General features: G+C 50.0%; 53 protein-coding genes and 1 pseudogene (1 of these 54 running past the window's edge). 15 read left to right on the top strand and 39 right to left on the bottom strand.

Annotation, left to right across the window (positions count from 1 at the left end):
• Positions 1-1105, top strand: partial view of a penicillin acylase family protein gene (locus M0R47_RS09515; protein ID WP_292553629.1) — the 3' portion only. The gene continues 1289 nt to the left of window position 1, outside the view; only the last 1105 of its 2394 coding nucleotides appear in the window; its start codon lies off the left edge, out of view; its stop codon occupies positions 1103-1105.
• An 81-nt stretch (positions 1106-1186) separates the two neighbouring features.
• Here M0R47_RS09515 and M0R47_RS09510 read toward each other — a convergent pair whose 3' ends face one another.
• The 24 genes and pseudogenes from M0R47_RS09510 to M0R47_RS09395 all read right to left on the bottom strand — a co-directional run bounded on the left by M0R47_RS09510 (position 1187) and on the right by M0R47_RS09395 (position 25938).
• The gene (locus M0R47_RS09510; RefSeq protein WP_292553627.1) at positions 1187-1945 is read right to left on the bottom strand and encodes an energy transducer TonB; all 759 of its coding nucleotides are present in this window, start codon (positions 1943-1945) and stop codon (positions 1187-1189) included.
• A 5-nt stretch (positions 1946-1950) separates the two neighbouring features.
• On the bottom strand, positions 1951-2208 hold the full coding sequence (locus M0R47_RS09505) for a hypothetical protein (RefSeq protein WP_292553624.1): 258 nt from the start codon (positions 2206-2208) through the stop codon (positions 1951-1953).
• Positions 2209-2526: 318 nt separating this feature from the next.
• Positions 2527-2946 (bottom strand): annotated as a pseudogene (locus tag M0R47_RS09500) (PepSY-associated TM helix domain-containing protein); the annotation flags it as partial.
• Positions 2947-3475: 529 nt separating this feature from the next.
• Entirely contained in the window at positions 3476-3802 is a 327-nt protein-coding gene (locus M0R47_RS09495) for a hypothetical protein (protein WP_292553621.1), read from the bottom strand.
• A gap of 53 nt (positions 3803-3855) precedes the next feature.
• Positions 3856-4731, bottom strand: a complete 876-nt coding sequence (locus M0R47_RS09490) for a DJ-1/PfpI family protein (RefSeq protein WP_292553618.1) — start codon at positions 4729-4731, stop codon at positions 3856-3858.
• A 10-nt stretch (positions 4732-4741) separates the two neighbouring features.
• On the bottom strand, positions 4742-7111 hold the full coding sequence (locus M0R47_RS09485; RefSeq protein WP_292553614.1) for a TonB-dependent receptor: 2370 nt from the start codon (positions 7109-7111) through the stop codon (positions 4742-4744).
• A gap of 114 nt (positions 7112-7225) precedes the next feature.
• The gene (locus M0R47_RS09480; protein ID WP_292553611.1) at positions 7226-8200 is read right to left on the bottom strand and encodes a FecR family protein; all 975 of its coding nucleotides are present in this window, start codon (positions 8198-8200) and stop codon (positions 7226-7228) included.
• Positions 8201-8292: 92 nt separating this feature from the next.
• A complete protein-coding gene (locus M0R47_RS09475) occupies positions 8293-8808 on the bottom strand; it encodes an RNA polymerase sigma factor (RefSeq protein ID WP_292553608.1) in 516 nt (171 codons plus the stop codon).
• Between the two features lie 256 nt (positions 8809-9064).
• Entirely contained in the window at positions 9065-10333 is a 1269-nt protein-coding gene (locus tag M0R47_RS09470; protein ID WP_292553605.1) for a PepSY-associated TM helix domain-containing protein, read from the bottom strand.
• Between the two features lie 124 nt (positions 10334-10457).
• Complete coding sequence (locus M0R47_RS09465) at positions 10458-12941, bottom strand: TonB-dependent receptor (RefSeq protein ID WP_292553603.1); 2484 nt, start codon at positions 12939-12941, stop codon at positions 10458-10460.
• A gap of 245 nt (positions 12942-13186) precedes the next feature.
• A complete protein-coding gene (locus M0R47_RS09460; protein WP_292553600.1) occupies positions 13187-14173 on the bottom strand; it encodes a FecR family protein in 987 nt (328 codons plus the stop codon).
• 114 nt (positions 14174-14287) lie between these two features.
• Positions 14288-14848, bottom strand: coding sequence for an RNA polymerase sigma factor (locus M0R47_RS09455; protein WP_292553597.1), 561 nt, complete (start codon positions 14846-14848; stop codon positions 14288-14290).
• Between the two features lie 274 nt (positions 14849-15122).
• The gene (locus M0R47_RS09450; protein WP_292553594.1) at positions 15123-15779 is read right to left on the bottom strand and encodes a PepSY-associated TM helix domain-containing protein; all 657 of its coding nucleotides are present in this window, start codon (positions 15777-15779) and stop codon (positions 15123-15125) included.
• Positions 15780-15802: 23 nt separating this feature from the next.
• Entirely contained in the window at positions 15803-17263 is a 1461-nt protein-coding gene (locus M0R47_RS09445) for a DUF3526 domain-containing protein (RefSeq protein ID WP_292553591.1), read from the bottom strand.
• Positions 17264-17525: 262 nt separating this feature from the next.
• Positions 17526-18962 carry a DUF3526 domain-containing protein gene (locus M0R47_RS09440; RefSeq protein WP_292553588.1) on the bottom strand — a complete coding sequence of 479 codons (1437 nt, stop codon included), beginning with the start codon at positions 18960-18962 and terminating at the stop codon, positions 17526-17528.
• A complete protein-coding gene (locus M0R47_RS09435; RefSeq protein ID WP_292553586.1) occupies positions 18959-19681 on the bottom strand; it encodes an ABC transporter ATP-binding protein in 723 nt (240 codons plus the stop codon). The genes M0R47_RS09440 and M0R47_RS09435 overlap by 4 nt, the downstream gene beginning before the upstream one ends.
• A 99-nt stretch (positions 19682-19780) precedes the next feature.
• Positions 19781-20452, bottom strand: a complete 672-nt coding sequence (locus M0R47_RS09430) for a Fe2+-dependent dioxygenase (protein ID WP_292553583.1) — start codon at positions 20450-20452, stop codon at positions 19781-19783.
• A 194-nt stretch (positions 20453-20646) separates the two neighbouring features.
• On the bottom strand, positions 20647-22791 hold the full coding sequence (locus M0R47_RS09425; protein ID WP_292553580.1) for a TonB-dependent siderophore receptor: 2145 nt from the start codon (positions 22789-22791) through the stop codon (positions 20647-20649).
• Between the two features lie 127 nt (positions 22792-22918).
• Positions 22919-23203: a hypothetical protein gene (locus M0R47_RS09420; protein ID WP_292553577.1), complete on the bottom strand. Its 285-nt coding sequence runs from the start codon at positions 23201-23203 to the stop codon at positions 22919-22921.
• Positions 23204-23227: 24 nt separating this feature from the next.
• Positions 23228-23656: a biopolymer transporter ExbD gene (locus tag M0R47_RS09415; protein WP_292553574.1), complete on the bottom strand. Its 429-nt coding sequence runs from the start codon at positions 23654-23656 to the stop codon at positions 23228-23230.
• Positions 23653-24483 carry a MotA/TolQ/ExbB proton channel family protein gene (locus tag M0R47_RS09410; protein ID WP_292553571.1) on the bottom strand — a complete coding sequence of 277 codons (831 nt, stop codon included), beginning with the start codon at positions 24481-24483 and terminating at the stop codon, positions 23653-23655. The genes M0R47_RS09415 and M0R47_RS09410 overlap by 4 nt, the downstream gene beginning before the upstream one ends.
• Before the next feature lie 6 nt (positions 24484-24489).
• Positions 24490-25254: an energy transducer TonB gene (locus M0R47_RS09405; protein ID WP_292553568.1), complete on the bottom strand. Its 765-nt coding sequence runs from the start codon at positions 25252-25254 to the stop codon at positions 24490-24492.
• Complete coding sequence (locus M0R47_RS09400) at positions 25244-25486, bottom strand: hypothetical protein (protein ID WP_292553566.1); 243 nt, start codon at positions 25484-25486, stop codon at positions 25244-25246. Before M0R47_RS09400 ends, M0R47_RS09405 begins: the two co-directional genes overlap by 11 nt.
• Before the next feature lie 254 nt (positions 25487-25740).
• On the bottom strand, positions 25741-25938 hold the full coding sequence (locus M0R47_RS09395) for a hemin uptake protein HemP (RefSeq protein WP_366513185.1): 198 nt from the start codon (positions 25936-25938) through the stop codon (positions 25741-25743).
• Positions 25939-26283: 345 nt separating this feature from the next.
• Between M0R47_RS09395 and M0R47_RS09390 the strand changes: the two genes are divergently transcribed.
• Entirely contained in the window at positions 26284-27339 is a 1056-nt protein-coding gene (locus tag M0R47_RS09390; protein ID WP_292553563.1) for an acetate kinase, read from the top strand.
• Positions 27340-27356: 17 nt separating this feature from the next.
• On the opposite strand, the gene M0R47_RS09385 is transcribed toward M0R47_RS09390, so the two are convergent.
• Positions 27357-28358 (bottom strand): AraC family transcriptional regulator, encoded by a 1002-nt coding sequence (locus M0R47_RS09385; protein ID WP_292553560.1) that lies wholly within the window; start codon positions 28356-28358, stop codon positions 27357-27359.
• A gap of 347 nt (positions 28359-28705) precedes the next feature.
• Here M0R47_RS09385 and M0R47_RS09380 point away from each other — a divergent pair, with 347 nt between their 5' ends.
• From M0R47_RS09380 to smbP, 3 genes are all read left to right on the top strand, one after another.
• Complete coding sequence (locus tag M0R47_RS09380) at positions 28706-30910, top strand: TonB-dependent receptor (protein WP_292553557.1); 2205 nt, start codon at positions 28706-28708, stop codon at positions 30908-30910.
• A gap of 160 nt (positions 30911-31070) precedes the next feature.
• Positions 31071-32276, top strand: a complete 1206-nt coding sequence (locus tag M0R47_RS09375; RefSeq protein WP_292553554.1) for an amidohydrolase family protein — start codon at positions 31071-31073, stop codon at positions 32274-32276.
• A 116-nt stretch (positions 32277-32392) separates the two neighbouring features.
• Positions 32393-32737, top strand: a complete 345-nt coding sequence (gene smbP, locus M0R47_RS09370) for a small metal-binding protein SmbP (RefSeq protein ID WP_292553552.1) — start codon at positions 32393-32395, stop codon at positions 32735-32737.
• A gap of 120 nt (positions 32738-32857) precedes the next feature.
• Here the strand turns inward: smbP and M0R47_RS09365 are convergent, their stop codons facing one another.
• Positions 32858-33169, bottom strand: a complete 312-nt coding sequence (locus M0R47_RS09365; RefSeq protein ID WP_292553549.1) for an integration host factor subunit beta — start codon at positions 33167-33169, stop codon at positions 32858-32860.
• Positions 33170-33531: 362 nt separating this feature from the next.
• On the opposite strand from M0R47_RS09365, the gene M0R47_RS09360 reads away from it, so the two are divergent.
• Positions 33532-34218 carry a hypothetical protein gene (locus tag M0R47_RS09360; protein ID WP_292553546.1) on the top strand — a complete coding sequence of 229 codons (687 nt, stop codon included), beginning with the start codon at positions 33532-33534 and terminating at the stop codon, positions 34216-34218.
• A gap of 79 nt (positions 34219-34297) precedes the next feature.
• On the opposite strand, the gene M0R47_RS09355 is transcribed toward M0R47_RS09360, so the two are convergent.
• From M0R47_RS09355 to M0R47_RS09310, 10 genes are all read right to left on the bottom strand, one after another.
• Positions 34298-35338, bottom strand: a complete 1041-nt coding sequence (locus M0R47_RS09355; protein ID WP_292553544.1) for an MJ1255/VC2487 family glycosyltransferase — start codon at positions 35336-35338, stop codon at positions 34298-34300.
• Complete coding sequence (locus tag M0R47_RS09350; RefSeq protein WP_292553540.1) at positions 35335-35856, bottom strand: phosphatase PAP2 family protein; 522 nt, start codon at positions 35854-35856, stop codon at positions 35335-35337. The genes M0R47_RS09355 and M0R47_RS09350 overlap by 4 nt, the downstream gene beginning before the upstream one ends.
• Before the next feature lie 168 nt (positions 35857-36024).
• Positions 36025-36822: a UDP-2,3-diacylglucosamine diphosphatase gene (locus M0R47_RS09345; RefSeq protein ID WP_292553537.1), complete on the bottom strand. Its 798-nt coding sequence runs from the start codon at positions 36820-36822 to the stop codon at positions 36025-36027.
• Positions 36823-37060: 238 nt separating this feature from the next.
• Positions 37061-37867 (bottom strand): alpha/beta hydrolase, encoded by an 807-nt coding sequence (locus M0R47_RS09340; RefSeq protein WP_292553534.1) that lies wholly within the window; start codon positions 37865-37867, stop codon positions 37061-37063.
• Positions 37860-38876 carry a M14 family zinc carboxypeptidase gene (locus M0R47_RS09335; RefSeq protein ID WP_292553531.1) on the bottom strand — a complete coding sequence of 339 codons (1017 nt, stop codon included), beginning with the start codon at positions 38874-38876 and terminating at the stop codon, positions 37860-37862. Before M0R47_RS09335 ends, M0R47_RS09340 begins: the two co-directional genes overlap by 8 nt.
• Positions 38877-38993: 117 nt before the next feature.
• The gene (gene pssA / locus M0R47_RS09330; RefSeq protein WP_292553528.1) at positions 38994-39506 is read right to left on the bottom strand and encodes a CDP-diacylglycerol--serine O-phosphatidyltransferase; all 513 of its coding nucleotides are present in this window, start codon (positions 39504-39506) and stop codon (positions 38994-38996) included.
• A 71-nt stretch (positions 39507-39577) separates the two neighbouring features.
• Positions 39578-40405, bottom strand: a complete 828-nt coding sequence (locus M0R47_RS09325; RefSeq protein ID WP_292553525.1) for a lysophospholipid acyltransferase family protein — start codon at positions 40403-40405, stop codon at positions 39578-39580.
• Entirely contained in the window at positions 40405-41475 is a 1071-nt protein-coding gene (locus M0R47_RS09320; RefSeq protein WP_292553522.1) for a GNAT family N-acetyltransferase, read from the bottom strand. The genes M0R47_RS09325 and M0R47_RS09320 overlap by 1 nt, the downstream gene beginning before the upstream one ends.
• A gap of 160 nt (positions 41476-41635) precedes the next feature.
• On the bottom strand, positions 41636-43165 hold the full coding sequence (locus M0R47_RS09315; protein ID WP_292553519.1) for a bifunctional GNAT family N-acetyltransferase/carbon-nitrogen hydrolase family protein: 1530 nt from the start codon (positions 43163-43165) through the stop codon (positions 41636-41638).
• Positions 43166-43431: 266 nt separating this feature from the next.
• Positions 43432-43764 (bottom strand): cupin domain-containing protein, encoded by a 333-nt coding sequence (locus tag M0R47_RS09310; RefSeq protein WP_292553516.1) that lies wholly within the window; start codon positions 43762-43764, stop codon positions 43432-43434.
• Positions 43765-43994: 230 nt separating this feature from the next.
• On the opposite strand from M0R47_RS09310, the gene M0R47_RS09305 reads away from it, so the two are divergent.
• The 5 genes from M0R47_RS09305 (at position 43995) to M0R47_RS09285 (ending at position 50125) form a co-directional block, all read left to right on the top strand.
• Positions 43995-45206 carry a TIGR03862 family flavoprotein gene (locus M0R47_RS09305; RefSeq protein WP_292553655.1) on the top strand — a complete coding sequence of 404 codons (1212 nt, stop codon included), beginning with the start codon at positions 43995-43997 and terminating at the stop codon, positions 45204-45206.
• A gap of 171 nt (positions 45207-45377) precedes the next feature.
• Entirely contained in the window at positions 45378-46220 is an 843-nt protein-coding gene (locus tag M0R47_RS09300) for a PA4780 family RIO1-like protein kinase (protein ID WP_292553513.1), read from the top strand.
• Positions 46221-46233: 13 nt separating this feature from the next.
• Positions 46234-46455, top strand: coding sequence for a VF530 family protein (locus M0R47_RS09295; protein ID WP_292553510.1), 222 nt, complete (start codon positions 46234-46236; stop codon positions 46453-46455).
• A gap of 689 nt (positions 46456-47144) precedes the next feature.
• Positions 47145-49571 (top strand): phosphoenolpyruvate synthase, encoded by a 2427-nt coding sequence (gene ppsA, locus M0R47_RS09290; protein WP_292553507.1) that lies wholly within the window; start codon positions 47145-47147, stop codon positions 49569-49571.
• Positions 49572-49660: 89 nt separating this feature from the next.
• Entirely contained in the window at positions 49661-50125 is a 465-nt protein-coding gene (locus M0R47_RS09285) for a hypothetical protein (protein ID WP_292553505.1), read from the top strand.
• Here M0R47_RS09285 and M0R47_RS09280 read toward each other — a convergent pair.
• Positions 50109-52151 carry an HDOD domain-containing protein gene (locus M0R47_RS09280; RefSeq protein WP_292553502.1) on the bottom strand — a complete coding sequence of 681 codons (2043 nt, stop codon included), beginning with the start codon at positions 52149-52151 and terminating at the stop codon, positions 50109-50111. The genes M0R47_RS09285 and M0R47_RS09280 overlap by 17 nt on opposite strands.
• Positions 52152-52392: 241 nt before the next feature.
• Here M0R47_RS09280 and M0R47_RS09275 point away from each other — a divergent pair, with 241 nt between their 5' ends.
• The 4 genes from M0R47_RS09275 (at position 52393) to M0R47_RS09260 (ending at position 55966) form a co-directional block, all read left to right on the top strand.
• Positions 52393-53325 (top strand): Gfo/Idh/MocA family oxidoreductase, encoded by a 933-nt coding sequence (locus tag M0R47_RS09275; protein ID WP_292553500.1) that lies wholly within the window; start codon positions 52393-52395, stop codon positions 53323-53325.
• A 52-nt stretch (positions 53326-53377) separates the two neighbouring features.
• Positions 53378-54475, top strand: a complete 1098-nt coding sequence (locus M0R47_RS09270) for a DegT/DnrJ/EryC1/StrS family aminotransferase (protein WP_292553498.1) — start codon at positions 53378-53380, stop codon at positions 54473-54475.
• 54 nt (positions 54476-54529) lie between these two features.
• Positions 54530-55714: a lipid-A-disaccharide synthase gene (gene lpxB / locus M0R47_RS09265; RefSeq protein ID WP_292553652.1), complete on the top strand. Its 1185-nt coding sequence runs from the start codon at positions 54530-54532 to the stop codon at positions 55712-55714.
• A 114-nt stretch (positions 55715-55828) separates the two neighbouring features.
• On the top strand, positions 55829-55966 hold the full coding sequence (locus tag M0R47_RS09260; protein WP_292553495.1) for a hypothetical protein: 138 nt from the start codon (positions 55829-55831) through the stop codon (positions 55964-55966).
• 48 nt (positions 55967-56014) lie between these two features.
• Here M0R47_RS09260 and M0R47_RS09255 read toward each other — a convergent pair whose 3' ends face one another.
• Together M0R47_RS09255 and M0R47_RS09250 are read right to left on the bottom strand one after the other, a co-directional pair.
• Positions 56015-56338 carry a rhodanese-like domain-containing protein gene (locus M0R47_RS09255; protein ID WP_292553492.1) on the bottom strand — a complete coding sequence of 108 codons (324 nt, stop codon included), beginning with the start codon at positions 56336-56338 and terminating at the stop codon, positions 56015-56017.
• 2 nt (positions 56339-56340) lie between these two features.
• Positions 56341-57507 carry a pyridoxal phosphate-dependent aminotransferase gene (locus M0R47_RS09250; RefSeq protein WP_292553650.1) on the bottom strand — a complete coding sequence of 389 codons (1167 nt, stop codon included), beginning with the start codon at positions 57505-57507 and terminating at the stop codon, positions 56341-56343.
• Between the last annotated feature and the right edge of the window lie 164 nt (positions 57508-57671).

Genomic DNA, 57671 nt, shown 5'->3' with positions numbered 1-57671 from the left:
AATCGTCAACAGCGCCGGCGGCCCGCAGCTTAACGTCTTGCTGGCCGACGGCCAAGGCCATATTGCTTGGACATTGACGGGCAAAATCCCCAAACGCTTCGGTAATGACGGCTTGGTCAGCCGCTCCTGGGCGGACGGCAGCGTAGGCTGGAACGGTTATGTCGAGCCTGAGAATTTGCCGCGGATCATCGATCCGTCCGAGGGGCTGCTGGTGTCGGCTAATGACCGTCGATTCGACAAAAACTATCCGTACGTGATCGGCCACCAGTTCGGCAACGGTTACCGCGCCTATCGGATTACCCAACAACTTGGGCAAATGTCGCAGTTTAACGAATCGGCCATGTTCAATCTGCAACTGGATACCGGCAGCGAGTTTTATGCTTTTTATCAGCAGTTGGCTTTGCGTGTTCTGTCCGGCGAAGTGATTGCGGCCCAGCCGGATTTGGCCGAAGCGCGCGACTATCTGCTGGCCTGGGACGGCCGGGCCGATGTCGGCAGCTTGGGATTTGCGTTGCTGGTCGAATTCCGCAGGCAATTGGCCGAATCGGTATTTACGCCGTTTTTAGCGGCCAGCCGGGAGATGGATAAGAATTTCAGCTATGCCTGGACTTATATCGATACGCCGCTGCAAGCGCTGTTGAATCAAAAGCCCCCGCAATTACTGCCCGATGCGGCGCATTACCGAAACTGGGACGACTTTATCCTGGGGCAGCTAAAACTTAGCCGGCAGCGGCTGCAAGCCCGGCATCCGGGCGTGAAATTAGCGGAATTGAACTGGGGCATGCACAACAAAGTCCGGCAATCCCACCCGTTCTCCAATGCCTTGCCGATACTGGGCGAACTGCTGGATATGCCGGACGAAGCCCTGCCGGGATGCGCTTTTTGCGTGCGCGCCGCCGCGCCCGGTTTCGGCGCCAGCGAACGGCTGGTAGTCGCGCCGAATCATTTTGAAGACGCCATACTGCATATGCCCGGCGGCCAATCGGGTCAGCCGTTGTCGCCTTATTACCGGGATCAGCAAAATTACTGGCTAAAGGGCCTGCCGATGGCATTAATGACAGGCAAGCCGGAACACCTGCTGTTGCTGCAAGCGTATGGCAATTAAAAGACCAAACCCTCTGCGTGCACAGGAGTTCTGTCGATTATGATTTTCGGTTCTACCGAATGGGACGTTTAAGTCTCCCTTTTAGTTGTTCAAGACAAAATTAATCGGTACGACTACCGAACTGGACACCGGCGTTTCGCCCCGCTTGGCGGGGATAAATTTCCATTTTTCGACCGCTTCGACAGCGGCTTCGTCGAGCGCGTCATGGCCACTGCTGCGCTGCACGGTGACTTCCTCGCTGTCGCCTTCGGCGGATACTTTCACTAGCAGGTGCACGGTGCCTTCCCAGCCTCGGCTGGTGGCAATGCCGGGATATTTCGGTTTGGGATTGGAGCCGTAATTGGCGTTGAAATTCGCTTCGGTAAAAGGGGCGACATCTGCCGTTATCTTGCCGCCCACATTAGCGGCAGGCGTTGCCGATGCCGACGCAGATTCAAGCTTTGATGGCGCAGGCAGCATTTCCTCAGCCATAGCCAGTGGTTTGGGTAGTTCCATTTGCTTGCGGACAACCGGCTTCTTTAGTTTGGCCGGCTTTTTCGGCTCCTCCGGTTTGGGTTGCGCAACCGGCGCAGCCGCAACCTTTTGGCTCGGCGCCGCAATCAGCGATACTTCCATGATCATCGGCTGGGCTTTGGTAACGGCTTTGGCTGGTTGCAGTATCCAGAGAGCCGGCCATAAATGAAGTGACAGCACTAACGTCAACAGCAAACTGCCCATAGAGCGCGGCTTTTCTTCGCCCAAAAACGCCTTAAATAGCGACTGTATTGGCATTGCAGGGCCAGCCGCAGGCGTTAGCGGCCAATCGTCCATGCGTTCTTTGTGGCTTTCGAATAAATACATAGAAGTCAAAGCACCTGTTCGGGCGTACGGCTTAGCAAGGCCATTACCCGTTCAAGTTTTTCATCGACTTTAGTTACATAATCTTTGAGCTGAGCCAGTTCACCCCGAAGATCATGGGCATTTTCATGGACATGCTGAAAATGCACCTGAAAATATCGGGGCTGAGGAAACAAATCAATCAAGTCATCCTCCGCCTTTATAGAATGGCGCATTTTAGGGTAATGTTCGCTCTTGGATTTTTGTACCAACTTTGAAGTTTCCATATTTGGGTCCTCATCTCGTTAATTTATTTCTGCATCAGTCTTTAATCTTAAAGATGAAATAATCGCCTCAAATTATTGTTTACCTATAAACCGAGTGATTTGCATGCCTGCCTTCAATCATCAGCTCATAAAAAAACCATCCCTGGATTTAATCGCCTTGCATGACACTCAATGAGAAAGACAGAGAAACTCGTTCTTTGCAGAAGGTGACGTGACAATCACTTTGGGAGGAAAACAGCAAATTACGAGTTTCTACTATAAGACGTTTCAGCAGCAGGAAATCCTCACCTGAAATATAAAAAATTATCAATATTCAGATCAGGCAATCGGCTGTTTATAAATCGAACGTTTTGAATATAGCTCCGGCTTTTTCCTGGGTTTTGATTTCTTCGCCCGGCGCTTTTGCTGCCAGCGTATTACACCGGTAATGAATAACACCGGACAAGCCAGGCCGGACAAAAACACTAAAACCCGCCCGGTCATGCCGAAAGCCTGTCCTGAGTGCAAAGGCCATTGCCACTGTGTAAATACCTCGCCCGCCGTGCCGATGGTTGGATCGTCCACGTCCAGTATTTTGCCGCTATAGCGATCCATCACCATGCAACGCCGCTGCAACAGGCTACCGGGCGCATCGACGCCATTCTGGCAGACCGTATAAGTTTTGGTTGGCGTGGAGGCGCCATAAATAAAATGCGGACGACCAGTCGGGTAGCGTTGCATGGCTATGGCAACAGCCTCATGGAACACTAAAATGCTACCAGTGATGCCATAGATAGACAGTAAAAGTCCCAAGCTTAAGCCCAGCCATATATGAACTCCCAGCCAGTTTTTACGCCGGGTTTTCAGGTGTGATAGTCGGAGGTTTGGTGATTGTTGTCCGGTTACCGAATTGGCATGATTTACATTGGATTTCATTGTTTATGTTGTCCATATTGAATGTCGATACCGAGTTGCTGAAAGCATGCAACCGTGCCGGACAGGGTAAATACCCAATGCTGTTGAATTAAGCGATTTATTTCGCATGAGAAATAAATCGCTGGAGTGCAAGCTTTGCTTGCATTGGCAGGCGGAGCCTGCACTCCAAACACCGAAGGCTTTCCTTTGACTTAACAGTAACTTCGTCCGGCCTGGAGAGGCCATTAACCCTATTTAGCGTTAAAACTCCACACGGATCGAACCCATGAAAGTACGCGGTGCACCCGGCTGCGCCAAAAAGCCTCCGAAAGCAGAAGTCTCATAAATAGTTTTGCCCAGTAGGTTATTGACACTAAGTTGCGTGGTAACAGACCAGATTGAAAATATCAACCACCGGCCTATAGGCTGCCGGCGCGGGATTGCCTGCAAAACCTTGGCTTTCGGCCTTTTCCCAAAAATAATCGAATCCCGCTAAAGCTTGGTGCTGTGTGCCCAATACATTGAATTTACCGGTGAGGTCTATGCTGGTCGCATAGGTGTCAGTAACGTCAATCGGTCTGGTAGTCACACTACGCGTGGTGGTGCGGTTATTTGCCGGGTTAACCGGTCCAGCAAAAAATGACGAGTTGTTGATCTGATAATCAAGATTGTAATAATGAAAGCGGTGTTTTAGGTGCATAAATTGGATCGGGCGCGCGGGGTAAATCACGACCCGCGCAGGAGATTGAACCATTAAATTGCCCGCCTAAAGTTCTCGACCAGAGGCGTCATGATGCCTTTGAGATTATCCCTGACGAATGGATCGGCCTTTTCGGGTGAACCCGAATCATAGGGCGGGGCAGGATCGTACTCCGCCTCAAGCTGAATCGTTTGGGCATACGTTTTTCCTCGCAATGCGGCCACAACCTGTAAGCCAAAATCAATGCCTGCGGTGACACCGCCGCCGGTGATCAATTTGCCGTCCCAGACCACCCGCTGTTTGACGGGTATCGCGCCAAATTTCGGTAATAGTTCCAACGTCGTCCAATGCGAAGTCGCTTTTTTCCCTTTCAATAAACCGGCTTTACCCAACAGCAAGCTGCCGGTGCAAACGCTGGCCACGTAGTTGGAAACAGCCGCCTTGCTGGCAATGAAATCGATCAATTGAGCGTTTTTCATTGCCTCCACCGTGCCATTGGCACCGCCGGGTACAAAGAAAATATCCAGGGCTTCGGGACATTCGCTTAGGGTATGGGTCGGCACAATCGCCAAGCCCTCGCCACTGGTCACCGGCTTTAGGTCATTGGCGGGAGATATCAAGTAAATCTTCGCCCCCATCATTGCGGCAAACAGGTATTGAGGGCCAACCAGATCCAATGCCGCAAAGCCAGGGTATAAGAGCATGGCGATATGTTCCTCGCCGTGCATCTTAAAATCGTCCCTAAGGCCCATAAGTTTTTCATGGGCATTACGGGATATTTTTTCCGCCTCGGCTTTACTTAAATGCGCGGATGCTGTCGTCTGTCTGGCATTCGGTGCCTGGGTTTTGGCAAGCGATGAACAGCCCGAAAGGAAGGGCGCAAGGCCGCCGCCCAATAGCGCTAGTTTAGTAAATTGACGACGTTCCATACCACGCTCCTTAAAACTTGACAGATGCAGTGACATAGGCGGATGTGCCTTCTGAAGGTATCACGCGCCCGCCAAAATAGTTGTAGGCTTGAAAATAATCCTCATCGGTCAGGTTTTTTACTGTCGCCATGAGTTTGAACTGCTGGCGCTCATAACCGATGCTGGCATCGAAGCTATGGTAGCCGTCGCTTTTGAACTGATTATTGTTGGACAGATAAGTTTGCCCTTGCGCATAGAGTCCGCCGCCAATACTGAATCCTCTGAGCATCGGTTGCTGAAAGCGGTAGTTTGCCCACAGCCTGCCGGAGTCGGCAGGCACAGTAGCCAGCTTGTTGCCTTCAGGAACGCCGGCCAAATTGTCGGTAAACTTGGCATCGGTATGCGCGTAGTTGGCAAGAATGCTCAGCCCATCGGTGGCTTGCCAGGTCAGGTCGGTTTCAACGCCGCGCGAACGCTGCTGGCCTTCGGCTTTTGAGCGACGGCGCAGGTCGGTGTTATCGGTGACCGCGACATGGCTGCGTTCGATTTCATAAACCGCAATCTGTCCGGTGAGTTGGTGGGCAACATTGAATTTAAGCCCGCCTTCAAGCGTTGTCGATTCCTCCGGTTGAGGGGCGCCGACAAAGTTGACGAAAGGCTGGCCGCGCATGCCTTCGCTGTAGTTGATAAACAAGGAATATTCATCCGTCAGGTCGAAAACGCCGCCTGCGCGTGGCAAAAACCTAGTTTTATCGCCGCTGGCGTCTATGTTCTGCGTCGTATTTTGGTAATCGATGCCGACATGGCCGACTCTGAGACTGGTTAATAAATGCAGCCGATCATAAAGCGTGCTTTGCAGTTGGGTGTAGCCGCCGTAAGTGGTGTTGGTCACAAACTGGTTATCGATGCCGGGGCCTGCCGGGCCGTAAGCCGCAGGAAACGAAGGCCTGCTTAAGTCAACAGTGCCTGCACCAAAACCGAACCGGCCCATATCGACATCCATAAAGCCTTTATCATCGACTTCGCTATGGTCCGCGCCAATCAGTACGGTATTTTTAGTGGGACCGACATCAAACTTGGCCGTGACGTTGCCTAAAAAGCTCAGTTCCTCTTGCTTTTGAAACAGCTCGGCATTGACCAGGGCCCACGTGTTAGCAAAAAACGGCCGGTCGGCAATAAATCCGTCCGCTCCGGCCAAGGATTGAACTTTCTCGTCGAATTCCGATTGGGCATGGCGAGCCTTTAGATTGAGTGACCACATATCGTTGAACTTGTGGTCCAACGTGCCCCAAACGCCGCTAAATTCGCTAGAGCTGTCAGGGATGTCGGAAGGGCCTACAAAGGTATGCCGGGGCGTCTGAAGCTGGCCCGCTACCGTACCCGTGGCCGGCAAGCCTTGGTATTCAGGCTGCTCCCACCTGGACACCTTGCCTTGCACGGTGAACGTGGTCGTATCGTTGTTGGTAAACGTTATGGTCGGATTGAGGTTGTAGCGTTGCGTTTTCACGACATCCAGGTAACTGCCCGCGTCGGTATATTCGCCGGTAAAGCGGGTCAAAATATTTTTGGTCAGCGGCTGGTTAATATCGAGATAAGGCTGGTAATAATTATTAGTGCCGATTTTAAAGCCCAACTCGCGGGATGCCTCGGCCTGGGGCAGCTTGGAAACGATATTGACCAAGCCGCCGACCGGCGAGCCGGCGCCGCCGCTGTAAAGTATCCCGTTGGTGCCTTTCAGGACTTCGATTCGCTCAATATTAACTGTGCTTTCCCGATCGCCCGGATTGTAATATTGGGTAAAACCGTCAATCACTTGTTCGGCTGCAAAGCCTCGGATGAGGGTAAAATCCTTGGCCGGCGTGAAGGCAGGATTATTGGGCACCACGCCGCTGACATTGCGCAGGCTTTCACTGACGGTGATGTTTTGCTGGTCGTCCATCAATGACCGCTTGATCACTTGAATGGATTGCGGCGTTTGCATAATCGGCGTGTCGGTCTTGGTGGCGGTGCTGGTGTTGGTGGCTCGGTAAGACGCTGGATCATCGTCTACTTTTCCGGTAACAGTCATCGGCTTTAAGGTAACGGGGCCTGTACTTTGCGGTGCCGGTTTAACCGTCACCGTGCCGTTTTCGGCGACGCTGTGGACAAGGCCGCTGCCTGCAAGCAATTTATCCGCCGCTTCGGCGGTCGTATAGTCGCCGCTCAAGCGCCGACTTTTTTTGCCCGCCGCCGTCTGTTCCGCATAAAGCATCGGTGCGCCGGATTGCGCGGCGAGCGTTTGCAGTGCTGAGCTCAGCGCTTGCGCGGGGATGTCGAAGTGATGTTTTTGTTCGTCTGCGTAAGCGGCGCTCGCCATGGTTGCCAAAATAGCCGCGGTAAGCCGTGTGATCTTTAATGTCATTTATTCGTTTCTCCCTTATTAAATTGTGTTGATAAGGGATAGACGCATGACTTTAAAAAAATCGTCAGGAATTTGAAGTTATTTTTTCGGTTCAGTCTAAAAACGACAGTCCGACTATTTGTGAACGGAGGCCGCCGATTTCAGCACGATTTCATGTTCGCCGACATGATCGATGTTAACCGGCAGGATAGTGGCGATGGCGTCGAGCGTGTTGTCGAGTTCGGCGGTGTGAAATGTGCCGCTAACCCGCAGTCTACGCAAGGTTTCATTCTGCAAATGGATGCGGGTATCGTGGTAACGGCCTACTTCGGCGAGTACCTCGTCTAGGGGACGGTCTCGGAATACGAGCTTGCCTTGCCGCCAGGCGGTGAGTCCGGCGATATCTTGACCTTGCAGCGTCTGGAATTCGCCGCTGCCGTTAAAGGCCAGTTGCTGTCCGGCTGTCAGTTCCCGCTTTCCGGCGGCTTGCACTGAGACGATGCCTTCCTGCACGGCAACGATGACTTGTTCGGGTTTGATGTAGACCTCAAACGCGGTGCCGATGTCGCGGATGCGTCCGTTACCTGCGCGTACCTCAAACGGGCGTTCGGCATCGTGAGTTACGGTAAAAAAAGCTTCGCCTTTTATCATTTCGACGTTGCGCCGCCAATGATTGAAATGAACCCGCACCTCGCTTTCGGTATTGAGTTCAATACTGGAACCGTCGGCCAGGGTGATGGCTTGATGGTTGCCTTTTTCGGCAATATAGGTATGCGGGATTCCCAGCCAGCCGTTCGGCATAAAGGCGGTTAAGCCCAAAGCCAGCAACAGCGAGGCGGCGGCGCTGTATTTAAGCATGCGGCGGGGCGATTTTTTGCGGTAGTGCAATGCGGCATCCCGTGCGGGAAAACTCATGCTTTTAAATTGATCCATCCATTGCCATTGCGATTGCGCCGTTTCATAGGCCTGGCGGTGGCTTGCGCTTTCTTCCAGCCAAGTATTGAAAGCGTGGCGCTCTGCCTCAGTGCAGTTTTCCGAACGGATGCGCAGCAGCCAGTCAATAGCTTGTGCATGCGCTGATTCGGAAGAGGGTGGGAGGATGGTTTTCACGCTGGTTTATAGCCTTATCGGTTCTGGTTAAGTCTGTTCATTTTATCGCAATCATACTATAGACGTTCGGCAGCTCAATTATCGTCATAACTTTAGGCTTGCATAGCGTTGAGACGCAGACCGATATGGTGCATGGCCTGTTTTACATAGCGCTCGGAGGTACTCACGGAAATACCAAGGCGTACTGCGATTTCGGCATGCGGACAGCCCTCGATGCGGAACAGAACAAAGGCATGCCGGTGCAGCTCCGGCAACTCGTCCAGCCATTCGCTGAACCGCTCAAGTGCTTGCTGTGCTTCCGAATGGCGGTCGGGAGATACATGATCGCTCGCCAAATTCTCAAGGTCCGCGTCCGGTTCAATATATCGCTCGCGGGTTTTTCGGCGACGATGGCGATCCACGGCCATATTGGATGCGGTCGTGAACAGAAAGGCTCGCGGATTAAGGATGGTTTCCGGGTTGGGGACTTGCGACAGGCGTAAAAACGATTCCTGCATGATATCGTCAACATCCGGCTCTCTGGGCCAGCGTCCGCGAATAAAGGCGCTGACTTCGTGGGCATGTTTCAGGAACAGGTCATGCAGGAAGCTGTGATTGGGTTCGGTCATCGGTTATGCAAGACAGAATTAAACAGTGGTGCCAGAGCACTAAGCAATATCCATGCCTGTTAAAATCGTTATAAATATCAGTTGCTTGATAATTTCAGAGAAAAGGCTTGTGTCAAATGCCGCAGTTGAATAGGGGATATGACACAAGCTTTTTGTATTTATGCCCACAGCAGTCGAAAAGAATCATTCCTGAGATTGTCCGGCTGGTTTATGCATATTTTTTTGCAGGAGAGCTTCGGATTCCAATAACAATTGTTCAGTGAAAATTGTGGCTCCTCGATAATTTCTTTGCCTTGCGTTTTTGAAGCCATCGGATCACCCCGGTCACATACAAAACAGGGCAAGCTAGGCCGGAAAGAAACACTAAAATCCTTCCGGTCCAGCCGAAAGCCTTGCCGCTGTGCAACGGCCATTGCCAGTCCAGAAAAATGTCGCCGCCGCTGCCGGTGCCTCTGTCGTAAACTCTGAGTATCTCGCCGCTATATTGGTCGACGGCGAAATCGCGATAACCGGTAAAGCGGCTTATTTCGGTTACCTCGTTCTTCATTACCGTGTAAACATCTGTCGGGTTTTTCGGCGCATTGAGCATCCACAACCGACCGGCTGGATAGCGTTCCTGCACAATGGCCTCCACTGCCGAGACATTAATCGGCTGTTGTCCCGCTTGCGGTACACGGCTGTGAATTTCCGCCGGAACCGTGCTAAAGGCATTGGGCCTGTTGGTTGACGAGAACAATCTGACCAGCACATTCACCTGATCCGGCAGATTAAAATAAATACCGGAAAACAACACTGGCAGCAGCACGATGGTCAAATAAAAGCCGATGGTTTTATGCAGATCGAAGTTAAAGCGCACGGTGCTGGCATTGCGCTTGAAGGTTAAAGCCTGTTTGAATTTGCCGGTCAGCGGCCACCAGACAATCAGGCCGGTCAATACCGAAATAATCGATAACACCGCTAAAATGCCATTGAGAATGCCGCCGGCTTGTTTGCCCAATAACAAGCACCAGTGCAGTTGCATGATAAAACTGACTAAAGGCCGTCCCCAGTAGCGATCCTTGGGATGCCAGAGCTGCACGCCTTTGACCTGGACGGTATAAGGATCGACGAAAATATAATAGCCGTCGCCGTTATTCGCTCGGTTTTCATCCCTGACAAAATACAGCATCTTGTAGGCTACATCGGGCTTGCGGGGGTAATAGATCTTGAAAAAGCGGCTGCCTTGCGGCTTGGCCTTTTCTGCCGCCGCAACAATGTCATCCGAGCTCTGCAACCTTTCCCGGTTTTCCGGCAGTATCGAAACCATAGCCAGCTCAGGATTTAACACTTCCTGCATTTCCTGATAAAACACCAGCATGCCCCCGGTCAAACCGACTACAGCAAAGATCGCGCCGACGATCAGGCCGAGATATAAATGCACATCCAGCCACAATTTACGCCGAGCTTTGAGTTTGACCAGATGGGTATCGGTTTTCGCTACCGTCATCGGGTTATGCACTGGAAAATCATCAAGAGATTGCTGCATGTTTTTTAGACCTCGTTAAGGCGTGATTGGCAATGTAGCCATGCGGTGCATTAAGAATAAAAGTATTGGGAATTGGTGACACAATCCCTGATATTCCATTATTGCCTCCTATATAGCTAACCGGTTAAAACTCGACCTTTACCGATCCCATCAGAGTTCTTGGCGCACCCCAGGTAGTTCGGGTTTGAAGAGTGGCGGAGTTGGATTGGATAAAACCATCGTGGATATATTCCTTATCCAACAGGTTGGTGACATTCAATTGGAGTGTTACCCTGGATTTAGCGACATTCCGCGTATAGCTCCCCAACAGATTAACCACGCCATACCCGGCAAAATCGAATTGCTGCCGATCGAAAGTTGCTTTTCTTGAACTATATAAGTCCACGCCGGCACCCACTTTGAAGCCACGCAGGTAATCTTGCTGAAAATCGTAAGTTGTCCATAAAGTGGATGTATTTTTAGGAATGCCCCTGAGTGGGCTACCCACAGGTATGTTATTGGGGTTATTTTCTTTGAGTACCTCGGTTTCGGTATAGGCATAGGTGGCTATAGTGTTCCACCCCGGTAAAATTTCGCCTCTGATGTCCACTTCTACGCCGCGGCTTTGCGCCTCGCCGGTTGCAATGCTGAAGGTTGGATTAGCAGGATCGATCGTGGGAATGTTTTGCTTGGTCAAGTTGAAGTAAGCAATGGTGGTGCTTAAGCGGTCATCGAAGAATGCGGTTTTAAATCCCCCTTCCCATTGTTGCGCGGTTTGCGGCGGTAAAAATGTACCGCCTTGTCCCTGACCGTTGGTGGTGCCGAAATTCTCCACATAGTTGCCGTATAGGCTCAGCCATTTGATGGGTTGCCAAAGCACGCCCGCTTGTGGCGTTACCGCATCGGCTTTTTGTCCTACCTGCTTGGTAAGAACATTGTATTGCTCGACATCCTGGTAACGGAAGCCGCCCATCACATGGACGTTGTAAGGCAACTTGATTTGATCCTGTAGATAGATGCCGTACAAATCCGTGGTCGTATGAAACGATTGGCTGGCGCGCGTCGTTGGATTGACCGGCGGAAGGCCTCTGTGGATAGGGTTATAAATGTCAATGGTGCTTGGCACGGTGCTGCTATAGCCGACGGAATTTTCATCCTGGAGGTAATAATCGCCTCCGACTAACAACGTATGTTTAAGCCCCCAAGTATCGAAATGGCCGGTCAAATTGGTTGTGGTGAAATAACTGTCGTTGGTATAAAAGTCGCTTGTGAGCAATTGCCTGTTCAGTGTGCGTTGATCGGCGTTTAAAGCTCCGGAATTCATCGCTGTCCGGGTCCTATCCAATAGGTTGATGCCGAGTTGCTCGGACAATACCCAGTCATCATTGAATTTATGGTTCACATTAAGACCGATGAATTCATTATCAAGAGGATTTTTATTGTCGGGCTCTATCAAATTCCGTTCACGGGGAATTTTCGCTAAGCGCGGATTAATCCAGGTGCCATTTGCTGTTCTTCCATCAATGATTAAAGCGCCTGCCCCCGGATCGTAACTATTATTTTCGTGGCGGTATTCCATTTCCAGTATTGCTTGCGTCTGCGGACTGATGTTCCATTGCAGGACCGGCGCGACAAATACTTTTTCGGAATCGACAAACTCGCGAAACGAACCGCTGTTTTCGTAAGAAACATTCATCCGATACAGCAAGTCCTTATTACTGGTCAAAGGCCCTGTCGCATCGATACTGGTGCGATAGAAATCAAATGATCCGGCTTGCTGTTGCAGCGAATAATACTCAGTCTCCAATGGCTTTTTAGTGACGATATTAACCATGCCTCCGGGTTCGACCCGTCCATACAGCATCGCCGCCGGCCCTTTGAGCACTTCCAGGCTTTGCACGTTCGCCATGGCGCGCGTTCCGTCTGCGCCTCCGTTAGTGTCGATGCGCATGCCGTTACGAAAGTAGTTGAAGTTAAAAAAACCGCGTATGGTAACTTGATCGGAAATTCCGCCTGCGCCTTGACCGGTAGTGACCCCGCTGACCAATTTCACCGCCTGATCAAGTTTGGTAGATTGTTGATCATCAAGCACTGCTTTCGGAAGCACCTGAATATTTAGCGGCGTTTCCATGATCGGCGTGTCGGTTTTGGTCGCAAAGCTGGAATTGGGGGCCGCATAATGCTTGTCATACGGATCGTTAGCGTCGTACTGGCTTTTTCCGGTTACCGTCATCGCTTGCAACGTGATCGGGGGCGACTGGTTTTGGCTGGTCGGCACTTCTATGGTGATGGTTTTGTCATTAGTGTAGCGAGACTTAAGCCCGCTGCCGCGCAACAGTTTTTCCAGAGCTTGCTCCGGCGTGTAAGCGCCGTTAAGTGCCGGAGCTTGCAGTTTATCGGCCACATCGCCTTCATACAGTACTTGCAGCCGGGTCTCGGCGGAAAAACGTGTCAATGCGCTCGACAGGGATTGCGCCGGGATGTTGAATTGTATAGTTTTAGGGGAGGCTGCATCAGCGGCATAGGTGTTTGGTCCAGCCGCAAACAGTATCACAGGCATCAGCAGTCCGGCTGTTTTGATTAAATTTTGTCCGCGATATTTACAAACCTGGTGCGTTGGTCGTGTCATTTGGGTAAATCCTCTTTAGGTCATAAAAGTATTAACTTCATGACTTACGACGAAGCTAGATCGATTTACCCTTAGTCGAGGAAGAAAAATTGTATCGCTTGCTTTGTATTTAAACGTTTACTTGCGCTTCAGGAGTTATGTTAGGGCGGTGGTTAAGACCTTCCAGGTTTTAAAAACCTGGAAGGTCTTTGTCGCGGTACTTGCTTAAGCTGTTCTAATCGGCGTGAGTAGGCCTGTTCGGTTAATTAATAAAGCAAAACCAGTTGATTCGACAAGCTCACCGAGCTGACTTTCAGGGTGGTTTTGATGCCGTCAACCACTGCGGCTGGATCTGCGGTATCAAACACGCCGCTAACGATCCTTTCTTTCAGCTTAGAGTTTAGAATCACAATTTGTCCGCTCCGGTAGCGGTTCACTTCCTGAATCACCCGAGATAGCGGCTGCCGTTTAAAAATCAGTTGTCCGCGCTGCCAGGCCAGCGTTTCCATAAGGTCTGAGGTTATCACCGGCCCGATGCGGCCCTGCTGATAGTCCACTTGCTGGTTGATATGGACCAGGGCGGTAGAGTCGGCTTTGCCTGCCGATACTTCCACCGTGCCTTCGCTGACGACCACCCGCATGTCGTCAGCGGTCTTTTTAACACTGAAAGCAGTGCCGACCGCACGGGCATTGGCTGTGCCGTTGCTGACTACGAACGGGCGATTTTTATCCGGGGATACCTGGAAATAAGCTTCGCCGAGCAGCAGTTCGATGTTCCGTTGCTTGTCGGCAAGGTGCACGGCGATGGCGGTGTCGGTATTTAACGTCAGCCGCGATCCGTCGCTGAGCGCAACGGTTAACTGTTTGCCGGGTGCCGTATGGTAATCGCTGCGCCAATTTTGGTAGTGTGCCGGCAGTTGATAGGACAGCAACGCAATCAAAGCCAGCGCAGACGTTGCCATAAATCGCCGGGCGTAAGGCGGTTGCTTGCCGCGCAGGGGCGGGCGGGCGGCTGGGGCTGAGGATTGTTCGGCTTCGAGCCTGGCATGAACCCGTTTGCCGGGTGCTTCAAGCATTTCCCAAAGCAGCGCCATCTTGTCATAGGCTTGGGCATGTTGCGGGCTTTCCCGGTACCAGTTTTTGAACTGTTCCTGTTCCCCGGCACTCACGTCATCCGCATGCAGGCGCGCAAACCATGCGGTAGCCTGGTCTGAGACGGATTGTGCATTTGATGAAGGCTGGGTGCTGGACATGATGGGTATATTACTACAGAGAGAATAGTCCTGTTATGGGTAGCTTAATTAATAAGACGTCTGACAGTCTCGATACCCTTACAGGACGAAAATATATTTTGCTTGATGAGGAACTTAGTCAAACTGTTTCCGAATCTGCTCCAATGCCTTGCGCATATGGCTTTCCACGGTGCGGGGAGAGATACCCAGCTCGTTGCTGATCTCGGTATAGCTTTTGTTCTCCACGCGACTCATCAGGAAAACCTCCCGACATTTCGGCGGCAAGTCATAAATAACCCGTTCAAGAAACTCCAGTTGCTGGTGGTCGGACACTATTGCATCCGGCTCAGGTTGATGGCAGGTAAAGTCTTCCGTAACCGGTCCGGCATCGCGTTTATTCAGCCGCGTCTGGCTGCGAAGATAATCAAGGGCAAGGTTATTGGCGATACGGAACAGGTAAGCGCGTATATTTTCGATATTGCCGGGGTCGGGGTGATGGGCGATACGTAAATAAGTTTCCTGTGTTAAATCGGCAGCTGTTTCGGCGCATTGCACTTTAAACGTCAAAAACTGCATCAAGTCTTTTTGATGCAAAAGGAAATGCGCAGACAATCCAGGTTCTGGCGACAGATTCATCAATGAAATAATTCCCTCTATGGCAGTATTAGCCTGAAGAATCAGGTAAACGATTGCCATAAAAGTCAGCAAATATAATGCCAAATAGGCTAATTATAGCTGCTAAGGCTCCTGAGCCTTGATATTAGGCTTACTGGCTGATGCGGTGATTGCTCGGAAACGGTCCGGCAAATCATCTTAATCCTAAAAAGTAGGTCATATGCCACATATTTGTAGTGATATGACCTAATGGGCTGACGCCGGAAAGGCGGAACACAGGCTGGTGCTGCAAACGCAGGGAAAATAGCCGTTTCCGGTTATGCTTTTTGTCGCCGCCAGCTCAACGCAGAAAAAGTTACAGCGAGTTCAGCACAACAGACACTCCCAGTCCAAGCGAAACCAACCCCAAGCCAGCCATAAGCAGACGCGAGCCATGCAGCTTGGTCCACAATAACAAGCCGGTCAGGGAAAGAAATACCAAGCCGCCGGCCAGCGTATCGGCCAGCAGTATCCAGGCTGTGCCCATGCCGACTCCTTTATGCAAACGGGTGATGAAGGCGAAGATATTGGCATCCTGGCGTTTTACCGAAACAAAACTATTACCGACCCAGTATTCAGCGTTCACAGATTGCTGCGGACTATGAAAATCCACTCGCCATTGGCCGGGTTGTTGGAAAGTTTGACCGGCCCAGGTTACGGTTTTTGCCGGTTCAGTGATTACTTTACTGGGTTCCCGGCTGATGTTTAATTGTGTTTGCAACCATAAGGCCAAAGCTTCTGCATCCACAGGAAGCGGTGTAGGCAGAGGCAGTTCGATTTGCGACCGTTCCATTTTTGCAGCAGGAATTTTCATCACCATATGGTGGTTGAGTAAAATTCCGCTAACGCCGAATAACAAACCCAACGCCGCGCCCCACAGCCCGACCCAGGCGTGGACGCGGCGCAGCCATTTAAGCCATTGAATACGTTTGGGTTGTCGGATTACTGTCTCTGGATTTTGTGTTTGCGTCATTATTTATCTTTTTTTCTCATTGGTCATGCCGTAACCGGGTAATTCCGGATGCGGCGCAGGGTGAACATGAATAGCAAAGCAATTGGGATCATTAAGCCGAGCCATCCGCCAAACAATCTCAAGCCGGTTTCTGAAATCGCCTGCTCGACATAGCTAAAACGCGGAAAGTCTTGGTAATCAGCCAGTTTGAGAGGCACGTTATTAAGTGCTTTCGGCATAAAAAAATCCTGCCGCGTACGGCGAAAGGCATCGACTTGGCGAGATAAATGTCGATACCGGCTGTTGTCGGTGCCCGCTATCGCGTTTAATGCTTCCTGCATAACAATCGCCGGGGATAAAAAGCGCAGGATTTCGGCGATGCGTTGCCGCTTGGCTAATTGCCGGTCGTAGCCGGTCATGATTTGTGCTACTCGCTCGGACGCTGCAAGCTGTACCAATACACGCTTTCTGGAAGCGGCATAATCATCGTCTGCTGAACCCGGTTTGATCGTCATTTCGGGATGCTCTTGTTCAAAACGCGCAAGGGTTGCGTCGGATGACTTGCCAGCATCCGTTTGCGCGGCGCGAATCGCGCCTATCATCGCTACGCGGGAAGGAAGCGGGTACGCGACATTGATAGCGATGCTGATGAAGGTCGGTAATACCAGCAACAGCATAATCCACAGCCCGGTCAAAACCAGTGCGTTGTGTGAAGACGATTTAGCCTGCACATTGACCGCAACCGCCATGGCAAACCAGAACAGGATGTAAGTAAACAGCAGCCCTATCCACCAAGCCAAGCGCACCATGCTATCGCTAGCCGTCAAATCGGCGCCGGCGATAATCAATCCGATAACCGCCATTCCGGCCATCATTGAAAAGACAAAACCGGCACGAAAACAAAGTTTGCCGGCAATCAAAACCCACAGCGGCACCGGGTTTGTCATCGTGATAGCCAGCGTACCCTGCTCGCGCTCAGCCGAGAGCAGGTTATAGGAGAGCGCGATAATCAGGATCGGCAATAAAAAAACGACGACAAAGGCAAGATCGAAATTGCCGGCCAGTAAATTGCCGGGGTTTTCGATTTCTTCGTTTAACGCAAATATCTCTTTGTTCTCACCGGATACTTTTGTGTAAGGAGGATTGAGATCGCTTTGGCCTATAGCGGTCAAAGCAAGTGAGGTTGGCGGCAGAATGGCATAGGTCGCTGCAAGCTGGTTACCCACAGCATGAGCGCTTGCCGGGTTTTGGTAAGACTTGGGCGGTTTAAGGCTGCCTGCCTCGATCTTGACCAGGGTATCTTTCAGATCTTGCAGGCGTGCCGATTCTTCGGTTTGCGCGGCATGCACAGCTTGTTGCTGTTTGTTCATCCAGGCATGACCGTTGACAAACGCGTAGCCGATTGCCGCAAACAGAATAAATGCGACAAGAACGTCCAGTCTATCGGCGCGGAACAGCGAACGCTCGAAGTTAAATATCGCTTTCAAATACAGAGTCGTGTGCATAGTTGCTATTCCGTTATTAATCATTGCGTAAGTTCCCGCATGTATTGATAGTTGCAAAAGTTCTTGCATCTTTGGGTACCGTTTAGCTGTTCAAAGCAAGCTTTGAACTCCGACATGAGTCCTACCGGGAGTTCAAAGCTTGCTTTGAGCGGCACAACCGTGGTCCAACAAAAGAACGCGAGCCGTTACCGGCATTCCATAGTCGGCGAAGCCATTGCAGTGCGGGCCGCTGTAAATGCAAAAACTTTTGCAACTATTAATATTATGGCCGTAAGCGCCGCGCTGCCGTTACTGCAAACCCGATGGTCGTCAGCATCCACATTAATAAAATCCCCAGGTTTAAAGATTGTTCGGCGATAGCGGTTTCAGCTTCCGGTATTTGGTGCGCCAATGCCGGAATTTTTTCCCACAATTCGCGATTGGATACGTAGTTGTTATCGCCGTTTTTATGGTGCTGGATCAGGTCTTCGCTCATTGCTGTTTGAAGTTGCCGCCGGTACAGTTCGGCAGCGGTAGCAAACCGGTTTTGATGAAAAGTGTCGGTACCGGCCAAGCCCATGGAAAACGGCCGGAGTGCGGCTAGCGGAAAGGCAAACCCCGTGATAGCGCGGATACGTTCCTGGCGTGCGTAGGTATTCCAGAGCGCGCCGTAGTGCTCGTCGTAAATGCGGTAGCCGTTCTCATCGCCTTTGCGCAAAGAGAGCCCACGGAAGCTAATCGGCAAATCCTCAATACGGGCGACCTTGTATTGCTTAAGTACCTCATCGCGAAAAGCGACGAAAGCGGGATGCGTTTCATCGTGTCCAAAACTTGCTTTGCGTGCTTCATTGATGCCGTTCTGGAATTCTACCTTGGTTGGAGTGGGGCAGATCAGGCGGGCTAAATCGGTCATGGCCCGTGGTGCGATAAAACCGTTAACCACCCAAAACGCGAGCAGCATGATCAGCGCTTTCCGCGATGACGACGAAGCCGCCGATACGCCTAACGCCAAGGCAATAAATCCGGTTAAATAGATCGCATAGCCCAAGACGAGCCAAGCACCGCGCTTGTATAAATTCGCCATACCGGCATGCTGGTTCTCGGCGAAACCCAATGCCACAAAACCGAGCAATGCCATCGGCAACAGTAATGCGCCGATGGCTGTCGCAATCGCCAGGCTTTTGCCGGCCAGTAATTGCGAAGGCTTTACGCCGATGCTCAATAACTGCCGTAAGGTGCCGCTTTCGCGTTCGCCGGTGAACGCCGAAAAGGAGAGCAATACAATGACCAGCGGCACCAGTGTTTGCAATACAAACGTCATAGTCAGCTCGCCGAAGCGTTGCAATGAGGTCGCGTCGCGCGCCGGGCGAAAATTGAATTCGTTTTGTTTATGCGCTTCCATCCACACCGTGGAACCAACGAATCGGTCGATGCCCGGATCAACGAACGCCAGTGGACTCATCGGCTTGAAAGCGTATTGACCGAAATGCGCGGCCTGGTGGGGATTTTTATCGCCCTGATCCAGCCATTGCTGATAAGCCACGGCGCGAGCTTCGGCATGCTCCTTGTCAACGAGCTGCATCTGCTGCCAGCCCAGCAGCAGCGCAGTTAACATTAACACCAGGATGATGCCGCCGGCCCACCAAAATCGCGCATCGCGTAACTGCTCAAGCAACTCTTTGCGAGCAATGGTACTGATAACATTTGCGGCAGTGTTCATCCGGCTTCCTTGCTGTAGCCATAAGCAATGTCGAGATAAAGCCGCTCGAGATCGGCGTGGCCGAGATCGTCGGTTGCCATGGTCGAGACCAGGTTCCCGCGCTGCATGATGCCCACGCGGGTGCCGACTTGCTTGGCCAGGAACAGGTCATGGGTGGCCATCAGGATGGCTACGCCTTCAGCTTTAAGCCGGTCCAGCAGTTTGGAGAATTCGTTCGCGGCTTGCGGATCGAGACCGGAAGTCGGTTCGTCCAGCAGCAGCGCCTTCGCGTTTTTCGCAATCGCAATAGCAATTCCGACTTTCTGCCGCATGCCTTTCGAATAACCGGACACGCGTTTGAACGCCGCGTCTTCAACCAGTCCCGCTTGAGCAAGTAACTCGAGCAGTTCATGTTCGGGCCGCTTATGCCCCAGCGCCAGCGTGGTGAAAAACTTAAGATTCTCCAGCCCGGAAAGGCTAGGGTAGAGCATCACCGTTTCAGGAATATAAGCAATGTGGCGTTTCGCCTCAAGCGGTTCCTTGCTTACGTCGATACCGTTCACCTGCGCTTGCCCGCCGGTCGGCGATACGAAATTCAGGAACAAATTGATGGTTGTGGTTTTTCCGGCACCGTTCGCGCCCAAAAGGCAGAAAATCTCTCCGCTGTTCACCGTCAGGTTTAGTTTGTTCAGGGCAATGGCGCCGTTATAGGCTTTAGTGAGTTCAGTTGCTTGCAGCATTTCCAGTCTCTGTTTCAGTTTAAGTTAAAACTCAGGCCGCCATATCAATGGTTCGGGGTTTTAAAGTCGCGCCATTATAAGGGGTACCCCGGCTTATTGTCAGATGTCCGCCCACATACGCAGCAGGTTATGGTAAGTAGCGACCAGCGGCACAATCTCAGGACTTTCCGGGGCACGGGCTCGAAGGCTCTGGATACCAGCATCGAGCTGAAACAAAAGGCTGCGCTGGGCGACGTCGCGAATCATACTCTGCACCCAGAACACTGCAACATCGCGGTGGCCGCCGGTGATGGCTTCCACCTTGTGCAAGCTGCTTGACGGATACAGCACCAGGCTTCCGGCAGGCAGTTTAATGCGCTGCACGCCGTAAGTGTCTTCGATGACCAACTCCCCGCCTTCATATTCGTCCGGCTCGGACAGGAACAGCGTTCCCGATACATCGGTGCGAAAAGTCGACACGCCGACGCGGATCGCATTGTCGACATGGATGCCAAACTCCATGCCCGGAACATAGCGATTAAACAGCGGCGGGCAGACTACTTTCGGCAAGGCCGCGGATACAAACAGCGGATTGCAATGCAAGGCATTATGAACGATCTCGGTCAGCACTTGCGTCTCCGCCGCCTTCGCAGGCAGTTGCAGGTTGTTTTTTACCTTGGCGGCCAGCTCGCCTGCGGTGACCCGGCCATCAACAAATTGCGCTTTGGCGAATAGTTCTCGCGCACCGGCGAGTTCTTCACCTGTTAAAACATTTTCAATGGCAAGTAGCATGGTGATCCTCTGTTTGTGACGTGGCTGCGATCGGGTTCTGCGTTGTGTTTAAAAAATTTAAAATTCAAAGCAAGCTTTGAACTCCTGTAGCCGGATTTTCTGGAGTCCAAAGCTTGCTTTGGCGTCAAGTCGCGTTGGATAACATTTCTCTCTGCTGCTTTTCGTGGACAAAATTTAGTGTATTCAATTGCACATCAATATTTCACCCGCAACGTCAGCTGTCCCGACAGCGGCGTCCCCGGCAAGGCCGTATTGGTTTGTCCGGATTCGTAATAGACCTTATCCAGCAGGTTGAACGCATTGGCCTGGATGTCCAGGTATTTGGTCGGATGATAAGACACGGTTGCATCAAGGCGCGCATAGCCGGGCAAGGTCACTTCATTAACCGCATCGGTGAAACGCGAGCCGGACATAAACACGCCGCCGCCTACGTCCCATTCCGGGGTGATCTTGTAACTGGTCCAGACTACGCCGCTGTTTTCCGGCACATTCACCGAATTCTTGCCTTCGAGCGACTTGGATTGCCCGCTGACCGATCCTGTGGCGCTGTTATTGGATTTAACCACTTCGGCATCGAGATAAGCGTAAGTCGCCGAAAGGCTCCAGTCAGGCAGAATGTCTCCGGCCAATCCTAACTCGAAACCGTCGGTCCGCTGTTCTCCGGCCAGAATATTCCGGGTAGGATCGCTAGGATCGGCTGTCCGCGCGTTGGTTTTTTCCAGCCGGAATAACGCGCCGGTCGCGCTGAGTCGTCCGTCAAAAAGGTCCAATTTGGCGCCGATTTCCAAATTCTGGCTCTGCTCCGGTTTCAGGTTGGCGGTATTGCTGGCGAGGGAAAAAGTTTCCGCGGAAGGATTGAACGATGTGCCGTAACTGAAATAGTACGCCTGCCAATTTTTCGGTTGCCACACCAGACCGGCACGCGGGTTCCATTGGTGATCGGTACGCTCGAAATCATTGCTGTTAAGAAGATTGTCGTTCTGTTTCGCCTGAAAAACATCGTAACGTCCACCGGCAAGCAGCTTCCACTCGGGCGTAATCTCGAACTGATCGAGCACGTAACCGGCAACGGTATTGGTTTTGGTGTTTCTGTCGGTTGCCAGTACGCCGGAAAAATCGTTGGCGCGGCCCAAACCTACAGTTGGCGCTGATATGGGGTTATAGATGGACACCCGGCTGACGCCGGTCGAGTTTTTAGACCGGAAGGTATAATCTTCCCAGCCGACTTCCGCGCCAAAAAGGAAGGTATTGTTAAAACCGAACAGCGGTTTTTTGAAGGTGAAGTCGGTCTGGTTGTAATAATTTTCTTGCGGGCTTTCGCGCAATGCCTGGGTTCGGGCTATTGTTGCTGTCGGGCCGGTATTGGAGGCCGACCCTGAAAACAGCAATGTGCGATAGCTGCGATCATAATTGCCGTATCGGGAGGTATTCCGCACTGAAAAATCCGAGTTAAAGCGGTGGTTGAATATCGCCGTCACTACCGAGGTATCGTAAGTTTGCAACAGATCATCCTTGAAACCGTAGAATTGGTTGACAGGCACGTTGGCGGGCTTTCCGCCGACCATCGGCACGCCATAGTCGAACACGCTGTCCTCTTCCTGATGCATCAGCATCAGAGTCAGATCGGTGTCCTTGGTGATGTCGAACTTGACCGACGGCGCGACGCCCCAGCGGTTGGTGTAATTGTAATCGCGGAACGAATCGGCATCCTGGTACAGTGCGTTGAGCCGCACGGCGATGCTGTCGGTCAGTTTTGTTCCGGCATCCAGCGTGGTGCGCTTGAAGTCATAGTTACCGTAAGTAAAGTCCGCGGTGGCGAATGACTTGCCCATGACCGGCTTTTTGGCAATCGGGTTGATAACGCCGCCGGTCGAGCCGCGCCCGAACAGTACCGAAGACGCGCCTTTCAGCACTTCGACGCGGTCCAGGAAAAAAGTGTCGCGAGCGTACTGGCCGTTTTCCTTGACGCCGTCGAGATAAGTGTCGGAGTTTGCTGAAAACCCGCGCAAGGTGATCGAATCGCCGGTACGCCCGCCCTCGCCGGCGGCAATGGTCAGCCCGCTGACATTCTTCAGCGCATCGCGCAGGTTAAAGGCATTTTGCGATTTGACCAACTCCTCTTTGACTACGCTGACGGATTGCGGAATATCGCGTATGGCCGCTTCAAACTTCAGTCCGGTGCTGGATGTATCGGCTTTGTAGGCGGGTTCTTTTTCAGCGGCGGCCTTGACTTTAACTTCGGGAAGTACCGGTTGAGCAAGCTCCGCACCTTCGGTATGCGAAGCGTTCAACAATGCGGCAATAGCCAGCATCAGCGGCCGGTTCTTGTGATTTTTCATAAATATCTCGCTTTTGTGTATAGCTTGTTGCTGGCTGGCTGGTCACACAAAAGGCGATGGCTGGCTGTTTTTTTATTTGGACGGAATTACCTTTCCGCTTTGCTTGAATCGAGGGCTAGTTATGAAGTTATTTCGCGCTCGATTCTAGGCCGAATTCATAAGGCTGAATAAAATCATTAAGCTGGTGTTGAATTCTTTGCGGATGCCTTGGGTTGTTTATATGGCAGTTAAGCCATGTCCTTGAATAGGCGGCATACTTTTCCTGCTTATTTTTGGATGTAGTTAAATTGCCAAGCAAACGATAATACCGGGAAATGAGCAGAGCAATGCAAGGATATTGCAGGGCTTCATACTGAGTTTTTAAATGTTCGACAGCCATTAATAAGGTCTCTTGCTGATCTTTTTTAGACATGATAATTCCTTCCGATATGCGGTTTTATTTCTTTAGATTCGGATCGGTAACGAAGCCCAGTTTTTCTATTCCTGCGTTTTGTGCAGCGGACATTACCATGGCTAATTGTTGATAGTTTGTGGTTTTGTCGGCGCGTAAATGCAGTTCGGGTTGGGGCTTTTTTTGCGCTTCCGCCGCCAATCGCGAGTCAAGCTCAATTTCTGCAAGGGGCGCATCGTTCCAAAACAGTTTGCCTTCCGCATTCATCGACAGGGTGACGATGTCGGGTTTTTCCGGATTGGCTTGGCTGCCCGCTTGCGGCAGGTCGATTTTGATCGAGTGGGTCAGCAGCGGTGCGGTGATGATGAAAATCACCAGCAGCACCAGCATGACGTCAACCATCGGCGTGGTGTTGATTTCCGCCATCGGTTGCGTATGACGGTTATCGCCGCCGAAGCCGCCTGAGCCGATCATAGCGACACCTCTGCTTGGAGAGAATTTGCTTGCGGAGCGCCGGATGAGGGCCGGGCAGGGACGGCCTGGCTTGAATTTTCCGACGGTAGCGTTTCGGTAATTTGCAGAGCTGCCAGCGGTACGCCGGTGGTCAGGTAGGTATGTAGATCGTGGGCGAACGTTTCCAATTCGCCCATTAGCAGGCGATTGTCGCGCACCAGGGTGTTATAGGCGAGAACCGCCGGGATGGCGACTGCCAGGCCGAATGCGGTCATGATCAATGCTTCGCCGACCGGGCCTGCCACTTTGTCTACCGTGGCTTGGCCGCCGACGGCGATAGTGCCGAGCGCATGATAAATGCCCCAGACGGTGCCGAACAATCCGATAAAAGGAGCGATACTGCCTACTGAAGCCAACAAGGTCAGTCCTGTCTCCATCTGCATGGCTTCCTGGCCGATAGTCCGGCGTAGCGCCTGGGCAATAAATTCATCATGGTGCGAATGTTCCTGCAACGCAGTAGTTCCGTCATCCCTTACCCGTTCGGTGTAGCGCTTGTGATGGTCGGCAGCGCTGATGCCTTGCAGCGTAAGGCGCGCAAACGGGTTTTCCGCTTTTTTCAAATCCTCGCTCATGACCGCTGCCATTGACGTCAGGGTTGACGACGAGGCCTGCCAAAATCGTGTTAAAAAGGCTGCGCTGCTGTTTTTTAAACGCCGTGCCTGTAGGGCTTTGATGACCATTAAACTCCAACTGCCTATGGACATGGCTAACAGGCCTGTTGCAACGATAATAGAAACTGCGCCGCCCTCAGTGATGAATTTCAGGTTGTCTAATAGATATGCTTGCATGATGACTTATCCTTCTAATGAAAATCTGATCGGTACAACGACCGATGCACTAACCGATTGTTCGCCGCGTTTGGCGGGAACAAATTGCCATTTTTTGACGGCTTCCAGTGCGGCCTGATCGAGACGGTTTGAGCCGCTGCCGGTTTGCAGTTCTACGGATTCGGCTGCGCCGTCCGCTGTTACCTGTACGCGTAATAGCACCAAGCCTTGTTCACCCAGTCGCCGCGACACTGACGGATATTTCGGGGCAGGGTTATTGAGATAAGCCGCGTTGAAGCTTGGCGACTGATAGGTTTGCGTATCTGCGGCTTTGGTATTCGTTGGCCTCGCTTGTGCTTCGGCAGCAGGGGAGCTTGCCGGGGTTGTGGGCATGGGAGGCTGCTCCACAGACGGGGCGGCTGGAAGACTGGCCGGTTTTATGATCGGTACCACGGGTTTACTGACCGGTGTTTTGACTGGCTTCTTGATTGGTTTATGCTGCTGTTCTACCGGCTTGGCGGGTGGTAATGTCGGCTTTTGCGGCGCTGCCTGCGGCGCACTCAGCAAGCTGACCATGATCGGTTCCGGCATGGTCTCAAGCGGCAAAGACTGCTGTGGTCGTGCCAATGCCGCAAAAACCGCCAGATGCGCGCACAGCACCAAGCCTATCGCAAGCCATGGGCGGTCGCTGATAGGCTTGGCGCCACCATAGCTGATATTTCCTAGTGCCGGAGCGGGGCGGTTTTCCAGAAAATAAAAGGCGGCTGTCGGAAAGAACATTTTAGTGAACACGGCCGATCCTTATTTGAGTGTTGTCATTTGCCAATGACCCATTTTGAATCTGGGCAAGACGAACCTTGGCGTGGTTTAAGACTGAGCTAAGCAGGTGTAACGATTCGTAATTGGTGCGTATCGTCGATGTTCCCAAATTTATCTCCAGTGTGCCGCAATCCGGACAAAATGCCACGCGGCAATCGCCGTTACCGGAAAGGCTCACTTTCTTATGCCGTTTATTTGAGTTCATAGGTTTCACCATCCAAATATCAGGCAGCATAAAATCTGCCGAAGCTGTTGTGTACAGTGTTGAGACGGCACTAGCTACTTGCAGTGCGCGGCTTTTAACATTGGCTGGCTACCAATACCTGGGCGTATTGGATGGCTGGCTATTTATTTTTACTTGTTGCACTTTATTGTCGGCATGCTCAATCATCACTATCAGAAGGAGAGAGGACTGCAGTTAAGAAAAAAGCCTGCCGACAATAAAGTGCAAAAACTAAATTATTTGGTCAGGATTAGTTTTCCCTGACGGGTCAAACGTAAACGGTATTCCTCACCGGCGTGTTCTATAACAACCTCGTTCGCGGTACCAAATAGCTCCGCGCTTTGTAAGCGCTGCCTTAAAACCGGCGTTATGTCCTGCTTTACAGAAGGCGTCATGTCTAATGGTTCGAGCGTAATGAAAGGTTTTTTATCCATGGATTAAATAATAATGATTATCATTTGGCAAGTCAACACTTGTTGATAATTATTCTTATTTGGAGCGGGCAAACAGTCATAGAGATGATGTGCTCGTTGTCCAGGCATTGATGTTATTTCATGCTGAATTAAGAAAAGCTGTTTAGTTATTATCAATATGGACACACTTGAGTTAATTAGCTCGCAGCAAGGCGCCCTGGCTTGATCATTTCAGGAAATATGTGAGTAAATGTATAAGTGTCGCTTTAAGCAGTGATTAATCTGCATTGCTAATTGGCTGTTATACGGATGATACAGTGAGCGGACTCTAAAGCGGGAGTTAACTATTTAACTGGAGGTGGCAAATTGAGCTACTCGATTCTTACCATCAACAGCGGCTCGTCTTCGCTGAAGGCGAGCCTGTTTTCCGCTGACGGATCGCGGCGGAATTTTCGCTATGGGCATGTGCATGACCAAGGGGAAGTATTCGACCGGTTGCTGCTGGATCTGGCGGGTGAGAAGCCGGAGCGGGTGGGGCACCGTTTTGTCCATGGCGGCGATATTAGCGATCAGGCAAGACAGGTTGATGCGGCCGAACGTTCCCGGCTGCAAGGGCTGATCGATCTTGCCCCGTTGCACTTGCCGGGCAATCTGCTTGGCCTGGATTTGTGCCGACAGCATTTTAATGTGCCGCAAGTCGTCTGCTTCGATACGGCTTTTCATGCCACCCTGCCCGAGTTGGCCAAACGACTGCCGATTCCGGGCGAGCTTGGCTTGCGCCGCTTTGGCTTCCATGGGCTCAATTACGCCTACATCGCCGACACCCTTGCAGGAATTTTGGGCGACGCGGCTTATAGAAAGGTTGTCGTCGCGCACCTGGGTAGCGGTGCAAGCCTGTGCCTGATGGACAACCTGAAATCTGTAGACACCACGATGGGTTACACTCCGGCGGGCGGTATCCCGATGGGAATGAGAAGCGGCGACCTTGATCCCGGCGTGATGTTGGAGCTGGCGAAGCGATATGATCAGGAAGAATTGAGTGATGTGGTATTTCACAAGATGTGGCTGCTGGCCTTGTCTTCGGGTGAAAGTTCGGAGATGAGCAAGCTGCTTTCCAGCCATAGCGAACCCGCAAAATTTGCCGTCGAGTATTTTTGCCGTCAGGTGAGGGCGGCGATAGGCGGCTTTGCGGCCAAGGCGGGCGGCATTGATGCGCTGGTTTTTACCGGCGGCATAGGCGAGCATTCCGCCGAAGTTCGGGAAAAAATCTGCGCTCCACTGGAGTTTCTTGGCTTCGCCCTGGATCAGTCAGCCAATCGCTCAGGGGACAACAAAATCGGCCGTCCGGGTTGCAAGCCGGTGCTGATTGTCCCGGCTGATGAGGAAGTCATGATTCGCAATCTTTGTCTAGGGATGCGCTGAACAGCTAGTATTTCAGCTTATCCGCTTACATCAGCGTCAACCGGCGGTTGAATAGTTACCTCAGTGCTTTTGCCGATAGTCTTAGGCGAAACGCCGAAATGTTTTATAAATGCGGCGCTGAAATTGCCGGCATGGTTGTAGCCGACCAAGTCTGCGGCAACACTGACTTGGCACTGTCTCGATTCCAGCAACTGATAGGCATGATTCATCCTGATTTCCAGCAACAAACCGTAAGGCGTGTTATTGAAAAAATGGTGAAATAATTTTTTTAGTTTGAATTGATTGGTTCCTGCCCGTTTCGATAGCTCTGCTACTGACGGAGGATTTTTAAATTCATGGAATAGAATATCCCGGGCCGATTTCGCAATGGCGGCGTCTTTTTGATTGAATCCCGATGAGTTCGGGCGCTTGTGTTCAGACAGATGGCTTAATTCATACGCCAGCAGAGACATGGCATGTCCATGCATGAATATCCGCTTGGTTTCCCTGGAGTCGTCGCAGTTTAATAATTGTTGCGCCGCATACAAGGCCTGGGGAGAGATAGGCTGATAGTTGAGCAGCTGAGTGCCGCTTTTGCCGAACAGCTGTGCCGCCTTGTTTTCGCCAAAGTAGCGGTCCAGCCAAGTTTTATTCAGTGCGAAACGAAGCTGCATAGTGGGCTTGTGGGCTTGGTAGTGGCGCTCGCCGACGCTTGAGCGGAGGGTTGTGATCGATGTGTAGCCTTCGCTAAAAACAAGTTCATCGCCGCTATTGCCGGCAAAACGGGAATGTCCTTTCAAGCTTAACGTAACCATCAGGCGCGGCTCCTGATGCTCTATCCGGCTTAAAACAGCCAAGTCTTTGGACGGCGTGTAGCGGGTTTCTATGTAGCTCAAGTCCTGGTCAAGCTGGAATATTCTTGACTGCCCGACACCTAAATCTTCCGGTAACGATTGCTGCGAGCAATCTTTTAGCTGATGAAATTGCAGCTCGTCGCTGCTTATGCGCCAACGCCTCGCTGTTGCTTGTGTTGTTTCCATGATTATCCTTGGCTGTAAAACTCCAGGTTATTAAGCACAAACCGGGCCTTGACTTGTTAACGTATTATTTTCATGGCGTTAATGGTTTTTGGAGGCAGTAAAAAAGATACCGATGTAAAAAAGTGCGTCATATCACACGCTAAATAAGTAAAACCGGAGCATATCGCGCAATCCTACTTTTGGCATAAGAAATACTCCTTTTGCCATATGAATGCGCGAGGAAATCGCTGACGGTATTAGTTAGTATCTTCGGGCTGTATTCGAGCCGAATCCAGGCGTCGATTCGGTTCGAATAAAAAACTCTCAGCCAATGCTGAGGCGTATTTCTTTACTACGTTGGAATCATTATGAAGCGCTTACCCTTCAATCGGCCTGTTACGCTTTTACAGTTAAGCGAGCCCTTATTTGTTCTCTTTTTATTGTTTAATTCCGGTTCTGCTGCGGCGAAAGAGCTGCCAAAGATAGTCAAAGCAAGACAGGAAATACCGGAGAAACAATCGAATATCGAGCTTAACACCCTGGTGGTGACGGAAAAAAGCGATCAAAAGCTTGCCGCCGCCAATGCCGAAGTTGAGCGCTCGCCGGGTGGCGTCAGCTTGGTCGACATTAATGATTTGCATGATCGTAACGTTTCCAGCGTAGCGGATTTTTTTCGTTATGTCCCCGGTGTTTGGGCAGCCAGCCAAAGCGGTAATGACGAGGTGTTTTTTTCCAGCCGCGGTTCTAATCTGGATTCCACTAACTATGACCAAAACGGCATTAAGTTTTTGCAAGACGGTTTGCCGGTCACGGCCGCCGACGGCAATAACCATAATCGTATCATCGACCCGTTGGCGGCGAGTTTCGCAACGGTTGCACGCGGCGGCAATGCGTTTAAATACGGGGCCAGTACCTTGGGCGGAGCGGTGGATTTTACCTCGCCCACTGCCTATAACAGCCCGGCGGCCAGGCTCGCCTTGAGCGGCGGCAGTTTCGGCCAATTTCTCGGGCGCGGAACGGTGAGCCGGGTTTTCAATGACAGTTTTGACGGCTTGCTGACGGTCGAAGGCAAAGAATGGGACGGTTATCGCGCCCACAACAAGCAGGATCGCTTCGGTCTTTACAGCAACTTCGGCTGGCAAGTTTCCGATTCCGTCGTTAACCGTACCTTTGTCAGCTACATTAAAAATGACCAGCAGTTGCCGGGGCAGCTGACTCGGGCGCAATTCGATGCCGACCCCAACCAAGCCAGCGCCCAGGCTATCGGCGGCAATTACCAGTTAAATACCGAGACCGAGCGCGTCGCCAACAAAACAACCTGGACGATTGACGATAAAAGCTCGCTCGAAGTCGGCTTTTCGTTCGAAAACCAGCAGCTTTATCATCCGATAGTCGACAAGGTGATGGTCGATTTTGACGGGGCCGGGCCTATGGCGCCGCAGGAGGTTTTCAGTATGCTGGTGGATTCCAATCAGCAGGACTGGGGTAGTTCAGCCCGCTACAACCTGCGCCTGGACAATCATGACTTATTGCTGGGCGTGAATTACGGCACCAACTCGGAAACGGGCGGTAATTATCGTAACGACGGCGGCAGGCGCAACGGCCAGACTAATCGAATTACCAAGGATGCCGAGACTATCGAAATCTTTGCCCAGGATCACTGGCACATTACCGATAAATGGACGCTGACGCCCGCTTTGCAAGGCGTATTTGCCCATCGCGAAGTCGATAATATCGGCATTAACCCGGTCACCAACGCGTTGACCGGAACCAACAGCCATCCGAATGCCGACTATGCCGGTATTAATCCCGGTTTGGGCTTGATGTACAGCCTGAGCAAAAACGCCAGTATTTACAGCAATGTCAGCCGCTTATACGAGCCGCCGACTAACTATAATTTAGCCGATAACACCATCACCACCGCGGGCGATCCGGCTTTAAAGGCAATGGAAGGCACTTCGGTCGAAATAGGCACGCGAGGCAAGCAAAACTTCGGTAACTTGAATCATGTGATGTGGGATCTGTCGCTGTATTACGCATGGCTTAACAAAGAAATCCTGTCCGTTTCGCCGACGCCGGGGACGAGTCTGGCAAAGAATTTCGATAACACGATCCATGCGGGCGTTGAGGGCGTTGTCAGTGCCAAGCTGGCGCTTGACCAGAAAGGCACGCATGCTATCGAGCCTCTGCTGAGTTTTACTACCAACCATTTCAAGTTCGATAACGATAGTGTTTACGGCAACAACGATTTACCGGCGGCTCCCGATTATTTCTTGAAAGGCGAGGTTCTTTATCGCCATGCCGACGGCTTTTTTGCAGGGCCTACTTTTGATGTAGTGGGCAAGCGTTGGGGTGATTTTGCCAATACTTACAAGATCGATGCTTACGGCCTGCTGGGTATGCGTACCGGCTGGTCTAATGAGCATTACAAGGTGTTTCTCGAAGGCCGGAACTTGCTCGATAGCCAATACGTCGCCAGCCATAATGTAATGGACAGGGCGGCGGCAACCGACCCGATGTTAAACGCCGGCGCGCCGTTGTCTTTTTATGGCGGCGTGGAAATCAGCTTTTAAAGGATGAAAAATGATGAAACGCGTGATCATGAATATGTTTAGGAACGCGCATGAAATAATGTCCACAACTTATCCTATCTCCCTTCGAGAAAGGGTTGGAGTGAGGAGAGAAAAATGCCGGGTTATTCCGTGCATATTCCTTAGCCGGAGCGGGTTTCTGTTGTTTTTAGCCTTGGCAGTCATTGACTCGCCATTGGCCGTTGCGCAGGAAACGGGGCAAACACCTGTTCTGATCCATGCCGCACGGGTTTTCGACGGCAACGACATTAAAAGCAATGTCTCGGTATTGGTAGTTGGTGGGGTTATCGCTCAAATCGACCGCCGCGAAGCATTCAAATCCGCTCATGCCAAAGTCATTGATTTGGGCGATGCAACCCTGTTGCCGGGTTTTATCGAATTGCATGCCCATCTAGCCTTTCAACAGGTTGCCGCCGATACCGTTCTAAAGCACGGCATCACTACGGTTCGGGATGTAGGCGGGCCATTGCACCGGCCTTATGGCGGCGACGGCAGCTTGCGCGTATTGACTTCGGGGCCGATTATTACCGCGCCCGGTGGTTATCCGATTGCGCAGTTGGGGGCTGAAAATATCGCCATAGCCGTAGCCACGGAACAACAAGCGCGGGAGGCTGTCGGTAAGCTTATAAACGGCGGCGCGGTGGTGATTAAGGTCGCGTTGGAACCGGGCGGCGAAGCGGGTGCGCCTTGGGTTTCAGAACACCATCATGTCGGTGCAAAACACGGCAATCCGCATCGCAAAGCTTCCGATGCAAAGAAGGCTTGGCCGCTATTGCCGATAAATATTGTCAGGGCGATAGTCGATGAAGCCCATAAACAGGGGCGTAAAGTGACAGCGCATATAGGCGAGGCAAGCGGTACAAGGATTGCTATTGATGCAGGCGTCGATGAATGGGCACATATCCCATGCAGCGTCATTCCCAAGGCATTGCTGAAAAAAGCGGTGGCGCAAAACGTAAAAACAATCACTACGCTGGATGCCTTATCGAAATGCCCCGGCATTATTGACAATGCCCGCGCCTTGGCGGCATTGGGAGGAGAGTTTTTATACGGCGCTGAAATTGCGCACCCTGACATTCCCTGGGGCATCGATGCGCAGGAGCTTATCGCCATGATGCACGTAACCGGCATGCAAGCTATAGAGGTCTTGCGTAGCGCGACCTCGAAATCAGGCCGGTATCTGAATAGTCCGTTGTTGGGGACCCTGCAACCCGGAGCGCCGGCCGATATGATTGCGGTGAAAGGCGATCCTGCGCAGAGCCTTAAAGCACTGGAATATCCCGATCTGGTCATGTCGGGCGGCAAAATTGTTGTAAACAATTTTGAGAGGAGCGTAAACATGCCGTAACTTACATAACATCCGGAATGAGTTACACTAACTTCAGCCGTAATGCTAAAGCGTCCCCGATGACGATAGCTATTACGGTGATCTGCCATATTAATTAACTACTTAAGGATATTCTCATGAAATTAAAATTTATTGTTGTATTAATGGGCGCCCTGGCTCTTGGTTTAAGTTCCCAGGCAAATGCTACCGAGCATCATACAGCGCAAGCGCTGGAGCATTCGGCTATGGCTACGGCTCATGGGCAAGACGGTCATGCCGACCAACTGCTTAAGCATGCGGAAGAAGGTTTAAAACATGCAGAAGCGGCGGAAAAAGAACATGCCGAAGCGCATGTGCACATGACTGAGGCTGTGAAGCATTTAAAAGAAGCCATCGATCATGCTAAAAAAGGCCATGCGGATGTCGGTACCAAGCATACCGAAGAAGCCATGGTCCACATGCGCCAATCTATCGGTCAATAATTAAACACTGTAATGATTAACGGCGGCCGGGAACTTTTCCGGCCGCCGTTTTACGTTGCAATCTTCTTCAAACCTCATACGGAGACTGTAGTCATCCGTTCAAGCCGCTTTGATTTAAAGCTAGACTTTTTGCTTAATCCGATAAACCGTTCTTAACAGATCGACTCTCTGGCGTAATTCTCTGCCCGGTTTGAAATAGGGCGAATATCGGGGCGGCAAGTTTAATTCAGCTCCGGTTCTGGGGTCTCGACCGGTAAAAGGCGGGTGGTAATGCAGGGAGAAACTGCCAAAGCCCCTGATTTCTATTCTATCGTTAGCCATCAGTGCCTTGCTCATCTGCTCGATTATACAGGCAACCGCCAATTCCACATCTTTCCGCTGCAAATGCGGACGCTTTTTAACCAAAATATCAATAAGTTCTGATTTAGTCATATTGGATCCTGTGCTTGTTTAAAAGTCATTTGTTCGGCCAAACGGGATGATGTGGCATATGCCCTGTTTTTCTGTGTGAAATGCCACGATAAGCCGTTTAATGATTTGTTTAAGTCCGGTTTTCATGCGGTTTTGGAGTGTTTTTCATCGTGCAAACCAAAACATGCAGCACATACCGTGCCATTTTCTGCGTCTTATTGTCGCGCGACAATAAGACGCATTTTCAAGGCAGATTTCATTTATTAGACTAATTGCAACTCTTGAGATCATTCCCTTGGATAAAGGGAATTAGAGTTTAGTTATCCTTCCTCTTTGTGCGGCCGGCAGCTCTGGCCGCATTTTTTTAACTTACAGGTGGAATCATGAAACGGAATTACCAAACTGATGTATCCTGCACTATTGATGATCAAGATTTGCTCAGGCAAATCGCCTACCACGAGGCGGGTCACGCTACCGCCATTTATCTTTACAATAAACAGAAACAATTGCCGCCCGTTTACTTTCACATCACTATTAAGGCAGTCGATCAACAGCAAGGCAACACTCAGGGCACCCGCTTGGCTTGTGACCATTTTGCCGCCGCCGTGGAAGGTGGCCGCTTGATTCATAGCCTGCCGGTTGCGTTAATTGAAAGCGCCCATTATTTCTCAGATGCTGATCAAGACGCGTATCGGACCGCTTTTGAAGCGGATATGATCAATCTGATGATCGGGCCTCTGGCGGAAGCAAAGTACGTCGCTTTACGCGATAATGAACAGTTCAGTGCCCGGCTGGTTAACATTGATGCCTTGCGCCATTATGGCGGCACATCCGATCTTGAAAAGGTTTATGAATATCTGGACAGTTTTATCGCGGCTGGAAACCGGCACGAAGAAAAAATGGCTGAGCTGTTTAATAAGGCCTTTCAATTTATAAGCTCGCCTGCTCACTGGAAGGCGATTGAGCGGCTGGCCGATTATATTCTTAACAACAAGGAGAATATAATCAGTTGCGAAGAAGCGATTGTGGTGCTGGATGAAAAAATTATCGCGCCATATTTGAAGTGCTAGTGTTTTGCCGGACAAAAGACAAAGGGCTTAGTCCGGTTTGCGCGTATGGCAACCTTTATAGTCGGTTATAAAGATTGAGCTACTGCTTAACGCGTAACACTTCCACGGTATTCCAGACGGATTCTATAAAATCCGTGTCCATTTTCGGCATCCCGTCCTGTATCCATTGCACCAGCACTTTAGCGATATTGGGGTAGGTGATATGGATGGCATGGTCGTCATGCAGCCAATGATCAATAACGGCTGTATCCATACTCTGCATAACATGCCCGTAGCCTAACTGCTGTAATGCAGCGGCATTGGAGATTTGCTCCATTTGCGCATGCAACGGTTTAGCCAGGATTTTTTTGCCCAGTTGCAGCGCTTCGCTGGCCAGTTCGAACCCGGCATTGCTGATAATGCCTGCACAGTCGTATAAATCTTTCAGAAAACCGTCACGCGACAACGAATTGCAGACGATATGCTCGAATTCTGATGGAACCGGTTCCGGCGCATAAACATGAAACTGGAAATTTTCAAACTGTGACAAAAGCCGGACCACTTCATGCTGGTCTTCAAAAGGCAGATACACAATGATCTTGTTTTTGATGATAGTTTGGGGCGTTTCCGGCGTATCGATAATCGGCGGCAAAATAGGCTGTCCGAAATGGTGCCAGTGCAAACCGACCCCATTATCGACAGGGGCAAAATATTTTATAACCCGGTCGGCGATAGGGTCCGATCCCTCTCTGGGGATTTTATGATTAAAGGCATATTGGTGTCCGATGCCCAAAACCGGCTTTTTTTGGCTTTTTGCTGCCCAGGCGGTGACCGGCTCAAAATCGCTGATCACGAGGTCATAGCCGCTCAAATCCAAGGATTTTATATCCTTGATGAAGGTGATGGGTTTGGCGTCAAGCGCCGTTTTAAGGTAACTGACTTGTCCTTTCTCGGTATGAAAGGTTAGGCCGGTGCGTAACTGATAGCCGTTGAAGACTTCCATGTCGAAATACTTATCCGCAGAGCGGCCGGAAAATTGAAAGGTCACGTCAATCCCGGCGGCGTAAAGCTCTTTTGCCATTAGCCGTGCGCGCGTGATGTGGCCGTTTCCGGTGCCCTGTACCCCGTAAAAAATTCTCATATGATGAAGTGCCCCAAACTAAATAGTGCTGTACCGATTCCCAAAATAGCGTCAACCAAGGTATCGGTCGGAAAATGCACACCCAGAACCACTCGGGAGAAACCGACCAATGCCGCCCAGCAATAAAGCGGGATCATTAAAGGCATGCAATAAAAGCCAAGCAACGTCGCCATCATGAAAGCGGCGGAGGTATGGCCGGATGGAAAACTGAATTGATCCGAAGGGGTAATGATGCTGCGGAAGTTTTGCAGAGTTGCTTGCGGCCGGTTACGCCTCAGACTGTTTTTCAGTACAAAATAGAGCGGCCTTTCGATGACAAAGGCCAACAGGATCGCTTGCAGGAATGGGCTTAAGCCTTCACTCCAATATAACAAGCTTCCGATAAACCCATACAACGGGCCATCGCCGGTTTTTGAGATATGGCGAGCCGATTTGGTCAAAGTGGCGTGCATCCGGGCATTGATCAGCCAGGTGAACAGGCTTACGTCGTATTTATGGATGGAATAGAGCAGTTTCATTTCTTTATCCTCTTGGAAGAAGCCCTGCAAAAGCCGATAAAGACCGTTTACAGAGGTGAAAATCTAGGATTTTCCATTTACTCTTTATCCCTAGCCTACGGGGCAAAGACTAAAGCTCTTTTGTGACAAGGAAATGAACGTTTGTTTAAGTTTTCGTGACAAATGAGGTCAAGCCGCCTCTGCATAGCCTGGTTGCGGCTCAAGCTGCCGATCCAGCAATTGGTGACTTTCTTCCAGCCAGCGGACTATGGAAAGCTGTCCTGTTCCATCTTCAACCAAGGCAGTGCAGCTTTCGACCCAGTCGCCGCAATTGCAGTAGGTTTTGCCGAATTCCATGTCGGCAATGTCGGCATGATGGATATGCCCGCAAATAACGCCGTCCACCTGCCGTTTTTGCGCTTCCAGGCTCAGGATGTGCTGATAGTTATCCATGAAGCTGATGATGTTTTTGACCTTGTGTTTTAAAAACGCAGAGATGGACCAGTATTTGTAGCCCATTTTTGAGCGCAGGATATTCAGCCAGCGATTGACGTACAACAAGGCTTCATAAGCTTCGCCGCCGATGTAAGCCAGGTTTTTGTTGTGACAGACGATGCTGTCGAATTCGTCGCCGTGCAGCACCAGGAACTTGCGGCCGTCCTGGGTGGTATGGACGGCATTCAGTTGTATATCGATGCCGTTAAAATGCATGTCGGCATGTTTTCGAAATTGTGCGTCATGATTGCCGGGTATATAAATGACGCGGGTGCCTTTTTTAGCCTTGTCGATGACCCGTTGCACGATGTCGCTGTGCAGGGCAGGCCAGTAAAAGCCGGACCTGAATTTCCATAAATCGATAATATCGCCGACCAGGTATAAATAGTCGCACTCAACGCTGTCGAGAAAATCCCTGAGCTGTTCGGCCTTGCAGCCTTTAGTGCCAAGATGAGTGTCTGAAATCCAGATTGAACGATATTTCAATGCCATGGTACCCGCCTCCAACAAGTTACGATGAAGGCTAAAATACGCTTGGATTATTACAGGAAGTTAACTGTTTGATGACAATTACATGAATTTAAAAGACTATCACCACGAAGCCAAAAGTAGGCGCCTCTAGGCGACACGAAGATCACGAAGCTTATTTCTTCGTGTCTCGGCAATTGCTCCTGCATTGCTAAACCACAGGGATGTGGCGAATGCAGAAAACGCAGGAGCGGTTTTCTGCCTACCTCCTGCATCCATGTAGTCGTTCGTGGTGAGTAAAAGACTTTTGATCCAACCAATCTTTCAGCTGCGACACCACCCAGGCGCCGTCATCCAAGGTCAGGTCGTGGCCCGCCCAGAGATGGCGGCGAAGTTCCAATTGCCATTTTTTGTGTATCGATTCCGAGCAGGCTGGCGCTACCAAGCGGTCGCCCAATCCGTTTAATAATAAAACCGGCTGCCTGGGTTTTATGTCGCCGGGCCGATAGCTTGCAGCCGCTATCATCTGGCGGACGCTGTTTTTAAGGTTGATTGGGCGTTCGGTTTGTATCTTTTCCCAAGCATTGGTTAGTTGCTTACGCTGAGTGCGGCGGTTGCTGGTCAGCTGCAAAATCCCCGATTCCCGTTTATGCAGGTTGCGCGTCATCGCCAAGGCAATAAAGCTCCTATAACTTTGCCAGCGCAGCCGTTGGTAAAAAGGACTCACATCGGCAAAGCTGGTATTCATCAGGACTGCGCCGCAAATATCTTCGGGATAGCGGCGCATCCATTCCCAAGCGACCATCGCCCCCAGCGAGAGCGCCAGAATCGTTACCGGTTGTTGTAAAAGTCCATTATTAAGAGCATGACGGCGTATGCTGTCGGTGATAGTCTTGATCGAACTTGGGCTGGTCTGCTGATAAAAACAGCCGGTGCCGGGCAAATCCAGCATCGTTATCCGAGCCTGCGGAAATGCCGATTGCAAGAGCGGAATAAAATCTCCCCAATGTCCCGACTCGCGCGCCAAGCCTCTAAGCAGAATCCAGTTTTGTCCCAGCGCTTTATTCATACCAAAGACCTAAGGCTTTTTTTTCATAAGCCGCCTTTTGTTTTGGCTTAAGTTGCGTCCATTGCTGGGGATACAAAAGACTCCGGTGCAGAAAATCGAACAGCATGAAATGCCTCCGGAAAATCCGCTGCTGGCGGTGCGGCAGCAACGGATGAAACAAGCCATGCCGGGAGAATAGATGCATCGGGCTCTTGCGCAGCCAAAGCCATGAACCCATTTCCAGCGTCAGCGGCAGAAAGACGCGTTCGGCTTCAAACCGTTGCACAAAGTCATCGAACAGGTAATCCCACAGGTCGCCGTTAATCACATATTCCAGGCAGGTCGGTTCGATCCGGTAGATATGATGTTGATAGCAGCGGTCGAACAGTTCTTTTAGGGCCAGCGTTTCGGCAATAAAAGCAAACGGAGTAAGTCGTGAAGCATACGGAAACCATAACCGATCCTGAATGCCGAATCCTGAGTGCAAATCCAGCGCGATAGACAAAGACGAGTTGAACAGGTGTTGGTCGACAACGCGGCACAAGGCTTGCGCTTCTTTTTCCATGTTGGCTGCATCGCCGCGATACCAGGGCAGGCGGGGCGTGATGCGGTGACCGCTGAAAATGCGGGTGGCGCCCACGCCTTCGACGGGCGAGTTGCGCATTAAATCGACGCCGTTGCCATTGCAGCGCGTGCCCAGATAAACGCCGACCGGGTTAACGATGGGCACAAAAACCAGCCGGGATTTTTCAAGCCGGGCCAGAAATTCCTGATCCCAGTCCAGCAACTGGCTGATGGTCTCCATATAAGACAGGACCACTTCGGAACCTATCTTCTCCAAGCCATGCACGCCGCCGAAAAAGGCCAGTACAGGGACATCGGGCCGAGTTGAGCCCAGCGTAATGCAATGAATGGGGAACTCATGGTTTTGGTATTGAATCCGTTCAACCACTTCAGTCTGTGCCCGGTCGCCTAATTGCTCAATAATGCGTTCAAGTTGTTCGAGTTCAGGGAATTTAATAGGGGTCATAAAAAATAATCAGCCGTTTTTGTCCATGAAAATCACTACATCCTTATACCCGGGAAACAGGCCGCAATAGCAATTTTTTATACTGGTTTTATTCGCTGTAGGAGGTTCAGAAATGGATCAGAATATCCGCGATACTTTAAAAGTTGAAATCATAAGCAAGCCCTGAATTAAAAAAACTATCGGCCAATAATTCAGGCTTTGCGGGAAGCTGCCAAAGAGCAGAAAAAGCGCCGGAAATAGCACGCCGTTCACGGTAATAGGCACGCCTTCAAAACCGGCTCCTTCGGAAATATTGTAACGGGCCAGCCGAAGCATGCCGCAGGCGACAAAAAACAACGCGACGGCGATGCCTAAAACACCGGGAGAGCTTAATGAATAAAACAACAAGGCAGGAGCAACGCCAAAAGAGACCAGGTCGGACATGGAATCGATTTGTTTACCGAAAAGATTCTTTTGATGCAGCAGCCCCGCTATTTTTCCGTCAAGCACATCAAACACCACGGCCAAAAACAACAGCAACGCGCTCAAATCAAAAAGGCCGTCAATCGCCAGCAAAATCGAAACGATGCCGCAGCACAGATTGCCAACAGTAAAAATATCAGCAATTTTCATTAGACTTAGAATTTTCATGTCGCACCTTGTGGTTAACGTTAATACTGTTGCAAGCCTATAACAGACTCGGCAGGATACATGGCATGTCGCTACGATTGTGCTTTTGAGTTATACGATTCCCCGCGGGATAATTTCAAAATACTGCGGGTTCGAAGCATCTGCGGTGAACATTTGGAAATTTTTCTTTCTATCATGTCTCTTGCTTCAAGGCTGACGGAATGGCGGTTTTTTCCTGAGCTGTTAATCACAGGAAGAAAGTTAAGCCGCACCTCGATCTTGTCCAAGGCCAGCATCCTGATTAAATGCGGCACAAAGGCATCGTCGCCGACAAAAGGCGCGAGTTCTTGAGCTGCGCCGTGGTATTGAATAGCTACAGGTTGAATAAGCGATCGGGTCAGCAATGCAGGCTGAAACAGGGATGCATGAAAATGCAGGACCTCATCGCCCTTGGTTGTGGTTCCTTCAGGGAAGGCGATGATGCTGCTATTCTGCTTTAGGGACCAGACCATTTTTTCGGCAGTCTCCTTGATATGCTGTTTATTGCCGCGACGGATAAAAATGGTGCCGCCCTGTCTGGCCAGATAGCCGATGACCGGCCAGCTTGAGATATCGCTCTTGGCGACAAAATAAGCGGGTAAATATTGACCGATAACGATGATGTCCAGCCAGGAGATGTGATTGCCGACCAGGATGGCGCGTTTTTTCGGTAGCTCGCCTTCCTTGATGATATGCAGGTTAACAATGGCGCTGAACCATTGTAGCCAGCGGGTCTTGAGAGCATCTCGCCTGGTTTTGGCTTCGCGAGCCGAATATAAAAAATTAAGTGCGGGAAAAATACCCGCAGCGATAATTAGCCCGTTGATAAACAGGATGACGATCTGAAAAAGCTTATAGTACAGCCGTATTTTCGATTTCATTACCAGCCTGCGCCGTGCATTGCTTCCGGCATGCTTGCGGCATGCGCATCATCCCGGTCGGTTACCGCACCAATTCCAGACTGGCCTGCGGCATACACGCCATCCCTGGAGATCGCCACGCCAGTTCCAGACTGGCCTGCGGCATACACACCATCCCTGGCGATCGCCGAACCTGTTCCAGACAGGTTTTCGGCATACACTCCATCCCTGGAGATATAATTCCTCATGTAGTGTTTGCTGTAGCGGGCTTGCAGTTGGTCGAGCGGCAGTAACATGAATAGATCCATGCAATTAAAGTCTTTATCCCAGCAAGGTTCGCCGCAGACCATAGCGCCGAAACGGAAATAAGCTTTCAGCAACGGTGGAATGCCGGATTCGTCCCGCTCGCATCTTAATTCGTGGGGCACTTTGATGCTCGGGCTGACGTGGAGAGAAGAGGGCGCGATGTTTTTGATATCGATATTCCGATAAACCTCATTAATGGCGAAGCCGTTGGGGCCTGGAGTAATGCTGGCGCAGCCGATTAAATAATTAAACTGTCCTTCAAGCGCGTACTGAACCAGCGCAGACCAAAGCGTTGTTAAAACAGCACTGCCGCGATAATCAGGATCAACGCAAGTTCGGCCTATTTCCAGAAAGCGGCCTGGCAATGTTAATACTTGGTCCAAATGGAATTCGCTTTGAGAATAAAACCGGCCTAATTTTTCCGCCTGATCTTGATTAAGCAGACGCGTATAGCCGACTATTTTTTTATTGACGTTGTCGTACACAATTAAGTGATCGCAATAGCTGTCAACTTCATCGTAATCCAGACCTTCCGATTCGGTTTTAAGCTTGGCGCCCATTTCCTTGGCAAACACACGGAAACGCAAGGCCTGGGCTTCTTTTATTAACTTTTCTGAATTTGTCTCCGAGCTAGTTCCCGACTGGCCTGCGGCATACACTCCATCCCTGGAGATCGCCGAACCTGTTCCAGACAGGTTTTCGGCATACACTCCATCCCTGGAGATAACAAAACATTCCAAACGTTTGGCTGGCTTGGCCGGTATTGCGGGAGCTATTTTTTTCATGGGTATCCACAGGGTTAAATAAAGATGCGGATACCTTAATAAACAAAGATGTCAGTTACGTGTCGAGTTCATGAACATCAAATGACAGAACGGTTAAGTTTTGATGACAAACTATTGGCGGTTTTGTTGGTTAATCAGACGGCGCTAAACTTGTACGATCTTAAAACCACTCTAAACGATACAAATCCGGACGTCTGTTTGCCAGATTACGGGCGGCGCCGCGGGTGCGGACCTGCTTTAATAAATCCAGATTAACATCGGCAATTAAGGTCATTTCGGTGTTGGGAGTGGCTTCCGCCAAGATCGCATCGTGCGGGAATGAAAAATCGCTCGGACTGAAAATGGCCGCTTGCGCATATTGGATGTCCATGTTTTCAGCATACGGCAGATTGCCGACACTGCCGGTAATCGCCACAAAACATTCATTTTCGATTGCACGTGCATGAGAGCAATAGCGTACGCGTTGGTAGGCATTCTTGGTGTCGGTCCAGAACGGTACGAAAATTATTTGCGCGCCTTGAATAGTCGCCAAGCGGGCCAGTTCGGGAAACTCTGAATCGTAACAGATCAATACCGCTACTTTTCCGCAATCGGTGTCGAACACTTTTAATGCGTCGCCGCCTTTAACGCCCCAGCAAGCGACTTCATCAGTCGTAACATGAATTTTGTACTGGGCTTCAAAAGTGCCGTCGCGCCTGAGCAGCCACGATACATTATAAAGTTCATGTGCACTGTACTCGGGCATGGAACCGGCAATAATATTGATATTGTAGGACATGGCTTTTTCCAATAAGCCATTGCGAATTTCACTGGTAAATCCCGCTAAGGCGCGAATGGCATCGGGAGGGCTTTTGTGATTGAACAAACCCATCAGCGGAGCGCTCATATATTCGGGAAAGAGCACAAAGTCGGCATGGTAACCGGCGACCGCGTCAATAAAAAATTCGGCATGCTTGAGTAATTCTTCAACGCTGGTCAACGTTCGCATCTGCCATTGCACAACGCCTAAACGGATGATGCTTTTGGAGTCGCCGATGGAGGGTGTGTTTTCTACGTAATCAAGATTGACCCATTCAAGCAGCGTCGCATAGCCTTTGGAGTCGGCATCTACGGGAAGATAACCGGTCAATACCTTGCGGACATGGAAGCCGTTAAACAGTTGGAATGAAAGTACCGGATCATGAATTTCCCGGTTTTTGACCTCTTCGATATAACGTACCGGCGTTAGCGTGTCTGCGTATTTGGCATAGCCGGGAATCCGTCCGCCCGCAATAAAACGGCGCAGGTTCAGGTTCCGGCATAATTCCTTGCGCGCATCGTACAATCGTCGGCCTAAGCGCAGCCCTCGATACTTCGGGTGAACAAAAATATCGACGCCGTACAGGGTGTCGCCATGCGGATTGTGATGAGTCAGATAACCGTTGCTGGTAATTTGCGCGTAAGTATGGACATCGCCAAAGCGGGCATAATCAACGATCATGCTTAATGCAGCGGCCACTAACTGGCCATTATCTTCAATGACAATCTGCCCTTCGGGAAAGCGGGCGATTTGGGATGTGTACTGGTCTTTCGTCCAGGCGCCGCCCAAATTATCGTAGACATGCTCCATTAACACAGCAATATTATCGTAATCATCAAGAGTAAGATGCCGAAGTAGAAGCTTATGTTTTTTGATCTTGTCTTTTCTCATAGCTCAGGAATATAACTTGGCTTTTTGACGGATTTATTACAATGAGCCAATTTATTCCTTTCAGGTGGGTAAATGAATCCGTGTAACCGCTTATTTCCAGAGGCTTAAAATGAGCGGTGATATAAGCCGCTGAATTGGTTTCAGCGATGCAGAAAAATAAAGCTTAGAATCCCAAACAGCTTGGCTGGGGCTTATTTAAGCGAACACGAGAGGCTTTGAGATTGAAACGCCGCAAGATATTAGCGGCGGCTGTTTGTGGCAAAAAATCAAACGTGCAGATGGGTAGCCAGCCAGACAGTGTGAAGATCGGGCGGAGTCCATTCAACCCGGTGTTTGGTGTGGGCAGGAATCAGCAGATAATCACCGGCAGTTAAGTGAAAGTTGCGATTGCCTTGTTCGTAACGGAGAATCGCCTCTCCCTGAAGCAGTAGTATCCATTCATCCCAATCCTGATCGTACCATTGCCCTGCCGGAGTCATATGTCCCTGCGATATAATGCGCTCAATTTGTATATTATCCTGTTTGAAAATGCACTCGATAAGCTCTTCCGGTAACTGATGGGGTATGTTTTCAAAAATGTTGGAGTTGGTAGGGTTCATCTAAGTCGATAGCGGGTTGGATTTTATGGATTCAAGGACAAAACGGTATTGTATAATAGCTGTTTTTGTGGCGTAGAGACTCTGCAAATGACGGAAATTTCCAGATATGAATCAACATAATTGTAGAGAGCAAAACGATCAGTAATACATTGATAAGCTTAACAGAGCCCGCATGCGAGGCAGAAGTGCCGCAAGCGCAAGGCAACCAAGATAAGCGTAAAACTGTTGCGATTATCGGCGGCGGCCCGGCCGGATTAATGGCAGCTGAAGTTTTAAGTCAGGCGGGCGTGAAGGTTGACCTTTACGATGCCATGCCTTCGGTAGGACGAAAATTCCTGATGGCCGGAAAAGGGGGGATGAATATTACCCACTCCGAGCCATCCGGTAAGTTTTTGTCTCGCTACGGCTCTCGCCAAGCCTACATCAAGCCGATGTTGGATGCATTTGGGTCCGAGGCTTTACGCGCATGGTTGCAGGATTTAGGCGTTGAGACTTTCATCGGTTCCTCAGGAAAAGTATTTCCTGTCGGTATGAAGGCCGCGCCGTTGCTACGTGCATGGCTGCATCGATTGCGCGTAAACGGTGTCAGTTTTTTTATGCGCCATCAATGGCTGGGCTGGGTTGATGGCGAGAATGCCACGCTGCGCTTTTTAACGCCGGCGGGTGAGTCGACAGTTAAAGCCGATGCGGTGGTGCTGGCTTTGGGCGGCGGTAGCTGGGCGCGGCTTGGCTCGACAGGCGCATGGGTGCCGATGCTGGTTCAGCAAGGCGTTTCGGTTGAGCCGCTACAGCCTTCAAACTGCGGGTTTGAGGTAGGCTGGAGTGAGTTTTTTCGCAATCGTTTTGCCGGGCAGCCGTTAAAGTCGGTGCGGGCGTCTTTCAGCAATTCGGATGGGGTTGAATTTCGCCAGCTGGGCGAGTTGATCGTCACTGCGGATGGGGTTGAGGGCAGCTTGATTTATAAAACGTCGGCATTGTTGCGTGAGCAAATTGCGGCAACAGGGGCGGCAACGATTTATCTTGATCTTGCCCCGGGCAAGGATAAACAGTTTCTGGTCGACAGGATTTCGCAGCCGCGCGGCAAGCACTCCATGGCAAGCCATCTTCGAAAACGGATCGGCATCGATGGCTTAAAGGCCGGTTTGCTGAGGGAAGTTCTGTTGAAAGACGATTTTGACGATCCGATTCGTCTTTGCGCAGCTATCAAGGCGCTGCCGGTTAGGTTGGTGGCTGCAAGGCCGATTGATGAGGCAATCAGTTGTGCGGGAGGCGTCACTTTTGAGGCGCTGGACGAGCATTTAATGATCCGTGCCGTGCCAGGTGTGTTCTGCGCCGGTGAGATGCTGGATTGGGAAGCGCCGACCGGCGGCTATCTGTTAACCGCGTGCTTTGCCGGCGGCTATGTTGCAGGTAAGGGTGTGTTGGCTTGGTTGCGGGGCTGAATGTGAAAATTGCCCGCAAAGCTGCGCTAAGAGCAAATCGCCGGTCCTACCGACATGCACCTCATAAAATAAACTAAAATATGAACAAGAGAATTACCGGGTCGGTCTATGTCGAAGCAAAAGGCCGCAAATATTTTTTAACTTTTATCAAGATAGCGTATAAGGACGGCTATGAAAACTCCTAAAAGTATTGAACCGCTGGTACGGGACGGTCTCGTCGACGAAGTTATTCGTCCGTTAAAAAGTGGTAAAGAGGCTGCGGTTTATGTGGTGCTTTCCGAAGGTGAAGTACGTTGCGCAAAAGTCTACAAAGACGTCAACAAACGCGGCTTTCATAAGCAAGCCCAGTATCAGGAAGGACGCAAGGTGAGAAATAGCCGTCAAGCGCGCGCTATGGAAAAAAACAGCCGATTTGGCCGGCAGCAGCAGGAAGAGGTGTGGCAAAATGCTGAAGTAGATGCGTTATACCGTCTTGCCTCCGCCGGTGTGCGCGTTCCGCAGCCCTACAATTTCGTCGAAGGCGTGTTATTGATGGAGTTGGTGACTGATGAACATGGCAGCGCTGCGCCCAGGTTGAACGATCTTGAACTGAGCCGGGAGCAAGCCCTTGAATATCACGAGTTGCTGATCAAAGAAGTGGTCAGAATGCTCTGCGCCGGGATTGTGCATGGCGACCTTTCCGAATACAACATACTGATTGACGCCAACGGCCCGGTCATTATTGACTTGCCTCAGGCAGTTGACGCGGCGGCGAACAACAATGCCGCCAGAATGCTGGAGCGCGATGTCGATAATCTGGCTGACTACTTTGGCCGCTTTGCTCCTGAGCTGCTGACTACCCAGTATGGCAAAGAGATTTGGAAGCTCTATGAAACCGGTGAATTGACTCCGCAAGCCGTATTGACCGGCCGGTTTCAGGGTAGTACCAAACAGGCGGACGTTCGCAGCGTTATGCGGGAAATCAACGATGCCCGGGATGAAGCAATTCGTCGTCGTTATGAACATGAAGATTAATTTAGAGTAGCTCATGAGTGAGAAACAACCGCGAAACCCTCTGCACGGCGTTACCTTGGAAAGGATGCTTGAAGAGCTGGTGGCAGATTATGGCTGGCCCGAACTGGGCCGGATGGTCAACATCCGGTGTTTTAATAATGACCCGAGCATCAAGTCGAGTTTAAAGTTTTTAAGGAAAACGGAGTGGGCGAGAAAACAGGTTGAAGAGCTTTATCTCACCAAAAAACACTTCTGAATGTTATGTATAGCGTTTTTATTTAATGGATTAATAAAACGGATACTTCGATAGGTTGATAAAGTAACTCAACCAAAACCAGGGGATCTCCCCCGTCTTAACCTAAAGTTCGAAAGTATTATTTTTAATAAAGTAATAACCGCCGAATTTTAGAGCCATGCTCTTGTGGTGTTTTTCACTAAAGAGCTATGGCAAAGCTGTTTATTACCCCGCCAGAGCAACTTTTAATTAATCGTTTTCTATTTTTATCTACCCTACCTATTGGGCTAAAAAAAGGGAGCCTAATAGAGAATTAAACTCCCCTTACCGAAAGTGAAGGTAAGTCAGAGCGCACGGCGATATGCTAGCAATGCGCAGAAAGAATGATAATGTGACATATTGTCACATATGATTTATAAGGTTTTTTATCGAAATAGGTCGCGTGGGGTGGCGTTTGCTACAGGTGTGGTTCAATGACGCTCTTAGTCCTGAAAATATATAAAAGCACACTGGACACTGGAATTTAAGGGCATTCAAAGCTAGACTCAAGCAAAGAAAGATGAGTTAGTGCGCATATTGATATGCTACTGTCGGCAATGCAAAATGATTGGGTATGGCTTGTTTTAAGCGGTTGAACTAATCGATGAAAACCACCATTTTGCCAGTCGCCCAGACCCTGAATAAGTGAGTAATTCGATTAAGGAACTATGATGCCCAAGCAAGCAAATTATATTCGATGGTTTAATGAATTAACGATTGACGACGTGCCTCTCGTAGGCGGCAAGAATGCTTCATTAGGTGAAATGTACCGGGAATTAACACCGCAAGGCATCCAGATTCCTAACGGTTTTGCGGTAACCGCCGAAGCCTACCGCTATGTATTGGATCAGGCGAATGCCTGGGAGAAGCTCCATCAGGCCTTGGACGACTTGAATCCGGATGATGTTGGCGATCTTGCCAGGCGAGCGCTTAAAGCGCGGGAAATAATCTATGCCGCACCTTTTCCTAAAGACCTTGAACAGCAAATTATCGAGGCTTTCGCGCAACTGAAAAAACAGTACGGCGATGATTTAAGCGTTGCGGTACGCAGTTCCGCCACTGCCGAAGATTTACCGACCGCCAGTTTTGCCGGACAACAAGACACCTACCTGAACATACGCGGCGACCAGGCCTTGCTGGATTCCTGCAAACGCTGTTTCGCCAGCCTGTTCACCGATCGCGCGATACATTACCGCATTGATCAAGGCTTCGATCATTTCAAGCTGGCTTTATCAATCGGTGTTATGAAAATGGTGCGCTCGGACCTGGAAGCCAGCGGCGTGATGTTTTCGCTGGATACCGAATCGGGCTTTAAAGATGTGGTGTTTATTACCGGCGCGTACGGGCTGGGCGAAAATGTCGTGCAAGGTGCGGTAGACCCGGACGAGTTTTATGTGCATAAACCCACTTTTGAGCAGGGGTATCGGGCGGTGTTAAGGCGCACCTTGGGCGCGAAGAAAATAAAAATGGTTTACAGCGAAGGACGCACACGTGAACCGACCCGTAATATTGTGACTTCCGATGAAGAACGTAACCGCTTTTGCATTAACGATGCGGATGTCCTGACCCTTGCCGACTATGCCATTAAAATTGAAAAATATTACAGCGCCAGGGCAGGGCAAGCCAGGCCGATGGATATCGAATGGGCGAAAGACGGTCTTGACGGCACGTTGTATATCGTTCAAGCGCGCCCGGAAACCGTAGTTTCCCAATTGCGCGGCATGGTTTATGAGCAATACAGCCTCAAACACAAAGCCGAACCGATCGTCATCGGACATGCAGTGGGCAGTAAGATTGCCGCCGGCAATGCGCGGATTATCGATAACGTCGGGCAGTTGAGCAATTTTAATCCCGGTGATGTGCTGGTGGCCGATATGACGACGCCAGATTGGGAACCGGTCATGAAAATAGCTTCGGCGATAGTCACTAACCGTGGCGGACGCACTTGTCATGCCGCAATTATCTCCCGCGAACTGGGCGTTCCGGCCGTAGTGGGCTGTGATAATGCCACTGCGCTGATTAAGCATAACAGTCCCGTGACCGTGTCATGCGCCGAAGGCGATGCCGGAAAAGTGTATGCAGGCATGCTCGAGTTCGATATTAAAAGCACCGATTTATCGAATATGCAGCGTCCGAAAACCAAAATCATGCTCAACATCGGCAATCCGGAACTGGCTTTTAAAACCAGCTTCCTGCCCAATGACGGCGTGGGTTTGGCCAGGATGGAATTTATCATTACCGAATACATCAAGGCGCATCCGATGGCGTTGATATACCCGGAGCGCGTGCAAGATGCCGGCGAACGGGAACAGCTAAGCCAGTTAACGCGCAATTACGCCAGTGGCGAAGATTACTTCATCCAGAAACTATCGGAAGGCGTAGCCACCATTGGCGCTGCGTTTTATCCCAAACCCGTCGTCGTACGGATGTCGGATTTTAAAACCAATGAATACGCCACCTTGCTGGGCGGGAAATGGTTTGAATTTGACGAAGCCAACCCGATGATCGGTTTCCGCGGCGCTTCGCGCTACATCCACCCGGCTTACGCGGAAGGTTTTGCGCTGGAATGCAAAGCCATGAAACGGGTGCGGGATGAAATGGGCTTAACCAATGTGGTGTTGATGATCCCTTTTTGCCGCCGCGTAGAGGAAGCCAGGCGCGTGCTGGACTACATGGCGCGGTTTGGTTTGAAACGCGGCGAGCAAGGACTGGAAATTTACGTCATGTGCGAAATTCCCAATAACGTTATTCAAATCGATGCTTTTTCCGAGCACTTCGACGGATTTTCAATCGGCTCCAATGACTTGACTCAGCTTACCTTGGGTGTGGACCGCGATTCGGCGATTGTTGCAGAAGATTTTGACGAGCGCGATCCCGGCGTTAAAGAGATGATTCGCTTGGCTGTTGATGGTGCGCGGCGTAACGGCAAGCATTCCGGGCTGTGCGGCCAGGCGCCGTCAGATTATCCCGAGATGGCGGAATTTCTGGTGGAAGTCGGCATCGATTCGATGAGTTTGAATCCGGATACCGTATTACAGACGACGCAACTGGTGCTGGAAACTGAGCGCCGGCTGGGGAGACAGTTTCCCACTGATTAAATAGTGTTTCTGTTGTAGCCGCCCAATTCTGGCTTAATATAAAATAGGTATCTATAGGTTATTATTTCTATATGCTAAGGAGCAAAATGATGAGAAATTACCGCTTGTTTGTATTGGGCTTTGTGACGGCTTCATTTATTTTGCTAACGGGTTTTGAAAAGTCCGGTGTTCATAATGTTCTTTCTCCGGCAGCAAAAAAGACTGTATCAAAGGAAGTAAAAAAAGTTCCGTCCAAAAGCAAGTTGAAAACAAAGAAAGCCGGGCATAATCAGAACGAAGTTTTAGTGCCGAGCGCCGAAAAAGAGACTGAAAATATCGAACTTCAAAAGCCGCTGGATCTTTCTCTGTCATTCGATGATTCTGTAAATGCTGGGTTGACGATTGAACAGAATAAGGCCGTTCAGAAAGAATCATTAAATGTATTTTCTTCTGAAAAGAAAAAAAAGCAGCGGCCTTTATATTTTGACGGTCAAATGTTGATGTCGCAAGAACCGGAAGTGGATAAGCAAAAATCGGTGGACGGCGCCGGAATCGTCATCAATCTGAAACGGTAGGTATTAAACAAACGGCATTGGGGCTATTTTCTTGCCTGATAACGTCAGTTCCCATGACAATCCTGTTCCTGCCTTCGTTTTTAGCACGATACATGGCTTGATCGGCCGCTTCGAGCATGTCGCTATAATCGTTGTAGTGGGGATTGTACATGGATATGCCAATGCTAACGGTTAACTGATGGCCGTGAAATCGCTTGCTCATCATCTTGCCGCGGCGTTCAATTTGCGATCTTATACGTTCGGCGTAACCGTAAGCGCCTTTTTCATCAGTGTTCCTAAGGACAAATAAAAACTCTTCTCCTCCATACCGGCCGATGCAATCTCCAGGCCGGGTCAGGCTGCGCAAGATATCAGCAACAATTTTTAAGGCATTATCTCCGGCTTGATGACCGCAGGTATCGTTAAGTTGCTTGAATTTATCTATATCGATAAAACCAATCGCGATATTTGCCAATTTGGATTTATTCTGGAAAATCTCAGTCAGAAAAGTGTTGATCATCCGCTTATTGAAGAGCTGCGTTAAGTGGTCGATTTGTGCGTGTTTTTTCTGCTGCTCATATTTTTTGGCATTAGAGATGGCGATTCCCAGTTCGTATGCAATAGGCATGATTTCGAGTAGTAACTGCGCGCCCATGGGTTTTTTTGAACGGGAATTATCGGCATAAAACACCCCCATCAGACGATTGTGATGCAACACAGGCGTAGCGAGAAATTCAGTAGTCTTTAAGCGTTTAATTATGGGGTTATCGCGCTCTATTTTGTCATTGATAATGACTGGCTCTTTTTCGCGCAGACAAGTTAGCAGCAAGCCGGAAATTTCGCTAATCTCGATTTCGAAGGATTGCAGCTTATCTGTTAATGTTGATTCAGGCCACCCGTATGTCGCAACCAGGCAGCGGCGCTTGGGGTCGATGGCGAACATAATGCTGCGATCAAAGGAAAATTCATCCTGTATTGCTTCCAGTGTTCGGGGTATGAACTCATCAGGGTTAAGGCTGTGATGAGGCAGAGTTAAACAGGATGATAGTTTTCTGTCGGGCTTATCAGACGCGGCAAAATGCCTGCCAGCGCCTATCTGGCTCAGGTTAATTGTCGCTTTGACTAGCGTGGCCCGTAGCGTAGTTAAACCGGGCAGTTCGATGTTATAGAATTCTTGAGTGGTTTTCATATCCTGATCTACCTGTTGCAGTAGAGCTTCAAGATTCAGTTGGTCAATATCGATAGTTTCAAGTACAGCGTGCTGTAATTTTGGATGGCTATCATAGTTAGCTGAGCCAATACCTTGTATCCAGGCAATGTAATTTGCGAACGAAACGATGGCAATTTCCGCTTTATATTTAGCGTATGAATCAGCAGGCTGATTGTGGTGTTGAGCGACGATTGCGATGATCGATGCCGGCAATTGCCATTCCAGACAAAACACATGTCCCATTTCGGCATGCGTTATCCCGAAAAAACGGCGTTCTTCTTCAAGAGTTGAATGTCCGCTTTTATCCATGGAACAAATAAAATCGCTGTAAGTCACCCGGCCATGGCTTTCTAGAACTAATTTGCCGATATCGTGTAAAAGTCCTCCCGTATAGATCAGGTCAGGGTCAGGATGGTCAAGTACAACGGCTATTCTTCTGCTTAATGACGCTACATAGAGGCAATGCTGCCAGAAAAATAGTAAGTCGAACGCCTGCCTTGAGTTTTGCTGAATCAGCTTGTTATAAAACAGCAGGTTTATCGCAAGCCGACGCACGGTAGAAAAGCCCAGAATGTTAACGGCGCGTTTGATTGAAGTTATTTTATTGGGCAAAGCGTATGCAGCAGAATTAACCTGCTTTAGAATTTTTATCGCCAGTACCGGTTCTGTTTCTATGATTAATGATAAGTGCTCAATTCTGGTGTTGTCGTCATTAGTAAGCTGTAATAGTTTGATAGCGGCAGAGGATATGAGATGAAGGTGTTTGATTTCACTCTTAAGAATTGAGTGTGCCGCTTTATTTATGAGTTCGGTGTTGTCCTTATTTTCATCTGTCATGATATTTTCTCCATAGAATAGTTTTTCTGTGTTTGAAACAAAGTCTAATGAATTTTCGTAGGGAATTGTGAGAATTGCCGGTCAATATTTTTAAAATATGTATTAAGCACAGTATCAAAGCTCAGCCGCCTCGACTGTCAGGTACAAAATTTTCTGAATACATAGGGATAGTTTACAATATTAATAAACTAAGTTCGCCAATAGAGCGGAGTTACACATAGACAGGATGTAAAATTATCACATGAAAAAATTAAAATGCGCTGTTATCGGCACGGGCTACTTGGGCAAATTTCACGCAGAAAAATATGCATCACTACCGGATTGCGAGTTAGTTGCCGTTGTCGATATTAATGAGACGGCGGCTAAAGAGGTTGCCGAAAAGCATGGCGCAGAGGCGCTGACAGACTATCAATCCCTGTTAGGTAAAGTCGATGCGGTCAGCATCGTTGTGCCGACGACCTTGCATCACAAAGTATCCAAGGATTTTTTGAATGCCGGTGCTCATGTGCTGGTTGAAAAACCGATTACCGTAACGGTTGCGGAAGCCGAGGAGTTGATCGCCATTGCCAAAGAAAAAAATCTGATTTTTCAGGTGGGGCATCTGGAACGCTTCAATCCGGCGATATTGGGTCTGGACAAGGAAGAAAAGCCGCTGTTCATTGAATCGCACCGGTTATCGCCGTTTAACCCGCGCGCCAATGATGTCAGCGTCGTGCTGGATTTAATGATCCATGACATCGATATAATCTTGGCCTTGGTCGATTCCGAAGTGGAACGGATCGACGCTAGCGGTACCGCGGTGTTAACGCAAGGCACCGATATTGCCAATGCCCGACTGCTGTTTAAAAACGGCTGCGTGGCTAACGTGACGGCTAGTCGGATCAGCATGAAGATGGAACGCAAAATGCGCATGTTCAGGCCATCTTCCTATGTCTCTGTCGATTTCCAGAATCGCGTGTTAACCAAGCATCGCACCGGTAAAAAAGAAATGTTCCCCGGTATTCCGGAAATAGAAACGGAAGAATCCGTTTTTGAAAGCGGCGATGCGCTGCTCGAAGAAATCAAGCATTTCATTAATTGCATTCATACCGGTGACAACCCGCTGGTTTCCGGTGAAGCAGGCAAAAGAGCATTGGAAACTGCAATAGCCATCACCCGATTACTGGGCGAATAGACGGCACCCCTTCACAGCACAAACAACTTATAAACACAAAGGCAACAAAAACATGATACCAATGGTAAACCTGAAAGCTCAATATGCTGAAATTAAAGATGAAATTGAGCGGGGGCTGACTGAAACAATCGAAAACTGTTCGTTTATATTAGGCCCTAATGTGCAAGCCTTTGAAAAAGAAGCAGCCGACTATCTGGGCGTTAAACATGCCATTGCAGTGGCTTCGGGAACCGATGCGCTGCATCTGGCTTTGATCGCCGAGGGCATTGGCGCCGGCGATGAGGTGATTACCACCGCGTTTACCTTTATTGCAACGGCGGAAGCGATTAAATATGTCGGTGCGATCCCCGTGTTCGTCGATATCGATCCCAAGACCTTTAATATTTCGCCGGAAGCGATAGTCAAAGCCATTACTCCAAAAACCAAAGCGGTCATGCCGGTGCATTTGTTCGGTCAACCAGCGGACATGACGGGGATTAAGCAACTGTGCGACCAACACAACCTGAAATTGATTGAAGATTGCTGCCAGTCGTTCGGCGCAACCATCAACGGCAAGCAAACCGGCGCTATCGGTCATGCGGCCGGGTTTAGCTTTTTCCCGAGCAAGAACCTGGGCGCGTTTGGCGACGGCGGCCTGGTCGTCACCAATTCTGACGACACTGCGAAACAACTTAAAATGCTGCACAATCATGGCTCAGATATTCGTTATTATCATGACGTGATTGGTTATAACAGCCGTCTTGATGAAATGCAGGCAGTCATCTTAAGAGCCAAATTAAAACGTATCGACCAATACAATGAAGGTCGCCGTCATGTCGGGCGTCTTTATTCGGAATTGATGGCCGATTTGCCGCTGACCACGCCGTTTGAAGACGGTCTGGGCGAGCATGTCTACCATCAGTACACCGTATTGTGTGACCGTCGCGATGAGGTTATGAAAGCCTTGCAGGAAAAGCAAATCGCCTGTGCCGTGTATTATCCCGTGCCTTTGCACCGGCAAAATGTATTTAAACAGGAATACGCCGCAGTCAGCTTGCCTGTAACGGAATCTGTTGCGGCCAACTGTTTTTCATTGCCGATTTGCCCATTCCTTTCGGATGATTCGGTCAGGGAGATCGTGTCGGTTATTCGGGGTGCTTTGACCGCATAAAATCATGTAGGGTACGTATTGCGTACCTTTTATAGCGTTGACCACGCCCTGGAAATGGTACGCGATGCGTACCCTACTTTGAGCTTTGAAACCTTGCAACATAAACCCTTAAAAATCCTATTCAGCGCCGGAGAATCGTCCGGCGACCAGCACGCCGCCAATATGTTCCTGGAGCTGCAAAAGCAGCAGCCGGACATTAAAGGTATCGGCATGGGCGGCGCCAAAATGGCCCAGGCCGGTATCGATATTCGCTATGATTCCGCCAATATCTCTGTTATCGGCGTGGTTGAAGTCATCAAGCATTACGCCGAAATCCGCCGTGCTCTGAAATTGATGCAACAGCTGGTGGCAAGCGAACGTCCCGACTTGCTGGTTTGCGTAGACTACAAGGAATTCAACTTCAAACTGGCGCGTTACGCCAAACAACAGGGCATTAAGGTGTTGTTTTACGTCAGTCCCCAAGTTTGGGCATGGCGTCCGGGAAGGGTTAAGGCTTACGGTAAAGTCATCGACATGATGGCGGTGATTTTCCCGTTCGAGACAGTTTATTACGATGCCGAACAGGTACCGGTACGCTACGTAGGTCATCCTTCGGTCGATAAAGTCCATGCCCAGCGCAGCAAGGATGAAGATTTGGCCCGCTTTGGGCTGGATGGCAGCAAACCGATAGTCGGTTTGCTGCCCGGCAGCCGCGCCAACGAGATCAAGCGCATGTTGCCGGTCATGCTGGCCGCCGTCGAAAAAGTGCAGGCTGTTTTGCCTGGGTGCCAGTTTATCTTGCCCCAAGCCGATTCGATCAGCGATGCTCTGCTTGAAAGTTATACCGGCCAGTCGCGGCTTAACATTACAGTCATAAAAAATCAGCCTTATGATGTCATTCAATGTTGTGATGCGGTGATGACCACTTCCGGCACCGCAACGCTGGAAATTGCCTTGCTGACTGTGCCGATGGTCATCGCCTACAAACTTTCACCGTTAACCTATTGGTTGGGCAGATGGCTGGTCAATACGCCTTTTATCGGCTTGCCGAATATTGTGTCAGGCAAAAGCGTTATCAAAGAACTGATCCAACATGATGCGACAGCTGAAAATCTGTCGGCAGAAATTACGCGAATCCTAACCGATAAAGCTTATGGCGATAAAATGCGCCAAAACCTGAATCAGGTCAAACAGCAGCTAGGGCAGGGGGGCGGTTCAAAAAACATGGCGCATCTGGCGTTGGAGATGCTGCTGAATTAGGTACAAAAAGCAAGCGATAAATAAGGCTTTTCTGGTAACCTTCAATGGTTGTATAAAGCGATCTACGATAAGTAGTTTAAATAACCGAATATAGAGCAGAGCGAGAGGTGAACTATGGATATTGGCACTGCATTTAAATTGCTGGGCTATATGTTTTGGCCGGTTTTACTGATGTTTTTATATTATTTATTTGATAGAAAAGGCTTTAAGAAACAGATGGATAAGTTTAAACAAGACCGTTTTTTTAAATAAGCCTCAAAACGCATCAGGCGACAAATACGCCTGATGCGTTGCCATTACCTAATATCGCGGCACAGAGCTATCGCAATCGCAAGACCAGGCATCAATTCCGCCTGTCAAATTTGTAATATTCTCAAATCCCGAATTAACCAGGTATATGCAGGCTTGTCGGCTACGAATGCCGTGATGGCAAATGACGACGATTTCTTGTTGCGGATTCAGTTCGCCCAGTCTTTGCGGAATTTGATTCAGCGGAATTAAAGTGCTGTTTTCTATGCGGGCGTACTGAAATTCATTGGGCTCCCTGACATCCAGCAAAAACAAATTCGGTTCATGTTGAATTCTGGTTTTTAATTCTGTCGCTGATATTTGTTTGATGGGCATGGTTATCCTTTATTAATAAATCGCTCTAAGCGTTGCATGGCAATCGCCATTCTATCTATGGAAGTCGTATAAGCAAAACGGACATAGTGATGAGCTTCATTTGTCCCGAAATCCTTGCCCGGCGTTATCGCAACCCCCTCTGCCTCCAATAAATCCAGGGCGAATTGATGGCTGTCATCGGTAAATTTGGAACAGTTGGCATAAATGTAAAATGCGCCATCCGGTTTGATCGGGATTTCAAAGCCCAGACGCAACAATGCGTCATAGAGGAAATTGCGTCTGGCTTCAAATTCTGAGCGCCTTTGCTCAAGCTCAGTTAGGGTGGATTCTTCAAATGCAGCTAATGCGGCATACTGAGAATGGGTTGCCGTGGCGATGAATATGTTTTGCGCCAGCTTTTCGGTAGCGTCGATAAATTCTTCAGGCACTATCAGCCAGCCGACGCGCCAGCCGGTCATGCCGAAATATTTGGAAAAGCTATTGATAACAAACACGTTATTGCTGAATTCAAGCGCGCTCGGAGCGTGTTTGCCATAAACCAGTCCATGATAAATTTCATCGGAATAAAAGCAGCCGCCTAACTCATTAACGGTGTGAATGGCTTGTTTTAAGTGCTCTGGCGCAATGATAGTACCGGTAGGATTGGAAGGCGATGCAATCAATACGCCTTTAGTGGCTTTAGTCCAATACTGTTTGATGCGAGCCGCTGTCAGCTGATAGCGGCTGGTGGCATCGACCGGAATGGTTCTGGCCTTACCGTCAAACAACTTAACGAAATTGCTGTTACAGGGATAACAGGGGTCAGCCATAAGCAGTTCTTCCGACGGATTAAGGCTGGCCCCAAGCGCTAATAAAAACGCCCCAGAGGCTCCCGGCGTTACGAAAATACGTTTTTTGTCTACCGCCACCGAATAACGCTTTTGATAAAACTCGGAAATTTTTTCCCGCAACTCCGGTAACCCGGCTGCCGGGGTATATTTTACGTCGCCGGCCTTAAGATGATTAACACCCGCATCAATAATGGTCTGCGGCGTAGCAAAATCAGGCTCGCCGATTTCCATGTGAATGATATCCTTGCCCTGAGCCTCCAGTTGTTTTGCGCGCCGCAGTAGCTCCATCACGTAAAAGGGAGAGATTCCCTGAGTCCGTTTTGCCAGTCGTTCGATCATAATATTGACAGTATTCACAAAAGAGTTGGATGATATCCAGGGCAATCGCGCTATATTTTCCTTTTCCCAAAGATCAGTTCGGCGCGATAACAATCACTCAAACAAGCACGCAGTTTTCGTTGGCGTAGGCTGTCTTTGCTGGGGCCGTTGTTATTCAACAAATT

The sequence above is a fragment of the Methylobacter sp. genome (assembly GCF_023227905.1).
Taxonomy (GTDB): domain Bacteria; phylum Pseudomonadota; class Gammaproteobacteria; order Methylococcales; family Methylomonadaceae; genus Methylobacter_A.
The sequence above is the reverse complement of the archived record's forward strand: the minus strand, read 5'-3'. Positions and strand labels throughout refer to the sequence as shown.

Bases quoted from the DNA above. Each gene is read 5' to 3' on its own strand.
- pssA (WP_292553528.1), bottom strand. From the start codon at position 39,506: ATGAAAATTCTAAGTCTAATGAAAATTGCTGATATTTTTACTGTTGGC.
- M0R47_RS09420 (WP_292553577.1), bottom strand. From the start codon at position 23,203: ATGTCTAAAAAAGATCAGCAAGAGACCTTATTAATGGCTGTCGAACAT.
- M0R47_RS09485 (WP_292553614.1), bottom strand. From the start codon at position 7,111: ATGACATTAAAGATCACACGGCTTACCGCGGCTATTTTGGCAACCATG.
- M0R47_RS09435 (WP_292553586.1), bottom strand. From the start codon at position 19,681: ATGCTGCAAGCAACTGAACTCACTAAAGCCTATAACGGCGCCATTGCC.
- smbP (WP_292553552.1), top strand. From the start codon at position 32,393: ATGAAATTAAAATTTATTGTTGTATTAATGGGCGCCCTGGCTCTTGGT.
- M0R47_RS09360 (WP_292553546.1), top strand. From the start codon at position 33,532: ATGAAACGGAATTACCAAACTGATGTATCCTGCACTATTGATGATCAA.
- M0R47_RS09365 (WP_292553549.1), bottom strand. From the start codon at position 33,169: ATGACTAAATCAGAACTTATTGATATTTTGGTTAAAAAGCGTCCGCAT.
- M0R47_RS09470 (WP_292553605.1), bottom strand. From the start codon at position 10,333: ATGCAGCAATCTCTTGATGATTTTCCAGTGCATAACCCGATGACGGTA.
- M0R47_RS09325 (WP_292553525.1), bottom strand. From the start codon at position 40,405: ATGAAATCGAAAATACGGCTGTACTATAAGCTTTTTCAGATCGTCATC.
- M0R47_RS09475 (WP_292553608.1), bottom strand. From the start codon at position 8,808: ATGACCGAACCCAATCACAGCTTCCTGCATGACCTGTTCCTGAAACAT.
- M0R47_RS09255 (WP_292553492.1), bottom strand. From the start codon at position 56,338: ATGCCCATCAAACAAATATCAGCGACAGAATTAAAAACCAGAATTCAA.
- M0R47_RS09250 (WP_292553650.1), bottom strand. From the start codon at position 57,507: ATGATCGAACGACTGGCAAAACGGACTCAGGGAATCTCTCCCTTTTAC.
- M0R47_RS09415 (WP_292553574.1), bottom strand. From the start codon at position 23,656: ATGATCGGCTCAGGCGGCTTCGGCGGCGATAACCGTCATACGCAACCG.
- M0R47_RS09505 (WP_292553624.1), bottom strand. From the start codon at position 2,208: ATGGAAACTTCAAAGTTGGTACAAAAATCCAAGAGCGAACATTACCCT.
- M0R47_RS09320 (WP_292553522.1), bottom strand. From the start codon at position 41,475: ATGAAAAAAATAGCTCCCGCAATACCGGCCAAGCCAGCCAAACGTTTG.
- M0R47_RS09345 (WP_292553537.1), bottom strand. From the start codon at position 36,822: ATGGCATTGAAATATCGTTCAATCTGGATTTCAGACACTCATCTTGGC.
- M0R47_RS09510 (WP_292553627.1), bottom strand. From the start codon at position 1,945: ATGTATTTATTCGAAAGCCACAAAGAACGCATGGACGATTGGCCGCTA.
- M0R47_RS09280 (WP_292553502.1), bottom strand. From the start codon at position 52,151: ATGACAGATGAAAATAAGGACAACACCGAACTCATAAATAAAGCGGCA.
- M0R47_RS09410 (WP_292553571.1), bottom strand. From the start codon at position 24,483: ATGCAAGCATATCTATTAGACAACCTGAAATTCATCACTGAGGGCGGC.
- M0R47_RS09425 (WP_292553580.1), bottom strand. From the start codon at position 22,791: ATGAAAAATCACAAGAACCGGCCGCTGATGCTGGCTATTGCCGCATTG.
- M0R47_RS09450 (WP_292553594.1), bottom strand. From the start codon at position 15,779: ATGACGCAAACACAAAATCCAGAGACAGTAATCCGACAACCCAAACGT.
- M0R47_RS09315 (WP_292553519.1), bottom strand. From the start codon at position 43,165: ATGAGAAAAGACAAGATCAAAAAACATAAGCTTCTACTTCGGCATCTT.
- ppsA (WP_292553507.1), top strand. From the start codon at position 47,145: ATGCCCAAGCAAGCAAATTATATTCGATGGTTTAATGAATTAACGATT.
- M0R47_RS09335 (WP_292553531.1), bottom strand. From the start codon at position 38,876: ATGACCCCTATTAAATTCCCTGAACTCGAACAACTTGAACGCATTATT.
- M0R47_RS09460 (WP_292553600.1), bottom strand. From the start codon at position 14,173: ATGTCCAGCACCCAGCCTTCATCAAATGCACAATCCGTCTCAGACCAG.
- M0R47_RS09495 (WP_292553621.1), bottom strand. From the start codon at position 3,802: ATGCACCTAAAACACCGCTTTCATTATTACAATCTTGATTATCAGATC.
- lpxB (WP_292553652.1), top strand. From the start codon at position 54,530: ATGGTACGCGATGCGTACCCTACTTTGAGCTTTGAAACCTTGCAACAT.
- M0R47_RS09260 (WP_292553495.1), top strand. From the start codon at position 55,829: ATGGATATTGGCACTGCATTTAAATTGCTGGGCTATATGTTTTGGCCG.
- M0R47_RS09430 (WP_292553583.1), bottom strand. From the start codon at position 20,452: ATGCTACTTGCCATTGAAAATGTTTTAACAGGTGAAGAACTCGCCGGT.
- M0R47_RS09295 (WP_292553510.1), top strand. From the start codon at position 46,234: ATGAGTGAGAAACAACCGCGAAACCCTCTGCACGGCGTTACCTTGGAA.
- M0R47_RS09465 (WP_292553603.1), bottom strand. From the start codon at position 12,941: ATGACACGACCAACGCACCAGGTTTGTAAATATCGCGGACAAAATTTA.
- M0R47_RS09355 (WP_292553544.1), bottom strand. From the start codon at position 35,338: ATGAGAATTTTTTACGGGGTACAGGGCACCGGAAACGGCCACATCACG.
- M0R47_RS09445 (WP_292553591.1), bottom strand. From the start codon at position 17,263: ATGCACACGACTCTGTATTTGAAAGCGATATTTAACTTCGAGCGTTCG.
- M0R47_RS09385 (WP_292553560.1), bottom strand. From the start codon at position 28,358: ATGGAAACAACACAAGCAACAGCGAGGCGTTGGCGCATAAGCAGCGAC.
- M0R47_RS09380 (WP_292553557.1), top strand. From the start codon at position 28,706: ATGAAGCGCTTACCCTTCAATCGGCCTGTTACGCTTTTACAGTTAAGC.
- M0R47_RS09440 (WP_292553588.1), bottom strand. From the start codon at position 18,962: ATGAACACTGCCGCAAATGTTATCAGTACCATTGCTCGCAAAGAGTTG.
- M0R47_RS09285 (WP_292553505.1), top strand. From the start codon at position 49,661: ATGAGAAATTACCGCTTGTTTGTATTGGGCTTTGTGACGGCTTCATTT.
- M0R47_RS09455 (WP_292553597.1), bottom strand. From the start codon at position 14,848: ATGGCAATCGTTTACCTGATTCTTCAGGCTAATACTGCCATAGAGGGA.
- M0R47_RS09350 (WP_292553540.1), bottom strand. From the start codon at position 35,856: ATGAAACTGCTCTATTCCATCCATAAATACGACGTAAGCCTGTTCACC.
- M0R47_RS09400 (WP_292553566.1), bottom strand. From the start codon at position 25,486: ATGAACTCAAATAAACGGCATAAGAAAGTGAGCCTTTCCGGTAACGGC.
- M0R47_RS09395 (WP_366513185.1), bottom strand. From the start codon at position 25,938: ATGGATAAAAAACCTTTCATTACGCTCGAACCATTAGACATGACGCCT.
- M0R47_RS09300 (WP_292553513.1), top strand. From the start codon at position 45,378: ATGAAAACTCCTAAAAGTATTGAACCGCTGGTACGGGACGGTCTCGTC.
- M0R47_RS09340 (WP_292553534.1), bottom strand. From the start codon at position 37,867: ATGAATAAAGCGCTGGGACAAAACTGGATTCTGCTTAGAGGCTTGGCG.
- M0R47_RS09490 (WP_292553618.1), bottom strand. From the start codon at position 4,731: ATGGAACGTCGTCAATTTACTAAACTAGCGCTATTGGGCGGCGGCCTT.
- M0R47_RS09275 (WP_292553500.1), top strand. From the start codon at position 52,393: ATGAAAAAATTAAAATGCGCTGTTATCGGCACGGGCTACTTGGGCAAA.
- M0R47_RS09310 (WP_292553516.1), bottom strand. From the start codon at position 43,764: ATGAACCCTACCAACTCCAACATTTTTGAAAACATACCCCATCAGTTA.
- M0R47_RS09270 (WP_292553498.1), top strand. From the start codon at position 53,378: ATGATACCAATGGTAAACCTGAAAGCTCAATATGCTGAAATTAAAGAT.